Origin of the sequence: Bacillus sp. ChL18 (assembly GCF_026241425.1) — a bacterium.
In the GTDB taxonomy this organism is placed as follows: domain Bacteria; phylum Bacillota; class Bacilli; order Bacillales; family Bacillaceae; genus Bacillus; species Bacillus velezensis.
Map to the genome: position 1 here is coordinate 55978 of NZ_JAPHWE010000001.1, position 56005 is coordinate 111982.

The following is a 56005-nucleotide window of genomic DNA, read 5'->3' on the forward strand; positions in this document are numbered from 1 at the left end:
GGCTGCGGCATGCGTATTGATCAGCCCCGCATCAGCGACCATCTTGTATAAAGGAACCATGGAAGTCAAAGGCGGGATGATCATGATTGAAATCAAAAGGCCGAAGACGATTTTGTTCAGCTTTGTATTTCTTCTTGCAAGCGGGTATGCGGCAAGCGAACCCATGAAAATTAACAAGGCGGCGGAAACGGCTGTAATGATGATCGTGTTCAGAAAGGATTGCCCGAGAGAGGCACGTTCCCATGCTTCACGAAAATTTTGAAAAGAAAAGGCGGATGGCAGCGACCATTTTGAACTGTAGTCTCCTTTTGCTTTTAATGACGTGGTCAGCAAAATATAAAAGGGGACAATATGAATGCACGAGATAACGGCTGCCAACAGCGTAAAAATCCGCATTCGGGCTGTTTTCATGACATTTCCGTCTCCTTTCGCTTGAAATACACGAGCGCCGAAAAGCTGATGACAAGAATCATGACGGACATAAACACGCCTTGGGCGGCGGCATATCCCGCATCCTGCCGTTTAAAATATAAATCATACATAAACGTCGACATCGATTGAGAGGAATTGCCCGGCCCGCCTGCGGTCAGCGCGAAAATGACATCAAACAGCTTCAGTCCGCCGATGATATTGATGACCATGTTGATGGTGACAGCCGGCATCAATAAAGGCAGGGTGATGGTGAAAAACGGCTGAAGACCTCCCGCGCCATCCATTTTTGCGGCTTCGTAATAATCTTTCGGAATGCTTTGCAGCCCCGCCAAATATACAATCATCGCAATGCCTGCGTATTGATACGTGTTAATCATCACGATAATCCACGGGTTTGCCGCAGGGCTTGCCAAGGCGTTGACAGGACCGATTCCCAGTGCGCCAAGCACATCATTCAGCGCACCCCCGTCATATGAGAAAATAAAATACCAAATGTATCCCATTATCAGCGGACTGATAATGACGGGCAAGTAGACGATCGTTCTTGTGAGCGCCTTCATTTTTAAGCTTTGATTCAAAAGCAGCGCATATAAAAGTCCGAGCATATTCTGAAAAAAAGTGCTTCCGATGCCGTAAAGCAAAGTGTTTTTCACAACAAGCCACGTGTCCGGATCTGTAAAAAGCCTTTTATATTGAGTGACTCCCACCCATTGATACGTCTGTGAGAAGCCGTTCCAGTTTGTAAATGTGATAAAAGCGCCTTTGACAAACGGAAAAATCATGAAAATAAAAACCGTGGCAAGAGCGGGAACGTACATCCACCATAGTGACGCGGATTTTACCGGCTTTTGATGTTGAAATCCTTGGGTTTCTCTTGCAAGATCACTCATTTTTTTCAGCTCCCTGTGAATCAGATTGAAGCCGTAGCCGCTTATATTCCCTGCCGAGTTTCGCTGAAATTTCAGCGGGGGTTAAGATATCGGCCATCAGCTCCTGCCCGGCTGTTCCCATCACATCCCACATTCCGTTTGGCAAATAAAGGCGGTCAAAATAAGGCTGCACCTTAATATGCTGATAGCGCTTATAGTCATTTGCGTAAAAAATGTCCGTTTGCACATTCACTAATCCGGCCGGAAGCGAGGTCGCTTCGGCAATTGATTTTGCATGCTCGGGGCGGGCCATAAATGCGATAAACTGTTTCGCTTCTTCAAGCCGCAGGGAATCCTTGAATGCCGCCAGCGTGTAACGTTCGCCTCCGATCCAAACCGGCGCGTCTCCCTTGTGGACGGCCGGGGTCGGTATGATGCCGACTTTTACCTTCGGATTGATTTGAGCGACGTCTTGGCCGAGGGTGCCGCCCTGCAGCGTAAAGGCGATTTTGTTTTGCGCCATCAGTTCAATGAGCTGGGATCGTTTTGCCGTCACGGCATCTATATTGAGCAGGTTTTCCTTTTGCATCTCTTTCAGTTTGTCAGATAAATAGGTGAAGTGTGTCCAGCGGAAGGTTCCGTTTAACAGTTGTTTTTTGTAACGGTGTGCGGGATCTGTGATGAGAAGCGGTGCGGCGAATTGATCGTAATATTGGGCAAAGGAGCTTTTCTCATAGCCGGCAAACCAGAAGGGGGTGACTGTTCCGCCGCTTTTTTCTTTAATCTGTCGCAGTGCCTTCATAAAATCATCCATTGTTTCCGGCGGTTTGATTCCGTATTTTTTCAACAGCGTGCGGTTGTAGGCCAGTCCGTCCTTTGCCTGATTCAAAGGGAAGGCGTATATTCTGCCTTTGGCGTCTTTGAGCATGCTGTTTAAATTCGGATCGAGCCGCTTCGTCCAAGACATGCCGCTGAGGTCGGCGGTATATTCTCCGTAGCGGATTTTGGCCCAGCCGTGTGTGTCGAAAAGATCAGGCATGTCACCGGCTGCCATTCTGACCCTCATCATATTTTCGTAGTCATTGCCTGGGAAATGAACGTTTACTTGAATGTCCGGATGTTCTTTTTGGAATGAATCAGCCAACTTTCTGAATACGGCTCGTTCGCTGTCTGAGGATATGGTGGAATAGACTGTCAATGTTTTCTGCTTTTCTCCGGCGCCGCTCTGTTCTGCCGAGCAGCCGGGAAGTAACATGCAAGTAAAAGAAAGAAACAAAGCCAGTAAGCGTTTCATCTTTTCCTCCTTTAAATATGATATAAACGCTGCGGGACACGTCACCTCCTTTCTTGTGAGCCGCAGCTTTGTCTGACAATCAATGAAGTTGGGAGCGTCACGGCCAGCGGGACGGTTCTGCCGTTTAAACGGTCGAGAAGCAATTTGACACCCGTCCGGCCCATCTCTTCCGTGTATACTTTTACCGTTGATAACGGCGTGCTGGCGTATTCTGCCTCATCAATTCCGTTGAAGCTGACAACCGCCGTATCGCGCGGGACTTGAAGACCGGCTTCCTGCAAGGCTTTTAAAGCGCCGACAGCCATCGAATCACTTGCGATAAAAAAGGCATCGGGGAGACTTCCGCCTTTGATGGCTTCATTCATCAGCCGGAACCCTTCATGCATGCTGTATTCGCCGATCAGTACATGCTCCGGCTCGGCGCCGGCCGTTTGTAAGAAAGCGGTCAGACGCTTATCCTCAATCGTTTTATTGCTGTTTACACCGTCTATGACGGTATGCTCCCGCTCCCGTCCGCCGATATAACCGAGCCGCTGGTAACCGAGCGACAGAAGATGTTCTATCGCCTTTTGCGCTGCGGCATAAAAATCCACGCTGACGGAATCGTAGCGGGCGGGATCGGGGGTGCCGTTAACAAATACCGCGTGCCTGAAAGCGGCGCTGATGTTCGTAAGCGCCTCGTCTTGCAGGCTGCCGATTATGATCACGCCGTCCAGTTCGTGAAACATATGCTCTTGAAAAGAACCGAGATGGATAGAAGATGTGATAAAAACTTTTTGCCGAAAGCATTCTTCCTCAATGCCTTTTCGGATCGCTGAAAAATAAGGATCCTGCCGTTCTTCTTCGGGTGACAGGCAGCTGACAACGCCGATCAGGGGCGCTGAATCGCTGCGGCTGCGGTTCTTCCGTTTTTTTGCCGACGGCTGATAGCCCAGCTCATCGGCGATCCTCAGAACTTTTTCTCTTGTTTCATCAGTCACGGATAAAGAGTCATCCTTATTCAAAATTCTCGATACTGTCGCGCTGGATACAGATGCCTGTAAGGCAATATCTTTGAGACGGACCATTTCGCATCTCCTTCTTACTAAATATTTACTAAACAGAAATGACCTGGTTATTGTTAAAGTGATATTATCATACGTTAGTAAGCGTTTTCAACAACTATTTTCGGTCACTTTTAGTAAAAAATCAGTAAAAAAGAAAATCTGTTTTTCTCTATCATATTTCAATTGAACCGGAATAAATTGATAGAGAAAGGAGAGGGTGATGTGCTGAAGATAGCTGTTTTTGATGAGGAGCATGAAAAGGATCTGCAGACGGAAGTCAATACATTTTTAAAGGGGATTTCTGATGAACAGCTCGTTGATATTAAATATACGGTAGCGGCGGCCTGTGATCCTGAAGGTGAGCAGCTTTATTGTTTTTCCGCTCTCATTTTATACCGAAAATAAAGAAGCCCGGACGAAATGCCGGACTTCTTTGTTCATTATGCTTTTTTGACGCGGGGACTTCTTGGTTTTTGGTATTTCTCCGCTTGTTTGATTCCTTTTCTCTCGCTCGCTAATGACTTGTACAGAGACACAATCATCAGAAGAATCACGACTGAAAACGGAACCGCGGCGAGAATGGCCGTGTTTTGCAGTGCGGCAAGACCGCCGGAATATAATAAAACCGCTGCTACGGCAGACTGGATAATGCCCCAGGTGACTTTCACCCGGTTTGAAGGGTTCAGCGAGCCGTAAGTCGTCTGCATTCCAAGCACAAATGTCGCTGAATCAGCTGATGTAATAAAGAATACAGCGATCAGAAGAAGCGTTATTACGGATGTCACCATTGTCAGCGGATAGTGGCTGAGTGTGCCGAACAGCATTGTATCCGTTGACATTCCCGCGACATTGAATACGCCTTTCTGCTGAAGATCCATCGCGGATACACCGAAGATCGCAAACCATAAGAAAGCCAATATACAAGGTGTCACCAATACCCCGATCAAAAATTCCCGGATCGTCCGGCCTCTTGATACACGGGCGATAAAAATGCCGACAAACGGCGACCAGGATATCCACCAGGCCCAATAGAAAATGGTCCAGCTGTTAATCCATTCGCGTTTTTGGGGATCATTCGGAGACAAGCGAAAGCTCATCTGCACGATATTTTGGATGTATTGGCCGATAGAATCGGTAAATGAGTTCATAATCAGCACCGTCGGGCCTGCAATGAGCATAAAGATCATTAAAATAGCCGCGAGCGCCATGTTGGTATTGCTTAAGTATTTAATCCCTTTGCCGATTCCGCTCCACGCAGAAATCAAAAATAACACGGTCACGACAGCGATCAGGATCAGCTGAATGGAAAATGTTTTCGGAATGCCGAATAAATAATGCAGACCGCCGTTGATCTGAGTCGCTCCGAGCCCTAAGCTTGTCGCCACACCGACAACGGTCGCAAACACCGCGATACAGTCAATCGCTTTGCCGATCGGCCCGTTTACTTTATCACCCAAAAGCGGTGTCAGTGTGCTGCTGATCAAACCGGGCGCGTCTTTTCTGAATTGAAAATATGCGATACATAAAGCGACGACCGCATAGATGGCCCAAGCGTGCAGCCCCCAGTGGAAAAATGTATACCGGAGCGCATCACGAAATGCTTGGGGCGTTTCTGTTTCACCTGAGGGAGAGCTGATGGCGTAATGGCTGATCGGTTCCGCAGCCCCGTAAAATACCAAACCGATTCCCATGCCCGCGCTGAAAAGCATGGCAAACCATGATAATAAGCCGAATTCCGGTTTTTCCCCGGGTTTTCCGAGTTTTATTGTGCCGATCGGACTCACAATGAGAAAGAGACAGAAACCGACAAATATAGAAACGACCAGCAGATAATACCAGCCGAAAGAATCCGTAATAAATTTTTGTGCCGTATCAGTGACTTGCTGCAGGCTGTCAGGAGAAATGGCCCCCCATAAAACCGCAGCGGCTGTGATGACAATCACAATCCAAAAAACACTGGAGATGTTCTTCTTCAAACGTTCTCACCCTCTGACTATTTTTTTCAATACGCCATTTTGTTTTAGTATGGTCGTACGATTGCAGATCATTCCTTTCTTCCTATTCCCTCAATCAGGTGAAACAAAACGCAGAAAACTCTATCATGTTTTTGGTCAATTATCAACGGGAACGCTCAGGTAAATGCGCTTTAAACCATTTAGAGCGAGCGTGAGAAACGTCCTGCATTCAAACCGGCGAGACGCCCCGTGACAAAGGCTGAAGTGATATTGTAGCCCCCGGTATAGCCGTGAATATCGAGTATTTCTCCGCAAAAATATAAGCCTTCCATTTTTTTTGACGCCATTTGTTTCGGCTCAATCTCTTTTACGGAAACACCTCCGCCTGTGACAAATGCTTTGTCCAAAGAAAGCGTTCCGTCAGCGGCAACCGTAAATTGTTTGCAGTCTTTGACAAAAGCCCTGAATTGATCCTTCGGCAGTTCCGTAAAGCTTGTCTGCGGATCAAGACCGTTCCGTTCCAGAAGAAAAAGCAGGTACCGTTCCTGCATCCACGGCTTCAGCGCGTTTTTGAGCGCTTTTTTCGGTGCGTCTTTCAGTTCCTTGTGCATCTTTTGAAATAACTCTTCCTCGTTGATGCCGGGAAACAGATCGATGCGGAGTTTGACCTCTGGCTGCTTTTTCAGTTCTTTGACGACAAATTGGCTGCAGCGGAGAATGGCGGGGCCTGACAAGCCGAAATGGGTAAACAGCATGTCCATCACGTGTGTGACGATTGGTTTGCCTTTTTTATTCAGGACGCTGACGGCCGCGTTTCTAAGAGACAGCCCCTGAAGTGTTTTTTGTTTAATAAACGGTTCTGACGACGTAACCGGCACTTCCGTCGGAAAGAGTTCGGTCACGGTATGACCGGCCGCTTCCGCCCATGCATAGCCGTCTCCGGTGCTTCCGGTATGCGGGACTGATTTTCCGCCGACCGCGATAATGACGGCGTCTGCGTTAATGTGTTCGTCATTGTTTGTCGTAATGCCTGCTGTCCTGCCGTTCTCGTACCGCACTTCTTTGATTTTTTCATTTGTGCGGATGGTGACATTCAGTTGTTTTAATCGGTTCAAAAGCGCATCGACAACGCTTTGCGCTTTGTCCGTCACCGGGAACATGCGCCCGTGGTCTTCTTCTTTCAGCTGAATGCCGAGTTTTTCAAAAAAGGCGATGATATCTTCATTATTAAATTCGGAAAACGCGCTGTATAAAAAGCGGCCGTTGCCGGGGATGTGTTTGATGATTTCTTCAACGGGGAGGCGGTTGGTCACGTTGCAGCGCCCGCCGCCGGAAATCGCCAGCTTCCGTCCCAGCTTGTTTCCTTTATCGATTAATAATACGTCCGCCCCTTCTTCGCCTGCGGCAATCGCAGCCATTAAACCGGAGGGACCCCCGCCGATCACAATCACGTCATAATGTTTCATATTTCATCAACAACTTTCTTTTTCACGTATAATAGGCGAAAATGTCCGCTTTCTGCTATTATAGCGAAAGAAAGGGAATCCTTAAACGTATTTTGTTTTTAAAGGGTTTTCCCAAAAAGTTTCCCGCTGTAATTATTACCGTCTAATTGCCCAGTTGTGTTAAAATAGAAAAGTTGAATCTTCGTAGAAAATGGTGATGAGGAAACATGTCAAGCAAATTGTTAAGGGGCACGTTCGTGCTGACGCTCGGCACCTATATATCGCGGATTTTAGGGATGATTTATCTGATCCCGTTCGGAGCGATGGTCGGAGCGACGGGCGGAGCTTTGTTTCAATACGGATATAATCAATATACACTGTTTTTAAACATTGCCACGATGGGATTTCCCGCCGCGGTTTCAAAATTTGTCTCGAAATATAATTCCAAGGGAGACTATGAGACGAGCAGGCGGATGCTGAGAGCGGGAATGTCGGTTATGCTCGTAACCGGGATGATCGCTTTTTCAATTCTTTATATTTCAGCGCCGTTTTTTGCGGAAACATCTCTCGGCGGCACGAGTAACAACGGACTTACGATTGACCACGTCGTTTATGTCATCCGGATGGTCAGTCTGGCACTTTTGGTCGTGCCGATTATGAGTCTTGTGCGCGGTTTTTTCCAAGGTCATCAGATGATGGGGCCGACAGCCGTTTCACAGGTTGTGGAGCAGCTTGCCCGGATCATCTTTTTATTGGGCGCAACGTATTTGATTTTAAGAGTGATCAACGGCGGCCTTGTCATCGCAGTCGGATACGCGACTTTCGCGGCGCTGATCGGATCATTCGGAGGGCTTGTCGTCCTTTATATTTACTGGAATAAGCGGAAGGGCGATCTCCTGGCGATGAAGCCGAATCTCGTCCCGTCCGCGAACTTAAGTTATAAAAAAATGTTCATTGAGCTTTTCAGTTATGCCGCTCCTTACGTATTTGTCGGACTGGCGATTCCTTTGTATTCATATATCGATACGAATACGTTTAATAAAGCGATGATTGCGGCGGGCCATAAGGATATCAGCCAGGACATGCTTGCGATTGTCACCCTTTATGTGCCGAAGCTTGTGATGATCCCGGTTTCTCTGGCGACCGCTTTCGGTCTGACGCTGATTCCGACGATTACTGAATCGTTTACGAGCAGGAATTATAAGCTTTTGAACCAGCAGATTAACCAGACGATGCAAATCATTCTGTTTTTGGTTATTCCCGCTGTTGTCGGGATGTCCGTGTTATCGGGTCCGGCCTATACGTTCTTCTACGGCTCTGAAAGTCTTCGCCCGGATATCGGACAGGATATATTGTTCTGGTACGCGCCTGTCGCGATTCTGTTTTCTCTGTTTACCGTAAACGCCGCGATCCTGCAAGGGATTAATAAGCAGAAATTTGCTGTCGTGAGCCTTTTCATCGGCGTCATTATAAAAGTGATGCTGAACGTGCCGCTGATCAAGCTGTTTCAGGGAGACGGGGCCATCTTGGCAACGGCGCTCGGTTATATCGCTTCTCTTCTGTACGGTTTTATTATGATTAAGCGCCATGCGGGCTATTCGTATACGGTACTTATAAAACGGGTCATTTTAATCGCGGTCCTGTCCGTCGTGATGGGAGTCGCGGTCAAGCTGACTCAATGGCTGCTCAGTTTCTTTGTAACATACCAAAGCGGCCAGGTGCATGCGGCGATTGTCGTCTTTGTCTGCGCCGCTGTCGGCGGTGCAGTATACATGTTTGCCGCGTACCGAATCGGATTTTTACAGAAAATGTTTGGAAACCGTCTGCCCCGCGTTTTGAGGAGAGGCAGGCATTCCGCCCATTAAGAATAATGAATAGTCCGCTTATCGCGGGCTTTTCTTTTTAAAGGAGAGGATCAGGATGAGACTTGATAAGCTGCTTGCCAACAGCGGATTCGGCTCAAGAAAAGATGTGAAAAAAATCGTCAAGGCTGGGGCTGTCATGATTGACGGAGAGCCGGCGAAAGATGTGAAGACCCATGTTGATCCGGAAAAACAGGACATCACGGTATACGGAGAGCCGGCAGACTATCGTGAATTTATTTATGTCATGATGAATAAGCCGCAAGGAGTGCTGTCCGCTACAGAAGACAGCCGCCAGCAAACGGTGGTTGATCTGCTGACGCCTGAAGAACAGCGTTTTGAACCGTTTCCGGCGGGACGTCTTGATAAGGATACGGAAGGCTTTTTGCTTCTGACCAATGACGGGCAGCTCGCTCATCGCCTGCTTTCTCCGAAAAAGCATGTGCCCAAAACATATGAGGTCCGGTTAATTTCACCTCTGTCACCGGAAGACATCGTTCATCTGGAAAGAGGCGTCGTCATTGAAGGAGGCTATAAGACGAAGCCGGCAGCCGTTGAAATCATTACAGAAAGCCCGGATGAAACGGTGATTCACTTGACCATTACAGAAGGCAAATATCATCAGGTGAAGCTGATGGCAAAGGCTGTCGGAAATGAAGTGGCTTATTTGAAGCGGCTTTCGATGGGGGCTGTTTCTCTTGACCCGGATCTTAAACCGGGAGAATTCCGCGAGCTGACTGAAGAGGAGCTCGAAACGCTGAGAGGCGCTGAAGTGTAATCGATATCAGAAAAGCCCAAAACAGATTTGTTTTGGGCTTTTTATATAGAGGAACAAAAAACAAGGCAAAGACGCTGCTTTGCCTTGCAGCATGTCAGGCCGAAAAGGGCCTTATGTAATTGTTCACTTAAGATGTAATTTTCACTTTTTTTCGTGTTGTCTCCCACTTGCCTCGGCTAGGACTATGAACAAGATCATTGTATGCTAACACATTTAAGTCTCGCTGAATGGTTCTAGGTGTAATGCCGAATTCATCAACCAGTTCCTGTGTTGTCACAAGGCCTTTTTCCTGGATGAACATGTAAACTGATTTAATCCGAGTCAGCATACGATTTGTTGAAGGTTTCAAAAAACCACTCCCTATCATAAGATCGGATGGACTTGATATACCACAACTTTCGACTCTAAAACTTCGTACGAATAAGCAACAAAGGATGACATTCTGTTTTTTCTCTTTTAACTGCCTCCATTATACACGATATGGACAACATGAATCTAGGAATAAGCGCAGATAATTTTTTCCAAATGGGTGCCGCCTTGGTGCATTACTATGTCCGGTCCGCTTTTATTATTATGGAAACTGAAACTTTTTTTATACATGTCCGTATGAAAACGGGGGAGTGAGAAGTTTGGGAGAATTATTGAATGCAAACATTGTCTGCGCCGGTTATGCTGACAGGCCGAAGGTGATTTCTGATGTATCTCTGTCAGTCAACGCTGGTGAAATTGCCGGTTTAATCGGAGCGAACGGCGCGGGAAAAAGCACAGTGATAAAGGCGGTTCTCGGGCTGTCCCGGGATATAGAAGGCGGTATTGAGTGGAATGATTCATCTTATGCTTACATACCGGAGCGTCCGAGTTTTTACGATGAACTGACGCTTTGGGAGCACCTCGAGCTGACCGGGTCATTGCGGGGTATAGAAGGGGAAGAATGCCGTGAGCGGGCAGGGCGGCTGCTTGAAGAGTTTTCGCTGACGTCTGTAAAACATGATTTGCCTTCCGGCTTTTCAAAAGGGATGCAGCAAAAATTGATGCTCATACAGGCATTTTTGGCGAAGCCGGATATTTACATCATTGATGAGCCTTTTATCGGACTTGATCCGATCTCAACAAAGCTGTTTACCGACATGCTGATTGCTGAGAAAGAAAGGGGCGCGGGGATTTTGATGTGCACTCATGTTCTGGATACGGCGGAAAAAATCTGCGACCGGTTTTATTTGCTGGATCAGGGCGCTCTGCTTCTTCAAGGCACGTTAGAGGAGCTTCAGGAAAAAACGGGGAGCCGTTCACTGCTGGATTGCTTTTATTCAGCGGTTCGGAGCAGTCAGCGATGACCGGGCGGGCTTTGTTTTTTCAAAGGCTGTTTCATTATTGGCGGTATCAATGGAAGGTGTTCCAGACGGTCATTGATTGGACGGTCGCGCTGTATATCGTTCTTCCCGCTGCCGCATTTGCCGTTTATCAATATGCTGATTGGCTGAACGGCAGGGGGCTTCTTAATGGAGCGGCAGGAGTATTAGGGTGGGGCTGGCTGTATGTATTCAGTGCCCTGCTGTTGTGCACGGGTTTTATTCATACCTTTTTGCTGGAAGCGGATCACGTATTTTTGGTGCATGCAAAACATCTGATGCAAAAGCTGAAACGGTACGCGCTGTTGTATTCGATGTTCCTTTCCCTTATCAAATGGGGTGCGCTTGCCGTATTGTTATTTCCCTTATGGCGCCAATACGGTGACTGTACCTTACCGGCATATTCAGGTATGTTTTGCTGTCTGTTCGGCTTCCATACCGCGATATTAGCCGTACATCGGCACAGAAAAAACAGCAGGCGGACATTCGGGAATCAGGCGGCGGGCTGGCTGAAAGTGATGGTTCTGATGGCGGGGGCGTTTTTTATGATCGTCTTTGCCGCCGAATGGTATTGGCTTTGGCCGGCGGGATGTATATTGTTCATCTGTTCCGCTCTTTTGACTTGGAAAGGGACGGAGACATTATCAGCCTTTGAGGAAGAAGTGCTTGAGGAGAACAGGCGCAAGCTTTCATTCGCGGCCTCTGTTTTGATGCTCAGCCATGATGTGCAGCTCCCGAATGGTAAAAATAAAGGGCGGAGCAAGCCGTTTTTATATCCCGGCTCAAAGCACATCTTTACAAAACGGTCGGCGTATACGGCGTGGAAAGAATTGTTCTTTAAAGTGCTGATCCGAAACGGCGGGTATCTCCGGCAGCTTTACCTTTTAACCGCGGCTTTTACGGCTCTTATTCTCGTTCTTCCGCTCTTAGTGAAGCCGGCAGTCCTCATTTTGTTTGCGATCGTCAGCCGCTATGCCGCGTCGCTTTTATTTGACCGGATCACGGATAAACCGGTTTTAAGCGGTATCAAGAGAGACAGTGATGACTATTTCAGGGCGCGAAACAGCGCATTAACCGTCATTCAAATCATCTGTTCCGCCTGGTGTCTCATTGCCGCGATTCTTTCCGTTCTTTATATGTGAAAATCCCTTTCCGAAAAAGGAAAGGGATTTTTCTTAATGTCCGTTCAAAATAAAAAGCTGAATAAAAAACAGTATGGCGAAGATGATGACTAAAGGATGGATTTCGCGCCATTTTTTCTTAGCTGCTTTAACAAGCGGATATGAAATGAAGCCGAGTGCGATTCCGGTTGAAATACTGGACGTTAAAGGCATCGCCAAAATGACGAGAAAGGCCGGGAACGCTTCATCAAGCTCATTCCAGCGGATATTCGATACCGCGCCCATCATCAGGCTGCCGACAATAATCAGAGCCGGTGACGTAATCGCGGACACTTCCGATAAGACGCTGACAAGCGGGCTGAAAAACATGGAAACGGCAAACATAACGGCTATCGTCAGCGCCGTCAGACCCGTTCTTCCGCCGGCCGCCACACCTGCTGAAGATTCAACGAACGCGGTCGTCGGGCTGGTGCCGAAGATGCTTCCCACCGTCGTAGCGGTCGAATCAGCCAAAAGCGCTCTTCTGGCATTCGGCAGCTGATTGTTTTTGATCAATCCCGCTTGTTCGGCGACACCGATCATGGTGCCGGTCGTGTCAAAAATCGTAACGAGAAGAAAAGAAAACACAACGGCGTACAGACCGTGATGCACGACATCCCCGAGGGCACCGAACGGATTTGTGATCAAAAGCCCCTCCGGCAGGTGCGGGAAGGACATAAATCCTTTCGCGAAATGGATCTGCCCGGTCAAAAAGGCAATGACGGCGGTCAGCGCCATTCCGATGAACAGAGCCCCGTTTACATTCAGCACCATCAGTACAATACTGATGATAAGTCCGATAAGCGTTAAAATGACGGCAGGCGAATGAAGATCGCCGAGTGCAACCAGATTAGATTTATCAGCCGTGATGATTCCGGATTGGCGTAAGCCGATAAAAGCGATAAATAAGCCGATGCCGGTCGTAATTCCGTATTTTAAATTGTCCGGAATCGCTTCTATAAGTTGTTTTCTTAAAGGCGTTAACGATAAAATAATAAAGATGACTCCCGCGATAAAAACGGCGCTGAAAGCCGTCTGATACGTAATGCCGCTGCCTGTGCCGACAACGTGAAAGGCAAGATACGCGTTTAAGCCCATGCCGGGGGCAATGGCGATCGGAAAATTCGCAGCGAGAGCCATCCATAAAGTTCCGACAATGGAAGCGATAATCGTCGCGGTGAACACCTGGTCAAACGGAATTCCCGCATTGGAAAGGATCACCGGATTGACGACAATGATATACACCATTGTGAAAAAGGTGGTCAATCCCGCGGTAATTTCTCTTTTTATTGTCGTTTGATGCTTGTCGAGATGAAACATAAGTACCTCCAATGACGAACATTTTTTCAAAACATCATCTATATTATTCGTTTTATCGACATTTTGCAAGTCTTTATCAAGAAAGGGGATTTGTGATGAACTGGGAAGTTGAAGTCATCAGAAACAAAGAAGATCTGATCCGTGACACGCAGAAGTTTTTGCAGATCAACAGCGTAATGGACGAATCAACAGCCGGTCCCGGCCGGCCGTTTGGAGAAGGCGTCAATGCCAGCCTGACGTCACTGCTGGAATTCGGTGAAAAAGAAGGCTTCACCGTAAAGAATCTTGATGGCTATGCGGGCCATATTGAATGGGGAACGGGTGACGAAATCGTCGGCGTTTTGTGCCACGTCGATGTCGTTCCGCCCGGAGACGGCTGGACGAGCGATCCGTTTTCAGCCGATATCAGGGACGGCCGGATATATGCCAGAGGCGCCATTGATGATAAAGGGCCGACAATGGCGGCGTTTTATGCGCTGAAAATCGTCAAAGACATGCAGCTTCCTTTATCCAAACGCGTGAGAATCATCATCGGAACGGATGAAGAAAGTGATTGGAGATGCGTGGATCACTACTTCAAACACGAAAAAATGCCTGACATCGGCTTTGCTCCTGACGCGGATTTTCCGATCATTAACGCGGAAAAAGGAATTATAGATGCGTCACTGCGCATTGCAAAAAGCGCTTCTGACAAAGACGCAAAAAACGGGCTTCTGTCATTCCGTTCAGGACTGCGCTTGAACATGGTGCCGGATGCGGCTGAAGCGGTTATTGAAGGGAACGGTCTTGATGCCGTGCACGCATATTTCAGCAAATGGCTTGAGCAGTCAAAAACACAAGGTGAAGCAGTTTCGGAAAATGGAAAACTGACGCTTCGCGTATACGGAAAATCATGCCACGCGATGGAACCGGATAATGGTGTCAATGCCGGCTTAAAGCTTGCTGAATGCCTTAACGGAACGGAGCTGGATGAAGCCGGAAAGCACTTTGTCAAAACCGTCAGTGACTATTTTTTAAATGATACACGAGGCAAAAAACTGAAAATCGATTGCAGGGATGACATCAGCGGAGAGCTTACATTGAATGTCGGCACCTTTACATACAGAAAGGGTGAGGAAGGAGAACTCGGCATCAACATCCGTTATCCTGTCACTTCAGACAGCAAAGTCATCCGTGATGCTTTTACGTCTGCTGAAGAATTCCGGCTTGAAGAATTTAAAGACAGCAAACCGCACCACGTTTCTGCCGATCATCCGCTCGTAAAGACGCTTCAAAAGGTCTACGAAGGACAGACGGGAAAGAAAGCGGATCTGATTTCAATCGGCGGAGGAACGTATGCGAGATCTCTTTCGGCGGGCGTCGCGTTCGGGCCGCTGTTCCCCGGCCGGCCTGACAGCGCGCATCAAAAGAATGAGTACATCGAAATTGATGACCTGCTCCGGTCAACTGCTTTATATGCCGAAGCCATTTATGAGCTTGCCAAGTGATAATAAAAAGGGACGCCGAAAGCGGCATCCCTTTTTATCATTCAAATGACCATAAATCCGTTGATAAATAACGTTCCCCCGTATCGGCCGTCATACAGATGACGATCTGTTCGGAAGGGAGGCGTTTGGCGGTTTCAATGGCGGCGAAGCAGGCGGCGCCTGAAGACGGACCGACGAGTATACCTTCTTCCCGGGCCAGACGACGTGTTGTCGTATACGCATCTTCATCAGATATTTTCATGATTTCATCGTAAACGTCCTGATTCAGTATGCCGGGAATAAATCCGGGGCTTGTCCCGACAAGCTTATGGGCTCCGGGTTTTCCGCCAGACAGGACGGGGGAACCCGCCGGCTCGGCGACATGAACAATCATATCCGGGAAAAGCTCCCTCAGCGTTTCTCCGGTTCCGGTAATGGTTCCGCCCGTCCCTGCCGTTGCCACAAAAGCACCGAGCGGTCTGTTGAGCTGCTGAACGGCCTGATAGATTTCAATGGCGGTCGTTTTTCGGTGGGCATCTGGATTTGCGCCGTTATCGAATTGCATCGGGATAAAACTTCCCGGAATCTGTTCGGCGAGTTCTTTCGCTTTTTTGATGCTGCCGGGCATTCTTTCCGCCCCCGGTGTTAACACAACCTCCGCGCCGTACGCTTTCAGGAGGTTGATGCGTTCTTTCGTCATCGTGTCAGGCATGACGAGGATTGCCTTGTAGCCGCGCGCCGCCGCGTTCATCGCCAGGCCGATGCCTGTGTTGCCGCTTGTCGGTTCGATGATGACAGAGCCGGGTTTTAAATGCCCGCTGTTTTCCGCTTCAATGATCATATTGTAAGCCGCTCTGTCTTTGACACTGCCGCTCGGGTTAAACGATTCTAATTTTAAATAGACTTGCGCTGCATGTTCTGGCTGAAGGCGATTGAGCTTTACGATCGGTGTGCCGCCGATCAGCTCCGCCGTGCTGTTTACGATTTTCAAGGCCGGCTCATTCCTTTCTGTATAAAACGTTCGGTACATAATATCCTATCATAATGAGCGGACAGGGTTCTCCTCTCCGCTTATCCGTTTTATAATAACACCATAACCAAAGAGGGGGAGATCCTCGTATGAAAGCTTCATTGCCGCATTATTTTATCGGCATTCCGATTCCGGCTGACATTGCTGAACCGATTTGGGAAGCAGCCAAAAAGGAGCCGGCGTTATCATTCAAAAAATGGGTGCACCCGCATGACTATCATATTACACTCATTTTTCTCGGAGCCGCGGATGAAGAACGGCTTGCGAAATTATCGTCTCTGCTCGCAGATGCTGCGTCGGCAGCGCAGCCGTTTACCGTACAGTTTCAGCATCTGGATATTTTCGGCGACCGCAGACAGCCGAGAGTGCTTCACCTTGAGCCCGAACGGAATGAACTGCTCTTTGATTTGCGGGAAAAAACAAAACAGGCTGTTTTTAAAGCCGGTTTTCAAGTGGAAAAACGCCCGTATCACCCTCATATGACGATGGCGCGGAAGTGGACGGGAGACCGGCCGTTTCCTGACGATGTGCCGTTTGAAAGCGGCAGGGTGCAAAGTGCCGTCAGCCGGTTTTCCCTGTTTCAGACCCATCTTGACCGGTCGCCTAAATACGAAGAAATCGCACAGTTTCAATTGACATAAACAAATATTCGGAGTGGAGAAATCACATGGCACAGATCATCAAAATTCACGACTGCATATCCAGATATGAACTTGATCCATATCATTATATGAACCAGTTTATCCGGCTGAAGAAAGAACGCTGGGAGGCGCTTCTTGAAGCGTTTGACCGGATGACGGAAGAAAAAGAAACGGAAACGGCTGCAGGCGGGGAAACCGATCAAGCGCCGGCCAGGAAAAAATTTTCCTTGAAAAAGAGAAAAGAAGAAAATACGGCCGATATAAATGAAAAGAGGCACCAATGGTTTGATGAGCCGGAGGGAGAAGAGGCGCTGTTCGGGAATCTTCCGTCTCAAAAGTCTGAGCTCGCGCCTTTTTTCAAAGATCAGCTGTATGACTTTCAATTAAAATGGGCGAGCTCCACGCTTTCTCAAAAGTCTGAGCTTTCACAGGCGGTTAAAAGGGACAGGATGTTAAAAATGCTGGCTCAAAAGCTGCCCGATTCCTATTTTGTGATGTATCATCCGGTTCTGCAAATTCAGCAGGCGTCCGTCGAACTGAGCATGATCATCATCTCGCCGCTGGAGATTTTCTGCGCCGCTTTTATGGAAGCGGAAGAGGACAGCGTATATATCGGATCAAAACACCGTTTTTGGGAAGAAAGGGGCTCCGGCAGCACGCGCCAAGTATTGAATCCGTCTCTCAGCCTGCACCGGACGGGCTCGGTCGTTTCGCAAATCGTAAAAGAAAAGCAGGCCGACATTCCCGTGCGGAAGCTTTTGCTCAGCAGAACGTCTTATATTGATTACCCGGAGCCGCCGTACGGGCTGGAAATAGCTGATAAACGGACTGCCGCAGAGTGGCTGGAAAAGCAGCAGAAAAATACGGCGCCGATCAAGCACCACCAGCTCAAGGCGGCGAAGGCTCTTTTGTCTTACGGCTTGAGCGATTCAAGCCGGAGACAGGAATGGCTTGATTAAAACGGACGTTTGCCGGCTGTCTCTTCATCTATGAAGCAGGTGAAAACAAACGATGAATCAATGGTTTTTTATTATTAATCCGGTCTCAGGAGGCGGGCGGGGCCGGCGTGTCTGGAAATCAGTTCAAAAAGAGCTGACCAGGCGCGGGGTCAGCCACCGCTCTTTTTTGACCGGGCATCCCGGACATGCGGAGGTGCTGGCGAGGCAGATTTCAATGATGCAGGATCATAAGCTTAAGCGGCTGTTCGTCATCGGCGGTGACGGGACGATGCATGAAGTCATTAACGGACTGAAAGGAACGGATCAGATTGAGCTGACCTTTGTGCCTGCCGGTTCGTACAATGACTTTTCCAAAGGGCTCGGTATTAAGAAGTCGGCGCTCCTCCAAGAAATCAAAAGTCTGCACCGCCCGCTCACACGGAAATTTTTTACGGGAAACATCAACTTTTTTCATGACAAAGCGCAATCACTTTATTTTATTAACCACCTGTCTGTCGGCTTCGATGCCTCAGTTTTGAAGGCAGCCGCGAATTTTCCGTTTTCGCGCGTTCTTCGGTTTTTGCGTCTCGGCTTTGTGATTTACCCGCTCGCGCATTTACATACGGCCTCGAGGTTTCAGCCGTTCAGATTTGTTTGCACGGCAGACGGCCAGAGGCGTGAATTCCGCAATGTCTGGTTTGTCATTGCGGCTAATCACCCTTATTACGGAGGCGGCATGAAAGCGGCGCCTTCAGCAAATCCCCGTCAAAACCATTTTGATATTGTCATCGCAGAAAACCTGTCCTTTTTCTCGCTGTATCGTTTTTTATGGGCGATGAGCTTCGGCCGGCATATCAAAATGGACGGAGTGGCGATGATAAAGGGGAAGGAATTCGTTTTTGAAACAGATGGGAAAATTCCGTTTTACGCTGACGGCGAGCTGATCGGAACGACGCCGTTTCGGCTTATGCCGGGCGGTGCGCCGTTGAAAATAAAAACATAATAAACAAATGAAACCCGTCAAATGTTTCACGGCAAAGAGCGGTTCCGGCATAAATCTTCAGAATTCACAGGTGTTCTTGCTAGTTTTGCTTGACGAAGTTTGTGCTGTAGCGCTAAAATTTATAGGACGGCTATTGATTAGCATATGAGACTCTCAATAGCTGTCTTTTTTATTCTCATGAAATTGTTTATGACAGGCCGCTCCGCCAATAGAGAAAGGCTGGAGGCCTATTCTAAAATATTTTAAGAAATGATGGGTTGAACATTGATATGAACTGGTTGGGACAATTACTAGGTAGCGATTGGGAGATCTTCCCCGCCGGAGGAGCTACAGGAGATGCATATTATGCGAAACATAACGGCCAACAGCTTTTTTTAAAACGTAATAGCTCGCCCTTTTTAGCCGTGTTATCCGCCGAAGGCATTGTTCCGAAGCTGGTTTGGACGAAACGGATGGAAAACGGAGACGTCATTACGGCTCAGCATTGGATGGCGGGCAGGGAGCTGAAGGCAAAGGATATGAGCGGACGCCCGGTGGCTGAGCTGCTCCGCAAAATCCACACATCAAAAGCTTTGCTCGACATGCTGAAAAGATTGGGAAAAGAACCGCTTGATCCGGGCGCCCTTTTGTCGCAGCTGAAGCAGGCCGTCTTTGCCGTGCGGCAATTTTCGCCGCTTATTCAGGAAGGCCTTGCTTATTTGGAAGCTCATGTGGATCAGGTGCAATTCGGTGAAAAAGTCGTTTGCCATTGTGATGTGAATCATAATAACTGGCTTCTGTCTGAAGACAACCAGCTGTATTTAATAGATTGGGACGGCGCCATGATAGCTGATCCGGCCATGGATCTCGGCCCTTTATTGTATCATTACGTCGAAGAGCCAGCGTGGGACAGCTGGCTTGGGATGTACGGCATGAAGCTCACGGAAGGGCTTCGGCTGCGGATGGCATGGTACATGTTATCGGAGACCATCACCTTCATCGCCTGGCACAAATCAAAAGGAAACGACAAAGCGTATCATGATGCCATGGAAGAGCTTCATGCCCTGATGAAGCGGATTGTCAAGTAGTCAGGAGTACGAATCCATCTGCTCCACCCATTGGGACAAATGGTTTTGGTGCTCCTGAATATGCGTGTCGATGGAATCGGCCGTGATGCCGGACTGGCTGTAGCGGTAGACGTCCTCGAGCACGTTTTTTATATTTGAATCAAGCCCGGTGTTGGCCATCAGTGATTTGATGACACGCTCCAGCTGTTCATACTCGGCAACTGTGCCGCAGCAATCCAATTGATGGTCGGCCAGTATGTCCTTTAATAACCGGACCTGATGTTCGCTTGTTAAGCCCATGATTCATATACACATCCTTTCTGTGTCATACATTGTGCAAAGCGGTGCGGTTTTATGCATCACATGAGTGTTCCGGACCGGGGAGCCTCTTTTTTTATGCAGCCGGCACCTTTAAAAGGCGCTTGCGGCTCTTTATGTTTCATGGTATGTTGTTACTCGAAATTATAGATAGAGGTGTCAATCATATGAGAATGCGCCATAAACCTTGGGCGAATGATTTTCTGGCAGAAAACGCTGACATCGCCATCAGTGATCCGGCCCAGTATAAAGGGCGGTGGAACACGGTCTTTGGCAATGACAACCCGATCCATATTGAAGTCGGTACGGGAAAAGGGCAGTTCATTTCAGGAATGGCCAAGCAGAATCCGGATATCAACTATATCGGCATTGAGCTGTTTAAAAGCGTCATCGTCACTGCCGTCCAAAAAGTAAAGGACAGCGGGGCTCACAATGTCCGTTTGTTAAATATAGACGCGGAAACACTGAATGACGTATTTGAACGGGGAGAAATCAAGCGCGTATATTTAAACTTTTCTGACCCGTGGCCGAAAAACCGTCACGAAAAGCGCCGTTTAACATTTAAAACGTTCTTGAAAAAATACGAAGAAGTGATGGGCGAAACAGGTGAGATTCATTTTAAAACCGATAACCGCGGTTTATTCGAATACTCTCTGAAAAGCTTTTCCGAATACGGCCTGCTTCTGACGGAAGTCAGCCTTGATCTGCACAACAGCGATCCGAAGGGCAATATTATGACAGAATACGAAGAAAAATTCTCCGCGCTCGGCCAGCCGATTTACCGGGCCGAAGTTGAATGGAGAACAAAAGACAGACTCTGATGCGGGAGTCTGTTTTTTTATGCCGCCATTTGCTACCATTACATCAGGAGGGATCAAGATGGAGACATTGAATGTTGGGAATATTTCATTAACATGGATGGACGGCGGTGTAACGCATATGGACGGAGGAGCGATGTTCGGCGTTGTCCCGAAGCCTTTATGGTCGAGAAAATACCCCGTAAATGACAAAAACCAGATTGAATTAAGAACAGACCCGATTCTGATCAGAAAAAACGGCCTGAATATATTGGTTGACGCGGGTATCGGCAGAGGGAAATTCTCTGATAAACAAAAAAGGAATTACGGCGTAACACAGGAATCCAATCTGAAACAATCTCTTCGTGAACTCGGGCTTTCCTGTGAGGACATTCATATTGCCGCGATGACCCATCTTCATTTTGACCATGCATGCGGCTTGACGGAATACAGCGGAGAGGAGCTTGTCTCTGTTTTCCCGAATGCCCGCATTATCACCTCTGCAACAGAGTGGCGCGAAATGAGAAACCCTAATATCAGATCGAAAAATACATATTGGAGAGAAAATTGGGAGGCGGTACAAGATCAGGTCGAAACCTTTGAGAACGAGTATCAGCTGACAGAAGGCATTACGATGCACCACACCGGCGGCCACAGCGACGGACACAGCGTCATCGTCTTAGAAGACGAAGGGGAAACGGCTGTGCATTTCGCCGACCTGATGCCGACGAACGCGCATAAAAATCCGTTATGGGTGCTGGCCTATGATGATTATCCGATGACCTCTATTCCAGAAAAGCAGAAATGGCAGACGTTCGCGGCAGAAAAAGACGCCTGGCTGATTTTCTATCACGACGCGATTTACAGAGCGGTAAAATGGGGAGAAGACGGCGAAGTGGCTGCATCTGTCAGACGGGAGAAAAAATAGGCGGATCGATGATTTACCTGTATGAATTTCGGGAATAAAAGCAAACCTAAGACAAATTGCTTTGAAAGGAAGAGACAGGTGAATCAATTTCAAGTGACGAAAGATGGAGAAATCAAAACAACTCTGCGCGGATTAGAAGTGCTTTCTACGCCTTTTTTAAATAAAGGGGTGGCCTTTACACAGGAGGAAAGAGAGGAACTCGGGCTCGAGGGATTTCTGCCGCCGAAAGTATTGACAATCGAAGAGCAGGCGAGACGGGCCTACGAACAATTCAGTTCGCAGCCTGATGAGCTGAGCAAAAATGTGTACTTGACCGCTCTCCATGATCGGAATGAAACGTTATTTTACAGGCTGTTAAATGATCATTTAGGCGAAATGCTGCCGATCGTATATACGCCGACCGTCGGCACCGCGATCCAGCGTTACAGCCATGAGTACAGAAAACCCCGCGGTCTGTATTTGTCAATAGATGACCCTGAAGGAATGCGCGCCGCATTTCAGCAGTTCGGAAAAAATGAAAACATTGACTTAATCGTTGCCACAGATGCCGAGGGCATTCTGGGAATCGGTGACTGGGGCGTCGGCGGCATCGCCATTTCTGTCGGGAAACTTGCGGTGTATACGGCGGCGGCCGGAATTGATCCGTCACGAGTGCTTGCGGTCGTGTTGGACGCGGGGACAAATCAGGAAAGCCTCTTAAATGACCCGCTGTATGTCGGAAACCAGCATTCAAGAGTGCGCGGCGAGAAATATGACCGCTTTATTGATGAGTATGTCTCGCTTGCCCGGGAAACATTCCCGAATGCACTGCTTCATTGGGAGGATTTCGGTACGGCTAATGCCCGCGGCATATTGAAACGGTATAAAGATAAAGTCTGTACGTTTAACGATGACATTCAAGGAACGGGCGCGGTGTCGCTTGCAGCTGTTTTAGCGTGTGCGAAAGCATCAAAAGTGCCTTTAAAAGAGCATAAAGTCGTCGTCTTCGGCGCGGGAACGGCCGGTATCGGAATTGCTGAGCAGCTGCGCGAAGCTATGGTGCATGACGGATTAAGCGAAGATGAATCCTACAGCCATTTTTGGTGTATCGACAGAAACGGATTATTAACGGATGATATGAAGGACTTGCGTGATTTTCAGGTTCCGTACGCGCGCTCTGCTGATGAAGTGAAAGAGTACGGCCGCAGCGGTGAAGGCGGATCAATTGATCTGGCGGAGACGGTGCGTCAGGCCAAGCCGACGATCCTGATCGGCACATCCACCGTCTCAGGCGCATTTACGGAAGAAATCGTCAAAGAAATGGCCTCGCATGTCAAACGGCCCGCTATTTTGCCGATGTCAAACCCGACCACATTATCAGAAGCAAAACCTGAAGATTTAATTAAATGGACGGAAGGCCGCGCACTTGTCACTACGGGTAGTCCATTCCCGCCTGTCGCGTATAACGGCGTTACCTACCATATCGGACAGGCGAACAACGCGCTCGTATTCCCGGGACTCGGACTCGGCACGATTGTGACAAAAGCAAGGCTCATTACGGACAATATGTTCGTTGCCTGCGCGAATGCCATCGCCGGTATGGTGGACGTCGGCAAGCCGGGGGCCCCGATGCTTCCGAAAGTGGAGGATCTCAGGACGGTATCGGCAACTGTGGCGGTAGCCGTAGCGAAAGCGGCCATTCAGGACGGTGTAGCGGAAACGGAACCCGAGGATCTGATTCAAACGGTGCAGGATGCGATGTGGCACCCCGTATATAAACGAATTCGGCCGATGTAACCGAATAAAGCCCAAAACGCTGATGGTTTTGGGCTTTATTTTTTGCTTGTCCAGATTATGAGGCGACAGAATCAATGACATCGACAATCTGGCCTGTTTTTGCATTGACCATAACTTCATATTGCTCCAGTTCGCCGAATGCCGAACGTGTCACGCCGGTTTTGTATACCTGGATGGTTTCTCCGTTTACCTGGTAGGGCTCGGGCTCTGTGTAAATCCATGATCCGTCTATCGGCCCGCGCTGTTTAAAAGCCGCTTTCACGATACGGAGCGCTTTTTCTGAAGAGATATAAGGTTTCATCGCATACTTTTTCACTGCGATGGCAGCGCATAATCCGACTCCTGCACCTAAGAGAAAATGACGTAATTTCAATATGAAGCACCTCCAATTATGTCGTAGTTTTTATTATACAGAAGATGCCAGACGGTGTTAAGTAAAGCGGCGGTTTTCCAGCCCATTCAATCTGAGCGCTTGGAAAACGGTTGTTTTTCTAATAAAATAAAAGCATTACATAGAAATGAGGGGAAAATATGAATGAGGAAACGAAAACGCTTTTCCGGACGCTGACGCAGCTTCCCGGCGCACCGGGAAATGAACATCAGGTCCGCTCCTTTATGAAACGGGAGCTTGCGAAATATGCGGATGACATCGTGCAGGACAGACTCGGAAGTGTTTTCGGAGTAAGGCGCGGCGCTGAAGATGCGCCGACCGTTATGGTAGCCGGCCATATGGACGAAGTCGGGTTTATGGTAACGCAGATTACGGATAATGGCATGCTGAGATTTCAGACGCTCGGCGGCTGGTGGAGTCAGGTGCTGCTTGCCCAGCGCGTCGAGGTGCAGACGGATAACGGACCGATTATCGGCGTCATCTCAAGCATCCCGCCCCACATTTTAACAGATGCCCAACGCGCAAAGCCGATGGAGATCAAAAATATGATGATTGATATCGGTGCCGATGACAGAGAGGACGCGGTCAAAATGGGGATCAGACCGGGACAGCAGGTCGTGCCGGTCTGCCCGTTCACCCCGATGGCCAACGAGAAGAAAATATTGTCCAAAGCGTGGGATAACCGCTACGGCTGCGGGTTAAGCATTGAATTATTAAAAGAGCTGCAAGGAAAAGACCTGCCGAACAATCTGTACGCCGGGGCCACCGTTCAGGAGGAAGTCGGCTTGAGAGGGGCGCAGACAGCGGCCAATATGATTCAGCCTGATCTCTTTTTCGCGCTTGATGCCAGCCCGGCAAATGATATGAGCGGCGATAAGGAGCTGTTCGGCCGTCTCGGCGAGGGGGTGCTGCTCCGCATTCTCGACAGAACGACGGTCATGCACCGCGGGATGAGAGAGTTCGTCCTTGATATGGCGGAAACGCACAATATCCCTTATCAATATTTCGCTTCAGGCGGGGGAACGGATGCCGGACGGGTTCACATATCAAACAGCGGGGTTCCGTCTGCCGTCATCGGCATTTGTTCAAGATACATTCATACAAATGCCGCGATCATCCATGTCGATGATTATGCCGCGGCGAAAGAAATGCTCATTAAGCTGGTCATGGCGAGTGACAAACAGACGGTCGAAACGATCAGAGAAAATGTGTAAAAAAAATAAGCAGTCAATAAGTCTCTTTGAATACTTATTGACTGCTGTTTTTACATTCTGCTTTAAGCCGCATGATCGAGACAGTTCTTTGTTGTGAATATAAGTGTAAAGCGTATTAAAAATAGAAGTAGGTAACACATATTGTTTTTCAATATTATTATCAAAATTGTTCCAATCCGAGCATTGAGCTGAGTAGCGATTTCACAAAATCGAGTGACATTTGCATTTTTTATTTGTTCTGCAAGGAGGTATATTTATGACAAAAAAGACAAACATAAAATTTCCTCTCATCTCTAACAATCTTCCTTTTGATCTGGTTAATACTGAGGTGGTGAGTTATGGTAAACGTCATAATTTGTTAAAGTCAAAAGAGGATCTTTTGGAATGGTTAAGGTTAATGGGGAAAGGAACCCCTTTTTTCAATCAATTAACTTTAAAAAAAGCACAAGATGAACTGACTACTGTGATGGTTGAAAAAATACTTGAGTTACGATCAGCACTAAGAGAAAATTTTGAGAAAATTGCAGATGGTGAAGAACCTGGAGAATCTTTTATCACTTTTTTAGAAAAAAAGATTGAATCGGCTCCATTTACATATAAGATTCTCGATGGCAAACTCGCTCGTATTCCGATTGGAAAAATTGATGATGCAATTATATCGCTCATCGCTTATGAAGGTTTATCGCTTATATATACAAAAAAGATCAAGTTAATGAAGCGATGTGCTAATGAAGAATGCGTCTTATTATTCCTTGATAACACCGGAAGGAGAAAATGGTGTTCAATGAAGATATGCGGCAACAGAGAAAAGGTTTCCCGTCATCTTAAGAAAACATAAAACGAATTTCCTCTATTACATTGTGGTCGGAATAAATCTTGCACTTTATTTTAATGTTGAATCTTCATATATAAATAAAATTTAATGAACAGCCTTATCTCAATATTTTTTTGAGTAAGGCTGTTTGTCTTTTTTGAAAACAATTCATAAGGAAAACAAAAATATGGTTTCATAAAACAACTCATTCGCATCTAAAACCAAATGAACGTTTAAAATTTCAAACAAAAAAATGTTACCGCAAGCGTTCTTAAAGGATCACTTTTGAAGAGAAGAATGATCTATAAAGAGGGATGGATTGTAACCCTAAAATTATAACCTCTTAAAATATCATTTACAGGTTAGTTAAGATGATTTAAACTTAGTGAAAAGGAGGGGTTATATTGAAGATTGAGCAAACAGCAGAAAATGTACAAAGTAAAAAAGGATATTATTTCAAAAAAATGAAAGGGGGAGGAAAAAGTCCTTTAAAAGTAAATGTTAAAGATGCTTCAACAGGCTTATTAGGTGGTTTTATAACAATTTTAATCTTGTCATTGATAACCTATAAAACTGGATCTCTGTGGCTGATGGCGCCTTTTGGGGCAAGTTGTGTACTGGCTTTCGGAGCGTGGAATGCCCCTTTATCACAACCTAGAAATATTATTGGGGGACACTTCATTTCGACATTGACTGGACTTGTTATATATAATCTTCTTGGTTCTCATCCCTGGACATTGGCTTTAGGAGTGGGGCTATCTATATTTTTTATGGCGGTTACAAAGACTACTCATCCACCTGCTGGAGCGGACCCTATTGTAGTGATTCAAGGGGCGTATGCCTGGAGCTATTTAGCTTTTCCGGTTCTTGCGGGATCTGTAATTATTGTTGCGGCAGCAGTGCTTATTAATAACTTACGGAATAATCGGCAGTATCCCGCCTTTTGGTTTTAATCAATTTCGGCGATCCGCATATGTATCCGTTATTGCGCAGATTTCGCTCTTCTTTCTTACATATAAAGAAAACAATATATGGTTCGTGTGAAGTTGAATAACACCATTTAGGAATGGAGTGGGTGTGGGAATAATTGATTGCGGATAATTTGTTTTGGGTTCGAAAAAAGAGTCTGAATGGTAAAATTTGACACCTTTCTATTGTAAATAGGTAAGCAGGACCGCATAAAGGCGGCCTGCTTATTCTGTTTCAAATAAATAAGAGAGTGCTTTCATCGCTTGATTGACGGTTTCGACCGTGATATTCGCTTTTCCGGAAAGCTCTTTCAGCGGATGATGAAGTTCTTTCGGACGGATGAGAATGAGCGGCTTTCCTTTTGCGATGGCATAAGAAGCATCCATCGCGGTATTCCACTGCTTATATTTCTCGCCAAACAGGGCGATCACAAAATCGGCTTTTTCCATCAGCACCTCTGTACGGAAATTGTTGATATCAGAAGCTCTGGCGTCTTTTAAAACAGAATCGGGCTGCACGCCCATAATCTCTTCTCCGATATTGTCTGAGCGTTCATGGTTTTCCATCGGGCCGACAAACGTAATCGGCAGGTCCAGCGCTGTTGCTTTTTGTTTGATCTCGTCCCGCCAATCACTGTGGATTTCACCCGCTAAATACACGACAAACTGCATCTTTTGCCCCTCCTTATGTACATATTAAGATTTTCGTACGGCTACAAGCAAAATGGTAAACGAAACTTGCTTGATAATGCAAATGAAATATGATAATGATATTGCATATAGTTGGTCTTGCCGTACACAGTCTGGTATGATCCAATTGGACAAACATCAGCATATAAAAAACTCATAATCCAGATGGAGGAATGACAATGAAAAAGATTGAAAGCACGGAAGAATTGCAAAAAGCGGTACAAGACGATTGGGCGGTATTTATGTTTTCAGCGGATTGGTGCCCGGACTGCCGCTTTGTGGAGCCGTTTCTCCCTGAGCTGGAAGCGGACTTTCCTGAATTCACTTATTACTACGTAGACCGCGATCAATTTATTGATACATGCGCGGAATGGGAAATTTACGGCATTCCGAGCTTTGTTGTGTTTAACGGAGGAAAAGAAGTGAACCGTTTCGTCAGCAAAGACCGTAAAACAAAAGAAGAAATTGAGCAATTTTTAACCGATTCCCTTGCTAAAGCATAAAGGAGGCCACGGGCTTTGAAAATGACGTCAAGGAAGCTGGCGGATTTATTAAAACAGCGCCTGCAGCACGAGAACCGATCCTTCTTTTTTGACAGAGAAAAAGACACCCTCCGTGTTGAGGATCAAACGACCAAAAAAGGCATCACATTGGAGCTCCCGCCGATCATTGCGAAGTGGGAGACGAAAAAAGAAGAAGCGATCGACGAAATCGTCTACTATGTGTCAGAAGCAATGGAGGCGATGGAAGGCAGCGGACAGGAGATGTCCGGAAAGGAAGCCGGAATCTATCCGGTCATCCGCTCCACATCATTTCCCGATCAAACGAGCGACGGCATTCCGCTCGTGTATGATGACCATACGGCCGAAACAAGAATCTACTACGCGCTTGACCTCGGTAAGACGTACCGCTTAATTGACAGCCGGATGCTCGAGAAAGAAAACTGGACAAAAGAACGCATCAGGGAGACGGCGTCATTCAATCTCCGCTCTCTTCCTTCGGTCGTGAAACAGGATACGGTTGCGGACAATTATTTTTATTTTTTCAGGGCGAATGACGGCTATGACGCCAGCCGGATTCTCAATGATTCGATTCTTCATGAATACAAGCAGGCCGCTGAAGGCGAATTGGCGATTTCCGTCCCGCACCAGGATGTATTAATACTTGCTGACATTCGAAATGAATCGGGTTATGATATTTTAGGGCAAATGTCCATGAGCTTCTTTGCAAGCGGCACGGTGCCGATTACGGCCCTTTCATTTCTGTATAATGAAGGCAGACTGGAACCTGTGTTTATCATGGCGAAAAGCCGGCCGAAAAAGGATTAGAAAGGATTTTTCTTATGAACGCTTTTTACAATAAAGAAGGTGTGGGAGATACGCTTCTGATCTCTCTTAAAGATGCGGCACGCGAAGAAATCGGCTATGAAAGAGAAGGCGATGTCGTCAGAATCTTTAACAAAGAAACAAAAGAAACGACGGGCTTTAACATTTTTAACGTGTCTTCTTACTTACAGATTGAGGACAACGGCCCCGTCGCTTTGTCTGAGACATTCGTTCAGGATGTGAATGAAATACTGAACAGAAACGGCGTCTCAGAAACGCTGACGGTTGACCTTTCTCCGAAATTTGTTGTCGGTCACGTTGAATCGAAAGAAAAACATCCGAATGCGGATAAACTGAATATCTGCCAAGTGAATGTGGGAGAGGAAACCCTTCAAATCGTTTGCGGCGCGCCGAACGTGGACAAAGGGCAAAAAGTCGTCGTCGCTAAAGTCGGCGCGGTAATGCCGAGCGGACTTGTGATTAAAGACGCTGAATTAAGAGGCGTTCCGTCAAGCGGCATGATCTGCTCCGCGAAAGAACTCGCTTTGCCGGATGCGCCGGCGGAAAAAGGGATTCTTGTTCTTGAAGACAGCCGCGAGGCCGGCGAAGCATTTCAATTCTAACTCCCATAAATAAGCACACAGAATCGAATGATGTGAGAGAAAGCCGTTAAGCAGGCCTGCTTAACGGCTTTCTTCAGTTGGGAGCTTAATCTTTTCTGAGCCGCCCGGCAATGGTATACTAATATCGTCCCAGACTACTAAAAAGGGAGTTAGAGAGTGATTAAACATGAGTTGGCTGAATAAATTTTTTGACTTATTTTTAGGTGAAAAAGAAGAAGAGCATGAACGTGAACCGAACACGCATGCCCAAATCCCGAAACAGCAGATACCGGATCAGCCAGAAGGCAAATTCACGCGCATGGAAGATCCTAAAATATATTACGAATATCCGAAAGGGAATTTCCGCTTCCCCGTCGTTCCGGACGGCTATAAGCGAACGGAGCAAAACCAAAGACAGCGGGAAAGGCACGAACGCCGCCAGCCGTCCCGGGATTATGCCGCCGGGAAGGAGCAAACCGAGCGGAAACAGCATACACATAAAGAGCCTGATACGGTGAAAAAGCCCTTTAAACCGTCATCCATTCCTTCACCGGTTTACGGCTTTCAATCTCAGCACAGCATAAAAAAAGCGCCTATTTCTGAAAAGCGGCGTGAAGAGAACGTAACACTGCTGTCAGAGGAGCAATTTGTTCCGCCAAAAGCCGGTCAGGAAACGGAAAAAGAGCCCGTCTTCACAACATCCGGGATAACAAAACAGACGAATGACCGGCCAGACCCGTTTGTGAAACAAGAAACGGAAGAAATCCCGGCCGTTAAAAAAGAGGAGCTTCACACCGAGGCTGAGAATGCAAAAGAGCAAGTGTTTGCAGCAGCAGAACCGCAGCAGACTGAAGAGCGGGAGCACACGGAAAGCGCGGAGTCTGCCGGCTTTACAGAAGAACAAGAGCATGAACAAACCCGCCCGCAGCCTATTGAAGAGCCTGAGTATGAAGCATCCCGAACGGCTGAAAACACAGAGGAACAAGCGGCGCCGCAAGAGGAATATCAGGAGCCTGAGCCGGAAAAAGCACCGCCTTTTGAAACCGGAGAAGAACCGGTGTATACATACACAGAACCCGGATACGATGAGGAAGTTCAGCCGCAGTCTGAAGACAAGCCCGAATCAGCTGAAACCGACGCGAAACAGGAAGCAGACTCACAGCCTGAGTACAATGAAGTCACGCGGCATTCAGACCCCGAGCCTGAACCTGCAAGCATCGAGACGGCCGATGCCCCGTCCCGGCCTGCCGAAGAAAAAACAGAGCATCCCGGACAGCCTCAGACTGTGAGAAAAGCGGAGCGGCCGAAAGAGCGCAATGTTCCGTTTAACGTCATGATGCTTAAAAGCGATAAACACAAGCAGACGAAGACGCCGGAGGGCGGAGCGAGCTATGTCTTTCCGAATCTGTCGCTTCTGGACGTACCGCCGGCGCAAAGACATGACGACCAATCGTGGATTGAAGAACAGCGCGAGCTTTTAAACGTTACACTGAAAAACTTTAATGTGCGCGCCCAAGTCGTTCATGTCACACAAGGCCCGTCCGTCACACGTTTTGAAGTGCATCCTGAGCCCGGAGTGAAAGTAAACAAAATTACAAACTTAGCAGATGATATTAAACTGAGCCTGTCTGCCAAGGATATTCGGATTGAGGCGCCGATCCCCGGTAAAAACACGATCGGCATTGAAGTTCCGAACCGTGTAAGCAAAGTCGTCGATTTAAGGCAGATGATCAGAAGCGCCGCTTTCAGGACGAATCCGTCTCCGCTTACAGCCGCGCTCGGTGTCGATATTTCCGGAAACCCGGTCGTCATTGATTTGAAAAAGATGCCGCACGGGTTGATAGCGGGTGCGACAGGATCGGGAAAAAGCGTCTGCATCAATACCATTTTGGTCAGTCTGCTTTATAAGGCGGATCCGAGTGATGTCAAAATGCTTCTGATTGATCCGAAAATGGTCGAGCTTGCGCCTTATAACCAAATTCCGCATTTGGTCAGCCCCGTCATCACGGACGTCAAAGCCGCGACCGCCGCGTTAAAATGGGTTGTGGAAGAGATGGAACGGCGATATGAACTGTTTGCCCATTCGGGTGTGAGAGATATCGGCCGCTTTAATGAATTAACCGCCGATCATAAGACAGGCGAAAAGCTCCCGTACCTCGTAGTGGTTATTGATGAGCTTGCCGATTTAATGATGGTCGCGCCGAACGATGTGGAAGAAAGCATTGCCAGAATCGCGCAGAAAGCGAGAGCCTGCGGCATTCATCTGCTTGTCGCGACACAGCGTCCGTCTGTCGATGTCATTACCGGAATGATTAAGGCAAACATACCGACGAGGATTGCATTCTCCGTCTCAAGCCAGGTAGATTCCAGAACGATCATCGACATGGCGGGAGCGGAAAAGCTGCTCGGAAAAGGCGACATGCTGTACTGGGAAAACGGTACCGGAAAACCGGTGCGCCTGCAAGGCAACTTTGTATCCGACAGAGAAATTGACCGCGTCGTCTCTCATGTCAGAAAGCAGCTGCCGCCTTCTTATTTGTTTGAACAGGAAGAACTGATCAGGCAGGGAACCGCCCTCAAGGAAGAAGACGAACTGTTTCCTGAGGCGTGCCAATTCGTCGTGGAGCAAAACAGTGCCAGCACCTCAAGCCTTCAAAGAAGGTTCCGAATCGGTTATAACCGCGCCGCAAGGCTGATTGACATGATGGAAGCCGAGGGCATGATCTCAGAAGCGAAGGGCAGCAAGCCCCGTGAAGTGCTGATTACGGCCGCTGACATTGCTCAAGAATAAGAATATCGTTCATTTTTCTCACAAACATGGTATGATAGTGGATGGACCATCAAAACTGCATCACTGTCACGCGCTGAAATATCATGCGGCAGGTTTAATCAAAAAGAAAGTTACAGATACTGACGATAACGTAAAAATAAATGGAAGCGCCGCTGTGCGGGCTTTTTGCCCGCGGCGGTCGCAAAATGAAATGAGCGTCATATACTGGGGAACAGATAGACGTTTGTTGGAGGTACGATTATGACTGTTTATCATTTTGTTGGAATAAAAGGGACAGGTATGAGCCCGCTTGCTCAAATCCTGCATGATACAGGGTATCAGGTGCAGGGCTCGGATATCGAGAAGCAGATTTTCACTCAGGCTGCCCTTGAAAAAAGAAATATCCCGATCTATCCGTTCAGCGCCGATAACATCAAACCCGGCTTAACGGTAATCGCCGGTAACGCATTCCCTGATTCTCATCCGGAAATCGCAAAGGCGCTCGCTGAAGGGATTCCTGTCATCAGATATCATAAATTTTTAGCTGAATATATGAAAAAATATACAAGTGTCGCGGTAACGGGCGCACACGGCAAGACGTCCACAACGGGCCTCTTAGCACACGTGATGCAGCAGGCGAAGCCGACTTCGTTTCTTATCGGGGACGGAACGGGCAGAGGAAATGAAAGCAGCGAATACTTTGTACTTGAAGCCTGCGAGTACCGCCGTCATTTCTTAAGCTATCAGCCTGATTATGCGATCATGACGAATATTGATTTTGACCACCCTGATTATTTCGCCAACATTGACGATGTGTTTGATGCTTTCCAAAACATGGCGCTTCAAGTCAACAAAGGCATCATTGCCTGCGGTGATGACGAGTACCTGCCGAAAATTCACGCCAATGTGCCTGTCGTGTATTACGGCACGGGAGAAGAAAACGATTTTCAAGCGAGAAACATCGTAAAAAATACGGAAGGCACGACATTTGACGTCTTTGTCCGCAATACGTTTTACGATACGTTCTACATCCCGGCATACGGGCATCACAATGTCCTCAATTCCTTAGCGGTCATTGCGCTCTGCCACTATGAAGAGATAGACGTGAACATGATTAAGCTCGGACTTGAATCATTCGGCGGCGTCAAACGCAGATTCAATGAAAAAGTGATCGGCAGCCAGGTACTGATCGACGACTACGCCCACCATCCGACTGAAATCAAAGTTACGATTGAGGCGGCGCGCCAAAAATATCCCGAACGTGAAATCATCGCGGTATTTCAGCCGCATACGTTTACACGGACGCAATCATTCTTGGATGAATTCGCAGAAAGCTTAAGCGCGGCCGACCGCGTGTATCTGTGTGACATTTTCGGCTCTGCCCGCGAGAACGTCGGCAAGCTCACGATCACGGATCTTCAGGAAAAAATCGATAACGCAGAACTCATTGAAGAAAATGACACATCCGTGTTAAAAGCGCATGAAGGCGCAGTGCTGATCTTCATGGGCGCCGGAGACATTCAAAAATATATGAGAGCCTATGAAAACGTCATAGCGTAACGAAAAAGCAGTGGGGCTCTCACTGCTTTTTTGTGCGTGCTGCAAAGGGATTTACCGATAAACGGAGAAATAGTATACATACAGATCTTTCATATATGTTTATCATTTTAAGAATTGGGTATATACCACTATATCCTGCAATAAGGAGGTATTAGATGATCATCATTCTTTACTTAAGCGTCGCACTCATTGCCGTTGCATTTCTCATCCTCGTCATCTATCTGTCCAAAACATTAAAGTCCGTGCAGATGACCTTAACAAACGTTGCCTCGACTTTAGACGGCCTTGAAGGGCAGATGAAAGGCATTACCGCAGAGACAACCGAGCTGTTACATAAGACAAACCGTCTCGCGGAAGACATTCAGGAAAAATCAGAGAAATTAAATACGGTTGTCCATGCTGTCCAGGAAGTGGGAACTTCCATCCAGCAGTTTAATACATCCATAAAGCAGGCAGCAGGTTCCGTTACGGCCTCTGTAAGAGAGAATCAGGATAAGATCAGTCAGGTTGTCACCTGGAGCCAGGCCGCTATGGAAATATGGGACAAGTGGAAGCAAAAGAAAAAAACATCGCTTTAATCATAAGAAAAATCCACTAAGGAGGAATCATAATGAGCAAAGATGGAATCAATAGTAAGGATTTTTTAATCGGAACGCTGATCGGGGGAATTATCGGCGCGACAACGGCGTTGTTTCTGGCGCCTAAATCAGGTAAGGAGCTGCGCGACGATCTCGGCAGTCAGGCTTCTGCGTTAAAGGATAAGACGGACAGAATGACGGCCGACGCGAAAGAAAAAGGCTCTCAATATGTCAGCATTGCCAAGGACAAAACATCTAATATCACCCAGCTGGTAGCTGATCAGTCAGGCCAGATTATGAATAAAGTGAAGGATTTAAAAGACCGTTCTAAGAGCACACTAACCGAGAAAGCCGAAGAGACGAGAAGCGAAATGCAGGACACGGCCCAAAGCATCAAGGCCGAAGCGGAAGACGCCGGGGAAAAAGCCGGTCAGGCAAATCGCTGATCTTCAATAAGGAGAGATAACCGACATGACAAAACAGCTGATATCGTCTGAAGAAGAGTTCAAAAATGCCGCTGAGAAAGAAAACACGCTCGTGTTTTTGAAACACAGCACAACCTGCCCGATCAGCCAAGCCGCGTTTCAGGAGTTTGACGCCTTTGCATCGGCGCATTCGGAAGTGCCTTCTTATTACCTGCAGGTGCAGGACAGCCGGCCGCTTTCAAACTATATCGCCGAGACATACGGCGTGAAACATGAAAGCCCGCAAGTATTCGTCATTGCAAACGGCGAAGTGAAATGGCACGCGTCTCATTCACAAATCACAAAAAACGCAATAGAGCAGCACCTTTCATAATTGCTGGCCGCCGGTTGATACCGGCGGTTTTTTTTTTGAAAAAAACTATTGATCATTTCAGCCGGATCATGTAGGATATCAATATATACTGCTTCAACGCATAAAAGCTTAAAAGCGTTTTTGTGATAAAGCCGAATGTGAAAAAATTTATTATTTCATATTCCTATTTTCGCATAACTGTAGTAAGATGCATGTTAACCATTAAAATAAAACATAGCATAGAAGGGATGAAAAAGATGAGCAACAAGGAATTAGAGAGCCTAAGACAGCAGGCAGACGCACTAAACTTAGAAATCCTTAAATTAATCAATGAACGCGGAGCCGTTGTAAAAGAAATCGGTAAAGCAAAGGAAGCACAAGGTGTCAACCGATTTGACCCTGTCAGAGAGCGTACAATGCTTAACCGCATAATTGAAAGCAATGACGGCCCATTTGAAAACTCAACGATCCAGCATATTTTCAAAGAAATTTTCAAAGCCGGACTTGAACTTCAAGAAGAGGACCACAGCAAAGCGTTGCTCGTCTCCCGGAAGAAAAAAGCAGAAGATACGATCGTTGACATAAAAGGTGAAAAAATCGGTGACGGCGATCAGAGATTCATCGTCGGACCTTGTGCCGTAGAAAGCTATGAGCAGGTTGCCGAAGTAGCGGCCGCAGCGAAAAAACAAGGCATTAAAATCCTGCGCGGGGGCGCGTTTAAACCCCGCACAAGTCCGTATGATTTCCAAGGTCTCGGCGTAGAAGGCCTGCAAATTCTTAAACGCGTCGCTGATGAATATGACCTCGCGGTGATCAGTGAAATCGTAACGCCCGCACACATTGAGCAAGCGATTGATTACATTGATGTCATTCAGATCGGCGCGCGGAACATGCAAAACTTTGAATTGCTGAAAGCCGCCGGTTCCGTTAAAAAGCCGGTATTGTTAAAACGCGGTCTTGCCGCAACAATTTCAGAGTTCATCAATGCAGCTGAATACATCATGTCACAAGGAAACGACCAAATCATTCTTTGTGAGCGCGGAATCAGAACGTACGAAACGGCAACGAGAAACACACTCGACATTTCTGCCGTGCCGATTTTGAAACAGGAAACTCACTTGCCGGTGTTTGTTGACGTCACACACTCAACAGGCCGCCGCGATCTCCTGCTTCCGACAGCAAAAGCGGCGCTTGCGATCGGCGCTGACGGCGTGATGGCCGAAGTTCACCCTGATCCTTCCGTTGCCCTTTCAGACTCTGCGCAGCAGATGGATATACCTGAATTCGAGAAATGGCTGAACGAATTAAAGCCAATGCTGAAAGTAAAAGCATAATACAACGTTCCGCTCTTTAAAGGCCGCCTCGCGCGGCTTTTTTTCGTATCTTCATTTTATTTAATTATAAAATGAAAGTGAACGTTTTCATCACTGGGAAAAACGTGTATAATTTCATGAGAGATATTTAAATTTGATGAATAATGAAAAATAATGTACACTACTGACTTACGCTTACAATCATAAACGACAGAATGCGAAATCGTACGACATTTCTTTACATAAAGTGTTTATGCTATAGATAAGGATAAGTGTATCCAGTAAAAGGAGTGGTTTCAGTGAGCAACATTACGATATACGATGTGGCCAGAGAAGCAAATGTCAGTATGGCGACTGTTTCCCGCGTCGTGAACGGCAACCCGAATGTAAAACCGACGACCAGAAAAAAAGTATTGGAAGCCATTGACCGGCTCGGCTACCGCCCGAACGCGGTGGCAAGAGGGCTTGCAAGCAAAAAAACGACAACGGTCGGCGTCATCATCCCTGATATCTCAAGCATTTTCTACTCTGAACTTGCGCGTGGAATTGAAGATATCGCGACGATGTACAAATATAATATTATTTTAAGCAACTCGGACCAAAATCTTGAGAAAGAACTGCATCTGTTAAATACGATGCTTGGCAAACAAGTGGACGGTATCGTATTTATGGGCGGCAACATTACGGACGAGCATGTCGAAGAATTTAAGCGCTCTCCTGTGCCGATCGTCTTGGCGGCATCAGTGGAAGAACAGGGCGAGACGCCTTCTGTCGCCATTGATTATGAACAGGCGATTTATGATGCCGTTAAGCTTTTCATTGATAAAGGGCATCGCGATATTGCACTCGTCTCCGGTCCGATGCAAGAGCCGATCAACCGTTCGAAAAAACTGCAAGGGTACAAACGGGCGCTTGAAGAAGCGGCGATTCCGTTTAACGAGCAATTCGTAGCGGAAGGCGATTACACCTATGATTCCGGTATGGAGGCGCTTCAAAGCTTGATGGGCCTTGACCGGAAACCGACGGCGATTCTTTCTGCGACGGATGAAATGGCCCTCGGCATTATCCATGCGGCCCAAGATCAAGGTCTTTCGATACCTGATGATCTTGATATTATCGGTTTTGACAATACGAGATTGAGCCTGATGGTCCGCCCTCAGCTTTCAACAGTCGTGCAGCCTACGTACGATATCGGCGCCGTGGCGATGAGACTTTTGACAAAACTGATGAACAAAGAGCCGGTTGAAGAGCATATCGTCGAATTGCCTCACCGCATCGAATTAAGACAATCAACCAAGTCATAAAAAAACGGAAAAGCAAGCTTCACTCTGAGGGGTGGAATCTTGCTTTTTTACTTGAGTAAGGAGAAGATATGAAACGTTTTGATTATCTGACGCCCGTTGGCTTTATGTTAGGCTGTATTATTGTCGCAATCGGTATTCTGTCAGGGACGGGACTGGCGGGAATCAGTTCATTTTTAGATCTGACTTCTTTTTTAATCGTCACAGGCGGCCTTGCTGCGGCGATCTTTATCAGTTTTCCGCCGAGGGATTTAAAGAAAACCCCTTCTGTTCTGAAACAGGTATTCTCCCGTCAGGATGACAATGTGCAAGAGCTTGTCAGAGTATTTGTCAGCCTTTCGGAGCAGGCGCGCAGGCAGGGGCTTCTGTCTCTGGATGACCAGGCGCGTGAGATCAAGGATCCGTTTTTAAAAAAAGGGCTTTTGCTTGCAATTGACGGCTGGGACGAGGAAACGATCCGGCTGGTGATGGATTCTGAGATCGCCGCGATGGAAGAAAGACACAGAAAAGGAAGACGCGTTTTTGAAAAAGCCGGTGATTTCGCACCCGCCTGGGGAATGATCGGGACGCTCGTCGGACTCGTTCTCATGCTCAAAAACTTAAATGACCCGCATACCCTCGGACCGAACATGGCCGTTGCGCTATTGACGACACTGTACGGAGCGCTGCTTGCCAACTTGGTGTTTATCCCAATCGCGGCAAAGCTTGAAGAAAAAACGGAAAGTGAAATTTTCATCAAACAGGTCATGATCGAAGGGGTTGTCGGCATCCAATCGGGCAAAAATCCCCGCAACCTCGAAAGTCAGCTCGTTGTCTTCAGCTCAAGAGAAGACTGGCGTAAAGGACAGCCTGCGAACAAGAAAAAGGGCGCTGTCCATGAAGCTTAGAAAAGAGCGTTTTGAAAGAAGAAACAAACCGGAACATTCCGGCGGTTCACCGAGATGGATGGTGACGTTCGCTGACTTGATCACGCTCATTCTCGTGTTCTTTATATTGCTTTTTTCGATGTCGCAAATAGACGCGGAAAAATTTCAATCTGCCGTTTCATCGATTCATACAAACGGCAGCGGGGGTGAATCGGCGTCATCAGACAAAGCAAACGAAAATAAAGAACAGGATTTGCTGTTACAAAACGTGAAGACATACATAAAAGCGCATCATTTGAGTTCAAAATTGACGGCGAAGCGCGATGAGCGCGGAGTGGTTCTTGTGCTGCAGGAGGCCGTTCTGTTTCAGACAGGAAAAGCGGATGTGCTGAAAAACGCCGAGCCGGTTCTGCATCAGATCGCGGTGCTTTTAAAAACAATTCCGAATGACATACAGGTAGAAGGCCATACGGACAGCCGCCGGATTTCCACCTATCAATTTCCGTCAAATTGGGAGCTGTCGTCTGCAAGAGCGGCGAGTGTGATCCGGTATTTTACCGCGAATGAAGACTTTTCCGCCAAACGGTTTATCTCTGCCGGGTATGCGGATACGAAACCTGTGAAGGACAACAAAAGTCCCGGACATATGAAAGAAAACCGCCGTGTAGAAATTGTGATCAAAAAAACGACCTCCTCATAAGGTCGTTTTTTATTTTGTTTTATACCGCTGCTCAGACCGGATGGCAAAAAGTGCTTTTTCCACGGTTTGGGCATTTTTTTCTGAAATTTCTTCTTTGCGGGGAATCGGAGGATATAATTGTTCAGGATCACTCCAAAAAGCGGGCAACGTGCATGGGGAGTGCTTTTGCCATTTATCGATCCATTTCTGCGGTATGCACTCCCCGGGATCAATCCCTTTCATCTCAAGCCAAATGCGGCTCCATGCTCTCGGGACGACTCTCCAAATATCGTATCCGCCGCCGCCGACCGCGATCCATCTGCCGCTGCAATATTGATGGGCTAATGAATGAGCGAGCCGCGGGATCTCCTGATAAATGGAGATTGTATTGGACAGGTGTGTCAATGGGTCGTAATAATGGGCGTCGGCACCGTTTTGGGTAAGAATCACATCCGGCTTAAAAAAAGCCGCGATTTCTGAGGCGGCCGTATTGTAAGCGTGAAGAAAGGAATCGTCCTCTGTGAAAGCATCCAGCGGAATGTTAAAAGAATAGCCATAGCCTTGCCCGCTTCCTTTTTCCAGTACCTGTCCCGTCCCGGGAAATAAATAACGCCCGGTCTCGTGAAAAGAAACAGTGCAGACATCAGACCTGTCGTAAAACGTAAATTGAACGCCGTCGCCGTGATGGGCGTCTGTATCAATGTATAACACTTTTGCCCCGTAGTTCTTCTGGATGTATTGGATGGCCACGGCGCTGTCATTATAGATACAAAAGCCTGAGGCCCTGCCGCGGAAGCCGTGGTGAAGGCCGCCTCCTAAATTGCAGGCGTGCCTAGCTTGTCCCGTCATGACATAATCAGCCGCCGTTAAGGTGCCGCCCACCAGAAGTGACGCGGCTTCATGCATGCCGGCAAAAACGGGGGTGTCTTCCGTTCCGAGACCGTAGCTTTCTCCTTCTGCGGCAGGGAGCCGGCCGGCACCCGCTAGTTCCACCGCCTGTATATAATCCTCCGTATGAACGAGAGCCAACTCTTCTTTAGCGGCCGTGCGCGGTGTGACGATATCTCCTTCGTCAAACGCATCCGCCGCCTGAAGCAGATCGTATGTTAAAAGCACGCGGCGCTGATTGAACGGATGTTCCTGATGAAATTGATACGTCTGATAAGAAGGCGAGTAAACAAAAACGCTGTCTCTCATGGCTGATCCCTCAAATGTTTCGGCCATAAGACATTGTATCCGGCTTCTTGAACGGCACGGATAAAAGGGAGCGGATTCATCGTCTTCACCCGGAAGACGAGAATGTTCGACCCGGCGGAATCATGGGGATAGACGAGCACACTCAGGATTTGCAGCTGAAGATCACGGCACATGCAGCTGAGATCAGCAAGGCTTTTTGTCATATCCGTCACCAGGATTTCCACCTGTGATCCCGGCTGGGCCGCGCCTGTCAGGCTGACGAAAGTCCGGAGCACGTCGGTTTTCGTTAAAATGCCCGTCAGCTTATGGTTTACCGTAATCGGCAGACAGCCGATGCCGTGCTCATAAAAGGAAGCGGATATTTCTTCCACAAAGTCAAGCGGATGGGCGCAGATGACATTCCGCTTCATAATGGTCTCCACTTTGTTTGTCAGAAACACGCCGCGTTCCTTTTGTTCAAAGCTTCCGGGGCCGGCCTGTTTAATGTCTCTGTCTGTGACAATACCGATGACGTGCAGCTCGTCGTCGATGACAGGGAGATGGCGGATATGATATGCCTTCATTTTACGGACGGCTGTTTCAATGGAGTCGTGTTTTGAGACGGTGATGACGTCCCGTTTCATGATTTGTTCTGCAATCATCTTTTTATCCCCTTTGTATGTCAGTCAATACATAAATCGCTGATAAAAACGAAGCCTGTCGAACTGTTCAATTGACTCCTGACTGACGTGCCTGCCGATGCGGGCCATCAGACAATTGGCCGGGTGAGAGCTGATTTCCGGTTCATCCGTTGCGAACCAGACAAGACCCCCGGCATTCATCATCTTTTCCATGATCTTTCTGTATTCCCACACATCTTTTTTCATTCCTTTTAAATCCCAATGCCAGTAATATTCCGTCGTCATGATGATGTACCGTTCCATCTGTTCGTCCATCATGCTGACTGTCAGCAACGTTTTTCCGACAGAACAGCCCCTGTAGCCGGGAGCGACCTCGATCGCCCCGAGTTCAAGGAGGTCTTCCATATTTCCGTCAGACCACCGTTCAAGCGGATCAGGATATAAATACGTCACATAGCCGATAATCGTCTGTCCGTCCCTGGCGATAATGATCCGACCTTCAGGAAGCCCGGCGATCTCGATTAACGCTTTGTGCTGTTCATGAGGAAGGCGAAAGGCTGTCAGGCCTTCATGAAACTCATACTGTGCTAGGTCCTCTGGAGGAACGGGCCCTTCTACTAAAAGAGGGCCGGCTGCTGTCTGAATTGATGAAGAATGGTACGTTTTATGATGTTTCACTGATTCACCGCCTGTCAGTTCTTAATAAAAACACATCTCTCTTAAGCATAACAAAATATAAAGCGTTTTCAATAGTGTTGTAATTTATATTTTAAAAATTGAGAAAACTGTGAACATCTACTATAATTAGTCTATAGATAAGCAAAGGGGGATGTTGCATGAATTTGAAAGCGTTGCCGGCGGAAAAGGGGAATTATCATCTGCGAAATTATGAGGAAACGTACCGCAGCTTCGATTGGAAAGAGGTCGAAGCGGAGTTTTCCTGGCATCAGACGGGGAAGCTGAATGCGGCGTATGAAGCAATTGACCGTCATGCCGAATCATTTCGAAAAAACAAAGTAGCGCTGTATTACAAGGACGCAAACCGGGATGAAAAATACACATTTAAAGAAATGATGGAGGAATCGAACCGGGCGGGAAATGTACTGAGACGGTATGGAAACGTGGAAAAAGGGGACCGCGTTTTTATTTTCATGCCGCGTTCGCCGGAGCTTTACTTTATCATGCTCGGCGCAATTAAAATCGGTGCGATCGCCGGTCCTTTATTTGAAGCGTTTATGGAAGGCGCCGTCAAAGACCGCCTCTTGAACAGCCAGACAAAGGTTGTCGTGACGACACCTGAACTGGCCGAACGGATTCCGGCGGACAGCCTGCCCGACCTCGAGCATATTTTCATTGTCGGCGGCAGCAAAGAAGCGGGAGATAAAATCATCCATTATGATAAAGCGGCTGAGGGAGAAAGCACGAGACTTGATATTGAATGGATGGACAGAAGAGACGGCTACCTGCTTCACTACACATCAGGATCTACCGGAACGCCTAAAGGTGTGCTCCACGTTCATGAAGCCATGATTCAGCAATACCAGACCGGCAAGTGGGTGCTTGATCTTAAAGAAGACGATATTTACTGGTGCACTGCGGACCCGGGCTGGGTGACCGGGACGGTGTACGGGATATTTGCGCCGTGGCTGAACGGAGCGGCGAATGTGATCGTAGGCGGCAGGTTCAGTCCGGAAAACTGGTACGGCACGATTGAGAAGCTCGGTGTCAGCGTCTGGTACAGCGCTCCGACGGCTTTCAGAATGCTTATGGGCGCAGGAGATGAAATGGCATCCAAATTTGATCTTACTTCACTTCGTCACGTCCTGAGTGTCGGAGAACCTTTGAACCCCGAGGTCATCAAGTGGGGACATAAAGTATTCGGCAAGCGCATCCACGACACGTGGTGGATGACAGAAACGGGCGGACAGCTCATCTGCAATTATCCTTGCATGGAGATCAAGCCGGGTTCAATGGGGAAACCGATTCCGGGAGTGGAAGCGGCGATCGTTGACAATCAGGGAAATGAGCTTCCGCCGTACCGAATGGGAAATCTCGCCATTAAAAAGGGCTGGCCGTCGATGATGGATTCCATTTGGAACAACAAAGAGAAATATGATTCTTATTTCATGCCGGGCGGCTGGTATGTTTCCGGAGATTCTGCTTATATGGATGAAGACGGTTATTTCTGGTTCCAAGGCAGAGTCGATGATGTCATCATGACATCCGGCGAGCGCGTCGGCCCGTTTGAAGTCGAAAGCAAACTTGTTGAACATCCGGCGATTGCCGAAGCCGGCGTCATCGGAAAGCCGGACCCTGTCCGGGGAGAAATTATTAAAGCATTTATCGCGCTCAGAGAAGGGCATGAGCCATCCGATCAGCTGAAGGAGGACATTCGCCTCTTTGTAAAACAGGGGCTTGCCGCGCATGCCGCACCGCGGGAAATTGAATTCAAAGATAAACTTCCGAAAACACGGAGCGGAAAGATTATGAGACGTGTGCTGAAGGCGTGGGAGCTGAACCTGCCGGCAGGCGACCTGTCCACAATGGAAGATTAAAGACGGCGTTGACATCGTATCTTATTTATGTTAAAAATGAGTAAGCTTCATACGAAAAGGTTTTGATTGAGACAAGTAGGGTATCTGATTGTTCCAGAGAGCTGATGGCCGGTGAAAATCAGCACATAAGATATGCCGAATACACTCATGAACCGCTTTTGCGAACAAAGCCCTTCCAAGGCTTTCAGTAGTGAAAGAACGGACACGGTCCGTTATCAAAAAGAGTGATAAAAGCTTTTTTATGCTTTTATTAGTAGGGTGGTACCGCGATTATATCGTCCCTTCGTTTAAAACGAAGGGGCGTTTTTTATTTCATAAACAAAGGAGCAGACAAAATGACTAACTTATTAGAGGATTTATCATTCCGCGGCTTAATCCAGCAAATGACGGATGAAGAAGGACTGAATAAACAGCTGAACGAAGAAAAAATCCGTTTATACTCAGGGTTTGACCCGACGGCTGACAGCCTGCACATCGGACACCTTCTGCCGATATTGACACTGCGCCGTTTCCAGCTTGCAGGCCACCATCCGATTGCGCTTGTAGGCGGCGCGACGGGACTGATCGGCGATCCGAGCGGTAAAAAAGCGGAACGTACGTTAAATACTCAAGATATCGTTGTCGAATGGTCGCAAAAAATTAAAAATCAGCTTTCCCGATTTTTAGATTTCGAGGCCGGAGAAAACCCCGCTGTCATAGCGAACAACTTTGATTGGATCGGAAAGCTGAGCATCATTGAATTTCTCCGCGACGTCGGAAAGAACTTCGGAATTAACTACATGCTTGCGAAAGATACTGTAAGCTCAAGAATTGAAACCGGGATTTCTTACACGGAATTCAGCTACATGATCCTGCAATCCTACGATTTTCTGAATCTGTACAGAGAAAAGAACTGCAAACTCCAAATCGGAGGCAGTGACCAGTGGGGCAACATCACGGCCGGTCTTGAACTGATCAGAAAATCAGAAGAAGAAGGGGCGAAAGCTTTCGGTCTTACCATTCCGCTCGTCACAAAAGCTGACGGCACGAAGTTCGGCAAAACAGAAGGCGGAGCCATTTGGCTTGATAAAGAAAAAACATCGCCGTACGAATTCTACCAATTCTGGATCAATACAGATGACCGCGACGTCGTCAAATACTTAAAATACTTCACTTTCTTATCAAAAGAGGAAATTGAAGCTTATGCTGAAAAAACGGAGACGGCTCCTGAGAAAAGAGAAGCGCAGAAACGTCTCGCTGAAGAGGTGACTGTTCTTGTGCACGGCCGTGAAGCGCTTGAGCAGGCCGTTCATATCTCCCAGGCGCTGTTCAGCGGCAATATTAAAGAGCTTTCCGCTCAAGACGTCAAGGTAGGATTTAAAGATGTACCTTCGTTTGAAAAAGACCGCTCTGAAGAACTGTCTTTAGTAGACGTGCTTGTGGAATCTAAATTGTCGCCTTCAAAACGGCAGGCACGCGAAGACATTCAAAACGGAGCTGTTTACATTAACGGCGAGCGCCAGACGGACATCGGGCATCTTCTGACTGCTGAAGACCGCATTGAAGATCAATTTACCGTACTGCGCCGCGGAAAGAAAAAATACTTCCTGATCACGTACTGAAAATAAAAAGCAGTCCGGCCGCTCAATGCGGCAGGCTGCTTTTTTATGTTTTGTGAATACTGCACGGGGAAATGAGTACAGTACATAGTATAAGCAAAACAGGGAAGGGGTGCTGCGCCGTGAATTTCATGTTTACCATCGCAAAAGAAAGATTGCAGCGGGATCATTGGGAACAGCAGCAAAGCATAAACGCCGAAGCCAAAGCCGAGGAATCAGAGACGGAAGAAGAAAATCCGACATCATAAAGGGAAAGCCTCCATTCTGTGGATTGGAGGCTTTTGTTTGTCACCATATCAGCCTGACGGCGGCCATCAGCACGACTCCTGTGATGACCGTGATGGATAAGCTTTTTGTCCGCATCGCGCAAAGCAATGTCGGGATGAGAACGATCATGGCTTTCCAATCAAAGGTCAAAGCGCTGTTTGTTTTCACAATCATGCTTTCCGTTACCAGAGCCGTCAAAATGCAAAGCGGAATAAAGGAGAGCCATTTTAAAGCCAACTCAGGCATCTGAATGTTCCGGACAAATATAAACGGAACAATGCGCGGCACGAGCGTAACAATCATGCAGCCGAGTATAATCCAGATCATTTGTGTGCTGATGCTCATTTGTCCGTCACCACCCCGATCGTTGCCACAATCACGGTTGAGGCGATAACCGCGATGTGTGACGGGACGAAATACGATAACAAGACCATAAAAATGATCATATAGAGAATTAAGGAGAGGCTGTGCTTCAGCTTTTCCGAAGCGGACGACTGCAATTGCAGCACAAGCAGCGCCGCAAACATAGCGGGCAAAGCAAAGTCCAGGCCGAGCGCGTAAGGATCAGATATCCATTGTCCGAGAAGCCCGCCCATCACGCAGGAAATAACCCAGCACATGTAAGCGGTTATATTGAGGCCGTTCATCCACTTATCGTATAACCTGCCGTTCTGAGCCGCTTTGTTCACCGCTACCCCGAAAGATTCGTCAGTAAGCAAAGCCCCGAAGCCGATATTTTTCAGCAAAGAGTATTTCGTGAAATAAGGCGCGATGGTCAGGCTCAGCAGAAGGTGCCGCAGATTGACGATAAACGTCGTTAAAATAATGGCGGAAATCGGACTCCCGGAAACAAGGAGTGAGCAAATAATAAATTGGGCGGCGCCGGCATAGACACACAAAGATAACAAACAAATTTCAAGAATGCTTAGATGAGAGGCAACGCCAACGATGCCGAAAGCAAAACCGATGCTCATATAGCCCAGCAGCGTAGGCACACAATCCCGCACCCCCTGTAAAAACGTATCGTTCATTTCCCGGGAAACGGCGGTTTTTTGCACTTCTGTGTTAATCATTTTTTATACTCCTTTCATAGAGATTATAATGATAACGACTAATGAAAAAATCAAAGAAAATACGGTTCACATTTATATGAACCGATTTCCGGTGACGACATGAAATAACGAATGGTTTTGTTTCATCAGGCCCTCAACTTTTTCAGCCCCTACTTCTTTCACAAGCTCCGCGAACATCAGATCGTGCCTCATATATTCCATGGCCACGAGAACGAGAGCGGGATCTTCTGATTTAATGGCCCAGGCATTCGTCTGCGGAGAAAAATTGGCGATTAAGACTTCTTTATTATCTCGGGCAGCTATCGTTAATCTTCCGCCCATCCGTTTCTCCGCCACTTCAGGAGACATATTATGATGTGTCGTATTTCCGAGCTTCACTTCCGGAGGGCCAAACACAATCGAAAAGACGGGCAATTGTTCGGCGGCGCGTTTGTTAGCGGCTTCTTGAATAAAGGGAATCTGCTGTTCCCAGACAGACAGCCACAACTCTTCCTCGGCTTTTTCAATCATATCCTTCATCTCATTGATGACATGATCATTCGTGCTGATGCGGCGGATAACATTCATCTCCTGCTCGCTTTCCAGCGCCAATAACTTTTCCTCAAGGTAGCCGAATGAGCTCTCGAAATCGTGCCGGAGCCGGTCGATTAATTCTTTTCCGGCCAGCGGGGCATATGTAACCGGATCAGACGGCACAATATGGACAGCGCCTTTATCAACTAATTTCCCCAATACCTCATAGATCATTGAGCGGGGAACGCCTGACCTTTTGCTGATTTCATATCCGGTAACAGGCGAGTGTTTCAACAAGCCGATATATGCTTTACATTCATATTGAGAAAATCCAAATTTCTGTAATTCTTTCAGAACATCCTCCATAAACATCCTCCGTAGTGGTTATTCATGAAACTACTATAATGTAAGCGGTTATATCTTGTCAATGGGACTTGAGTGCTGAAAGAAAGGTGCCTCTGTTTTGTCGCTTTCCAACTTAGTTTATGGTGAGTTACATGTATGGCTTTTGTGAAAAACGTTGCCGTAGACCCACACGAATGCCGTTTGATACGATAAATTCAAGAAGTTAAAAAGAGGAGGATCACGGTGGAAAACACCTCTAAAATCGCTTTTTTATCGGTTATGAGCAATACCCTGGTCGTCATGCTCAAAATAGTGGTGGGGATAATAACCGGATCTGTCGCGATACTTTCTGAAGCCATTCATTCTTTTTTAGATTTGATCGCCGCCTTCATTGCCTTTATCTCCGTCAGGATTTCAAAAAAGCCGGCTGATACAGGGCATCCGTACGGTCATGGAAAAGTCGAGAATCTGTCGGGGACTATCGAGACGATTCTGATTTTTGCGGCAGGGATTTGGATGATATATGAATGCGTTCAAAAACTGGTCAACCCCGCGCCGGTTCATCTGCCTCTATTGGGAATTGTTGTGATGCTTGCGGGGGCTCTCATTAATTTGATCGTTTCGAAGTTCGTAAAAAGAGAAGCCGAAAAGGTTAATTCCGTGGCAATGAAATCAAATGCCCTGCATTTACTGACTGACGTGTACACATCATTAGGCGTAGCGGCAAGCCTTTTGGTCGTTACCTTAACGGAGTGGTACATACTTGATCCCATTATAGGTATGGTGCTGGCGGTGTATATCATATATGAAGCGTTTAAGTTAATGAAAGAAGCATTCCCGCCGCTGATTGATACCCGTTTGTCGGAAGAGGAAGAAAAAACAATTTTAAAGATTATTGAAACATTTCAACAGGAATTTATTGAAATTCACGATTTTCGTACAAGACGCTCCGGCCCGCAGGAGTATATTGATTTTCACCTGGTCGTAGCCTCTCACGTGACGATTAAAGACGTGCACGACCTGTGTGACCGCATTGAAAGAGATATTACGAAGGAATTCAAACAAGCACAGGTAATGATTCACCCCGAGCCGGAGAGCGAGAGGAAGAAATAAACCGATCTTATGTTTGCGTTTGTTCCCGGCAAAATGCCTGCAAAAGGCCCGTTCCCACGGGTCTTTTTGTTGTATAAATGACTATTTCTCGCTCATATGAGAGAGAAGCTTATACACGTGAGGGGTTCATTTCATACGTTATGTTGTAAAGAAAAAGGGAGGTGAACAGAATTGAACGCTATTTCTGTTAAAGAAATTGAACATGGAGTTGCCGTTGCGGAAAGAGAAGGTTTAGGGGAGTATTTATACCAAGAACCGGTTTCTAAAAAATGTTCGCGCCGTTCCCGCAGCAGAAAACGGACACACCGTTCTCGCAGCAGAAGACGGACGCATCATCGGACACACCGTTCCCGCAGCAGAAGACGGACGCATCATCGGACACACCGTTCCCGCAGCAGAAGACGGACGCATCACCGGACACACCGCTCCCGCAGCAGAAGACGGACGCATCGCCGGACACACCGTTCCCGCAGCAGACGATCCCATCAAAAACGTACCCGCAAACGCTGTTTTAAATGCTGACTGCAGACTCTGTTACAAGTAACGGGGATCTGCTATAATGGCAAGAGAACTGCATAAAAGATCCGGTATCATCATCTGCGGACACTGAACTGACAACATGGCGCTGTTTGTTCGTGTCCGTTTTTCATGTCAACAAAGATGCCGGAGGATAAAAAGGAAGGGATGACGCCGAATGAAGCTGAATGAGGATTTTTATAACTCTGAAGGAAAGACAGTCTCTTTGCCAAACATAAGCAGCAAGCTTTTGCATATCACGGACAGCGGGCATATCAGCGTTGACTTCATCAGTATAAGCAGGCTGCGGAAGGCTTCAAAAATCGCGATCTTAGGTGACAGCGTCGCCCGGGGGCTGCGTGCGGAATACGGCTTTGGTGACATTCTGAAAGATCGGACAAACGCTGAAATAACCAATCTGTCTGTCAGCGGCGTTAATATGAGCAACAACGGAAGCGATAACATTTATCAGCAGGCGCTTAAAACAAAGGGACATGATGTCATCATTGTCCAGGGAACAGATGATGATTGGTGCAATCACATTCCCATTGGTACAGATGAAAAGGATATCACCACATTTTACGGAGGTTTCTGCCAAGTGATCCAGCGGCTGCGGAGCGGAAATAAAGGCGCGAGTATCATTGTAGTGACCCCAACGAGACAAGCAAAAATATCAAAAGGAAAAATCGTCCGCCGTGATACTGATAAAAATAAACTGGGTCTGAAGCTGGCTGACTATGTGAAAGCCCAAAAAGAAGCCTGCACACTCCTCTCTGTACCGTATGCCGATCTGTTTGATACTGATCTCATCGACCCGTATAATCCCGCTTTCCGCAGCATGTGCATGTCAGAAGGTCTTCATCCGAACGAGAAAGGGCATCAAATCATATTTCAGGAAATCTGCCGGAATTATTATTACTATTATGGGTAACACAGCGCTAACAGATTATTTTCGGCTTTGCTTTTCTAAAAGCTCAATTATTCTTTGAGATGCGTGTTTTTGCGCTCTCAAAAGCGAGACGATATTACCGGTAAAACCGATTAAAATGATAAGCAGCAAAATGATCATCCACATAGCGAACCTCCTGTCGGGTTTTAAAACATTCTCTCTTTATTTTACTTATTATGGATCGGCCGGAGAATAGGTCTAAACGAACGGTGTTTCTTTAAGAGTCCATAAAAAAAGCACAGACTGAACGGGTCTGTGCATTTTTATTCGCTTATTTCAGCAGGTTCAATGATTCCCGATTAAAGGCTTCCAAATCGTCAGGCGTTCTGCTCGTTACGATGTTATGGCTCACGACGACTTCTTCATCTTTATAATGTGCGCCGGCATTGATTAAGTCTTTGCGGATGCTGCGGAATCCCGTGATATCTTTTCCATTAAGAAGGCCGGTATCAATCAGCAGCTACGGGCCGTGGCAGATCGCGAAAACGGGTTTCTGATTTTCCACGAATGCTTTAGTGAATTCACCCGGGCGGTCATCTCCGCGCAGAAGATCCGGTGAAAAGCCTCCGGGAATCAATAACGCATCGAATTCCTTGGGATCTGCGTCTGAGATTGCTTGATCGATCTTTACTTTCTCACCGTGCTTGCCCGTCACTTCTTTCCCTGTTTCCAAATCTATTGTCACCACACTGTGGCCCGCTTCTTTAAATGCTTCCGCCGGGCTTGTATATTCAATATCCTCAAATTGATCTGTCATCAGAACTGCGATTTTTTTGCTCATACATCATGCCCCCTGTGAATTTGTATATGACAAGAATATCAGGCGGATTGCCGCCTCACAACGTATTTGCTTGAAGATACGGCATGAAAAAAAGACCCCTCTGAAAAAGAGGAGCCAAAAGGTACGGAGGTCTGCTGAAACTTACGTGTTTAACCTGAGATAAGGCAAGAAATCGAACCAATTACTTTTTGCGTCTTTTTTTATCCTTTTTACACCCGCATTTCCCCGGATCTCCCGGATCAATGACTTCGTGAATTGTCTCTTCCTGATAAACATGGCGGGGAACATAACGGATATGTTCTCTGTTAATGTGTTTGATGGGATGGACGTAAACCACTTCTTTGTCAGTATACTTGTCAGTCACAATATACTTAGGGTCACAGTAATACACTTTCGATTTTTTACCCATTCATCTCACCTCCCGTACTTTATTAAATGCTGACAAGGAGGATTTTGCATCGGACAAGTACACCATGGCAAGTCCACAATTTTTCATATGCAATTTCGTTTTTCTGATTTTTCCTGAATCCGCCTCAAATTGGAATGGCTAACCCTTTTTGAGCGGGGAAATCTATAAAAAAGAATTCAAAAACGATTCTTTTCTCAGGTCAATCGAGATGCATACATCTTTAGGGGGATTTTTAGAATGCTCGATGAAAAAACGATTGAAATCATTAAAAGCACAGTGCCGGTCTTAGAAGAGCATGGTGAAGAAATCACAGGCCGATTTTATGACCTGCTGTTTCAGCATCACCCTGAGCTGCTGAATATCTTTAATCAGACGAATCAAAAGAAAAAAACACAGCGTACGGCCTTGTCGAATGCTGTGATTGCGGCCGCAGCCAATATTGACCGGCTGGAAAACATAGTCCCCGTCGTCAAACAAATCAGCCATAAGCACCGGAGTATCGGTGTTAAGCCTGAGCATTACCCAATCGTTGGAAAGTACTTGTTAATCGCGATAAAGGATGTGCTAAAAGACGGGGCTGCTCCTGAGGTCATTCAGGCATGGGAAAAAGCATACGGCGTCATTGCAGACGCTTTTATCGGAATTGAGAAGGACATGTATGAACAAGCGGAAACGCAAAAAGGCGGTTGGAAAGACTATAAGGCGTTTACAATTGATAAAAAGGTAAAAGAAAGCAAGGAGATAACGTCGTTTTATTTAAAACCGGAAGACGGACAAGGTCTCCCCGATTTCAAAGCGGGACAGTATATCAGTGTAAAAGTATACATTCCGGACACGGGCTATACGCATATCCGCCAGTACAGCTTATCCGACGTGTCCGGTAAGGATTATTACCGGATTTCCGTTAAAAAAGAAGGGGTTGTTTCCTCATATCTGCATGACCAATTACACGAAAAGGATTCAATTGAGATCAGCGCTCCGGCCGGGGATTTCGTATTAGACCCTGATTCCAAAAAGAATCTGGTTCTCATCAGTGCCGGTGTCGGAATTACCCCGATGATCAGCATGTTAAAGACGGTTGCCAAAACCCAGCCGCAGCGAAACGTTCTCTTTATCCATGCGGCAAGGAGCGGAGAGTATCATGCGTTGCGGCATGAAGCTGAAGAAGCCGCGGAACACTCATCCGTTGACACCCTCTTTATTTACAGCGAGCCGTCCGAACAAGACCGTTCAGAAAACATTCGTTTTCGGGAAGGCCGGATTGACAAACAGCTGTTAGAAGAAGTGATGACAGATAAAAATGCTGATTTTTACCTGTGCGGATCACCGTCGTTCATTAAAGAAATGAAAAAGCTGATTTCTGAATTCAATACACCGCCGGAATCCATTCACTATGAATTATTCGAACCGCAGCTGAGTATGGTGTGATTGGAGAAGGAAGGACGATGATTTTAATGTATGAAGCACCCGGATTGGGTGCTTTTTTATTTTATATCGCCCCGTTTTTTGGGGGTGGTATTTTCTTCCTTGAAAAAGCAGTTCCTGAAATGCCATTCCATCGAAATATTGCTTTTACCAGTAAACGGGGTTCTCGGCTCTGCTGATCTCGGAATTTTTGACCGCCATCAAAATCAGCCGCATGTAAAACATATGGCCTGCGAGTTGGATATTTGCGTTATTACGTCAGTAAGCTTTCACGGAGCGTTGAACAGCGGCAGGACATAAGAGAATCGGAACAAATTGAATTGGACGCGGTTGTCATTGGGTTTCTTCATCGGAAGAATTATTACGAAAAGTAAAGCGAGAGCAAAATTAAAAGCAGCGAAACGGCCGGTCAAAACTGTTTAACTGACGTTCATTAAAGAATACGGTTTGTTCCTGAGTTTGGAGCGTAGATTTGACAGTTAGAGATTTCTATAGAGGCATAATTATTTTTCTCTTATCCTGCTAATTGAGTTTTTTGGTTTAGAGCAAGGATCAGGAATAGGTTGCTGAATTTTTATATACAGGAAAATTTAAGGATAAAATAGACGCCTTATTGGTTGGATAAGAACAATGGGTTAAAAAAGGAGACAAGAGCAAGGGATTTGGAGAATAATAATGAAATCTTATTTGATTGGAAATTAATGAAACTATCCGTCATTCAGATCGTAAGATTAATAGAGGAGTGTTAATATGAATATAGATGTTGAAATATTTAAGATGGCACAAGAGGTAAAATGCGCTAAGAGTGTCAAAAATGTGTTTTGGGCATCGTATTTCCTAAAATCTAAAGGAGACCGATGGAAAAAGAGGCTTTACTTCTTTCTTGGAGTTGTTAGTATAATAGCTTACTTTTTAATCGGAAGGGAATTTTTGTTTAAGAATTTATATTATTCATTAGAAGATTTGACTGCTAAATTAGATATTTCGAAGTCTAACGCTATTATATTAACTATAAGCCTTTCAATCTTTCCAATTATGGTGATAATTGCGGTTACTTTAAGGAAATATGCTATGTTGGTTGATCGTAAATGGGGAATAAGTGATTTATATTATTCACTTTCTTATAAGGCCTTAAAAAAATATTTACACAGAAAAAATTATAACGATAAAGTTATTGAAAAACGCATTTTACCTTATATAATATCGAAAACTCCAATCTTTAGTTATATTCCATTGGTTCATCTTATATTGTAGTATCAATACCTGTTAGTATATTTGGGGTTTTGTTTACCACAAGTATTAATGAATCAGCCAGTTTAGTAGAATTTAAGGGATTTTTATTAACTCTTGGTTCTATTACAATTATGTTATGGTTTATTGGGGCAACATCATTTAAAGCATTACCCACATTAAGTATTTTTAGTGAAAAAAAGCATATAAGGAACTGGAACGGATTTTACAAGGATATTTATTAGAGAAAGAAATCAAACTGGGTAGTAGAAAGAAGATAAAGAGAAAAGTTTAATTAAGCCCTAGACGGAAAGCCTGTGGACACTGATCATTGTACAGATTTACTGTGCTCTGATTGGTATCCGTTTTTTGTTTTCCGGAAAAGGCGGCAAAGAAATGCTGATATAAATGCATAGGATCCATCTGAGCGCTTTCCCCACCTTGGGATTGGCAAAGGATGAAACGATCCGGGAGCGGCTTTTTTAAGGGGAAATAATAGGAGGAGCATATGCAAGATTTAATCATTGAATATAAAAGCGCGTTGAAAGATGTTAAAAAGATGTACCGGCAATTATCGGCGGTTGCTGACAGTCTCTTAACCGCTGAACAATAAAGCGATAAAAAGATCATTGGCGGCATGATAAGCGACATTGAATATACAATCGAATGGCTACAGAACGGAAGACAACCCGGCGCCCGTCGTGGTGCTGATGCAGGGATGTATATAAAAGAACGATTCTGGCTGATCCGCGTTTAATTGATGCGCTGCCGGAAGAATATGCAATCGTTCAAGAGGCTGAGGGAGACGTAAAAGATTGGGATAAGGAAAGAATCGCTGACACCCTATCTGTACTTACCGACCGAGAGAAAGATATTTTTATCATGCACGCTGTGCAAAATTTGTCTTTTGAAGAAATAGCCGCTTTACTCAATATAAAAAAAGGAACCGTCCAAAAGAATATTGAACGATCCCGCTTAAAAATGAAAAATAGAGCAAATGACAGCCTTTTTTGTTTAGCTTAAACAGGCTGTCTTTTTTTATGATGATCTTTTATTAATGCCAAGCCGCTCACGTAATGCAAATTGAAGAAGCTGCGAAAAGTTTACACCTTCTTTTTCTGCTGCTTTTCGCCAGCCATTTAGGTACAGTAAGTGTTTTTTTCACCGCTTTGTTTTCCATTTCATCACGGACAATATCTGTCCAGGCGCTTACCATAACAACAAAACCGGTTGCCGGCACTTTGATATCTTTTGGAGCGGAGGGGGAAGGGATGTCTTCGCCGTCTTCTTCCATGCCATATAGAAAGCCTTCGAGCGCATCTTTTGCCATGCTCATTTCACCTTCTGAAATGCAGCCGGGTAAATCGGGAAAAGTAATTGTGTAGCCGTCGCTTCCGTCTGCTCCTGCATCAAAAATCGCCTATATAAAACCTCCTTACAAGGGGGTTGTTTAAGTATAGAATTTAGTGTGCTGGGTTTGAAGTCTTTTTTGGATGTGGGACTGTTACCGTGCCCGGTTTGGTTGGAAGTTTAAAGTGGTGATGACTATCAACAACCCGCTTTAAATACCACCCATCTTTAGTAAGTATCTTTATGATATCTCTTGAAGACTTCATGTTTCCCTCCCTTCAATTATAACGCGTGTTATTAATAAGTGTTGATACTTATTTTTGAAAAAAAGCATTTTTTGTCTTACGGTTGAGGCTAATTTATGAAAAGAACTTTTGTTCGACAAATTTCGCAAATCCTTACAATTTTTGAAGAGTGGTCGATATATTATTGGGGTGATAATATGACTAGAAATTTTGGCGAATCAAAAGGAATCAGAACTTATTTAGAAAATCGCTATGGAAAAATTCACAATCTAACAATAGATGAAGAAAAGGAGCTTCAAAAAACAATTATTTTAGATCATGAAGAAGATGATCTAAAAAGGATGTTTAACAAGGCAGAAGGTGCCATTAATATTTCAAAAGATAGTCAGTCTTTGCATGTGCAGCCCTTTTCATTTTTTATGGTAATGATTACTGTTTTATCTTCTGCTGCGGTAGGGGTATTCAGTTCTGCTATGGGCTTGCTCAATAGCATTTACGGAAAATATATAGATGGGAAA

General features: G+C 46.6%; 62 protein-coding genes, 4 pseudogenes and 1 other annotated feature (2 of these 67 running past the window's edge). Of the genes and pseudogenes, 42 read left to right on the forward strand and 24 right to left on the reverse strand.

Going from position 1 to position 56005, the window contains the following annotated elements; all coding sequences use genetic code 11:
- The 4 genes in view from OQ477_RS00405 to OQ477_RS00420 are tightly spaced (at most 41 nt apart) and all read right to left on the reverse strand, a layout consistent with a single transcriptional unit that may run on beyond the window.
- On the reverse strand, window positions 1-411 hold the beginning of the coding sequence (locus tag OQ477_RS00405) for a carbohydrate ABC transporter permease (protein ID WP_053573105.1). 411 nt of this gene lie to the left of the window's left edge; the window shows 411 of its 822 coding nt (coding positions 1-411); the start codon lies at window positions 409-411; the stop codon falls past the left edge of the window.
- Window positions 408-1322, reverse strand: coding sequence for a carbohydrate ABC transporter permease (locus OQ477_RS00410; protein WP_199022105.1), 915 nt, complete (start codon window positions 1320-1322; stop codon window positions 408-410). The genes OQ477_RS00405 and OQ477_RS00410 overlap by 4 nt, the downstream gene beginning before the upstream one ends.
- Window positions 1315-2595 (reverse strand): ABC transporter substrate-binding protein, encoded by a 1281-nt coding sequence (locus tag OQ477_RS00415; protein WP_265971059.1) that lies wholly within the window; start codon window positions 2593-2595, stop codon window positions 1315-1317. The genes OQ477_RS00410 and OQ477_RS00415 overlap by 8 nt, the downstream gene beginning before the upstream one ends.
- Window positions 2596-2636: 41 nt before the next feature.
- On the reverse strand, window positions 2637-3662 hold the full coding sequence (locus OQ477_RS00420) for a LacI family DNA-binding transcriptional regulator (protein WP_265971060.1): 1026 nt from the start codon (window positions 3660-3662) through the stop codon (window positions 2637-2639).
- Between the two features lie 201 nt (window positions 3663-3863).
- Here OQ477_RS00420 and OQ477_RS00425 point away from each other — a divergent pair, with 201 nt between their 5' ends.
- Window positions 3864-4046: a sporulation protein Cse60 gene (locus tag OQ477_RS00425; protein WP_003152309.1), complete on the forward strand. Its 183-nt coding sequence runs from the start codon at window positions 3864-3866 to the stop codon at window positions 4044-4046.
- 35 nt (window positions 4047-4081) lie between these two features.
- Here OQ477_RS00425 and opuD read toward each other — a convergent pair whose 3' ends face one another.
- Together opuD and OQ477_RS00435 are read right to left on the reverse strand one after the other, a co-directional pair.
- Entirely contained in the window at window positions 4082-5617 is a 1536-nt protein-coding gene (gene opuD, locus OQ477_RS00430) for a glycine betaine transporter OpuD (RefSeq protein ID WP_061581305.1), read from the reverse strand.
- Window positions 5618-5796: 179 nt separating this feature from the next.
- Complete coding sequence (locus OQ477_RS00435; RefSeq protein WP_007408798.1) at window positions 5797-7062, reverse strand: NAD(P)/FAD-dependent oxidoreductase; 1266 nt, start codon at window positions 7060-7062, stop codon at window positions 5797-5799.
- A gap of 206 nt (window positions 7063-7268) precedes the next feature.
- Here OQ477_RS00435 and OQ477_RS00440 point away from each other — a divergent pair, with 206 nt between their 5' ends.
- Together OQ477_RS00440 and OQ477_RS00445 are read left to right on the forward strand one after the other, a co-directional pair.
- On the forward strand, window positions 7269-8906 hold the full coding sequence (locus OQ477_RS00440) for a putative polysaccharide biosynthesis protein (protein WP_061581304.1): 1638 nt from the start codon (window positions 7269-7271) through the stop codon (window positions 8904-8906).
- Between the two features lie 55 nt (window positions 8907-8961).
- Complete coding sequence (locus OQ477_RS00445) at window positions 8962-9681, forward strand: pseudouridine synthase (protein ID WP_007613195.1); 720 nt, start codon at window positions 8962-8964, stop codon at window positions 9679-9681.
- Window positions 9682-9808: 127 nt separating this feature from the next.
- Here the strand turns inward: OQ477_RS00445 and OQ477_RS00450 are convergent, their stop codons facing one another.
- On the reverse strand, window positions 9809-10030 hold the full coding sequence (locus OQ477_RS00450) for a DeoR family transcriptional regulator (protein WP_003152337.1): 222 nt from the start codon (window positions 10028-10030) through the stop codon (window positions 9809-9811).
- 280 nt (window positions 10031-10310) lie between these two features.
- Between OQ477_RS00450 and OQ477_RS00455 the strand changes: the two genes are divergently transcribed.
- Window positions 10311-11015, forward strand: coding sequence for an ABC transporter ATP-binding protein (locus OQ477_RS00455; RefSeq protein ID WP_014418670.1), 705 nt, complete (start codon window positions 10311-10313; stop codon window positions 11013-11015).
- Complete coding sequence (locus OQ477_RS00460) at window positions 11012-12172, forward strand: ABC transporter permease (RefSeq protein ID WP_014418669.1); 1161 nt, start codon at window positions 11012-11014, stop codon at window positions 12170-12172. The genes OQ477_RS00455 and OQ477_RS00460 overlap by 4 nt, the downstream gene beginning before the upstream one ends.
- Window positions 12173-12205: 33 nt before the next feature.
- Here OQ477_RS00460 and OQ477_RS00465 read toward each other — a convergent pair whose 3' ends face one another.
- Window positions 12206-13510: an NCS2 family permease gene (locus tag OQ477_RS00465; RefSeq protein WP_045208534.1), complete on the reverse strand. Its 1305-nt coding sequence runs from the start codon at window positions 13508-13510 to the stop codon at window positions 12206-12208.
- Window positions 13511-13605: 95 nt separating this feature from the next.
- Between OQ477_RS00465 and pepV the strand changes: the two genes are divergently transcribed.
- Window positions 13606-14997, forward strand: a complete 1392-nt coding sequence (gene pepV / locus OQ477_RS00470; RefSeq protein ID WP_265971062.1) for a dipeptidase PepV — start codon at window positions 13606-13608, stop codon at window positions 14995-14997.
- 37 nt (window positions 14998-15034) lie between these two features.
- Here pepV and cysK read toward each other — a convergent pair whose 3' ends face one another.
- Window positions 15035-16006, reverse strand: coding sequence for a cysteine synthase A (gene cysK / locus OQ477_RS00475; RefSeq protein WP_095352847.1), 972 nt, complete (start codon window positions 16004-16006; stop codon window positions 15035-15037).
- A gap of 89 nt (window positions 16007-16095) precedes the next feature.
- On the opposite strand from cysK, the gene thpR reads away from it, so the two are divergent.
- From thpR to OQ477_RS00495, 4 genes are all read left to right on the forward strand, one after another.
- Entirely contained in the window at window positions 16096-16647 is a 552-nt protein-coding gene (thpR, locus tag OQ477_RS00480) for an RNA 2',3'-cyclic phosphodiesterase (protein WP_265971063.1), read from the forward strand.
- Between the two features lie 26 nt (window positions 16648-16673).
- Complete coding sequence (locus OQ477_RS00485; protein WP_017418394.1) at window positions 16674-17606, forward strand: hypothetical protein; 933 nt, start codon at window positions 16674-16676, stop codon at window positions 17604-17606.
- A 52-nt stretch (window positions 17607-17658) separates the two neighbouring features.
- Window positions 17659-18588 carry a YegS/Rv2252/BmrU family lipid kinase gene (locus OQ477_RS00490; protein WP_265971064.1) on the forward strand — a complete coding sequence of 310 codons (930 nt, stop codon included), beginning with the start codon at window positions 17659-17661 and terminating at the stop codon, window positions 18586-18588.
- A 269-nt stretch (window positions 18589-18857) separates the two neighbouring features.
- Window positions 18858-19655 carry a phosphotransferase family protein gene (locus OQ477_RS00495; protein WP_003152355.1) on the forward strand — a complete coding sequence of 266 codons (798 nt, stop codon included), beginning with the start codon at window positions 18858-18860 and terminating at the stop codon, window positions 19653-19655.
- Here OQ477_RS00495 and OQ477_RS00500 read toward each other — a convergent pair whose 3' ends face one another.
- Window positions 19656-19934 (reverse strand): YtzH-like family protein, encoded by a 279-nt coding sequence (locus tag OQ477_RS00500; RefSeq protein WP_003152357.1) that lies wholly within the window; start codon window positions 19932-19934, stop codon window positions 19656-19658.
- Window positions 19935-20119: 185 nt separating this feature from the next.
- Here OQ477_RS00500 and trmB point away from each other — a divergent pair, with 185 nt between their 5' ends.
- The 3 genes from trmB to OQ477_RS00515 all read left to right on the forward strand — a co-directional run bounded on the left by trmB (window position 20120) and on the right by OQ477_RS00515 (window position 23453).
- Window positions 20120-20773 (forward strand): tRNA (guanosine(46)-N7)-methyltransferase TrmB, encoded by a 654-nt coding sequence (trmB, locus tag OQ477_RS00505; RefSeq protein WP_003152359.1) that lies wholly within the window; start codon window positions 20120-20122, stop codon window positions 20771-20773.
- Between the two features lie 58 nt (window positions 20774-20831).
- On the forward strand, window positions 20832-21677 hold the full coding sequence (locus OQ477_RS00510; protein WP_265971066.1) for a YtnP family quorum-quenching lactonase: 846 nt from the start codon (window positions 20832-20834) through the stop codon (window positions 21675-21677).
- Window positions 21678-21755: 78 nt separating this feature from the next.
- Complete coding sequence (locus OQ477_RS00515; RefSeq protein WP_044801542.1) at window positions 21756-23453, forward strand: NAD-dependent malic enzyme; 1698 nt, start codon at window positions 21756-21758, stop codon at window positions 23451-23453.
- A 55-nt stretch (window positions 23454-23508) separates the two neighbouring features.
- On the opposite strand, the gene OQ477_RS00520 is transcribed toward OQ477_RS00515, so the two are convergent.
- On the reverse strand, window positions 23509-23826 hold the full coding sequence (locus OQ477_RS00520) for a PepSY domain-containing protein (RefSeq protein WP_003152366.1): 318 nt from the start codon (window positions 23824-23826) through the stop codon (window positions 23509-23511).
- Window positions 23827-23984: 158 nt separating this feature from the next.
- On the opposite strand from OQ477_RS00520, the gene OQ477_RS00525 reads away from it, so the two are divergent.
- The 3 genes from OQ477_RS00525 to OQ477_RS00535 all read left to right on the forward strand — a co-directional run bounded on the left by OQ477_RS00525 (window position 23985) and on the right by OQ477_RS00535 (window position 26825).
- A complete protein-coding gene (locus OQ477_RS00525; protein WP_014418662.1) occupies window positions 23985-25058 on the forward strand; it encodes a M42 family metallopeptidase in 1074 nt (357 codons plus the stop codon).
- 256 nt (window positions 25059-25314) lie between these two features.
- Window positions 25315-25896 (forward strand): CGNR zinc finger domain-containing protein, encoded by a 582-nt coding sequence (locus OQ477_RS00530; RefSeq protein ID WP_265971068.1) that lies wholly within the window; start codon window positions 25315-25317, stop codon window positions 25894-25896.
- Between the two features lie 440 nt (window positions 25897-26336).
- Window positions 26337-26825, forward strand: a complete 489-nt coding sequence (locus OQ477_RS00535; protein ID WP_265972394.1) for an HPP family protein — start codon at window positions 26337-26339, stop codon at window positions 26823-26825.
- A 240-nt stretch (window positions 26826-27065) separates the two neighbouring features.
- Here the strand turns inward: OQ477_RS00535 and OQ477_RS00540 are convergent, their stop codons facing one another.
- Complete coding sequence (locus tag OQ477_RS00540) at window positions 27066-27512, reverse strand: YtoQ family protein (protein WP_014418659.1); 447 nt, start codon at window positions 27510-27512, stop codon at window positions 27066-27068.
- Window positions 27513-27709: 197 nt separating this feature from the next.
- Between OQ477_RS00540 and OQ477_RS00545 the strand changes: the two genes are divergently transcribed.
- The 12 genes from OQ477_RS00545 (at window position 27710) to motS (ending at window position 39322) form a co-directional block, all read left to right on the forward strand.
- On the forward strand, window positions 27710-28033 hold the full coding sequence (locus tag OQ477_RS00545; RefSeq protein WP_003152373.1) for a thioredoxin family protein: 324 nt from the start codon (window positions 27710-27712) through the stop codon (window positions 28031-28033).
- 15 nt (window positions 28034-28048) lie between these two features.
- The gene (locus tag OQ477_RS00550) at window positions 28049-28858 is read left to right on the forward strand and encodes a DUF1444 domain-containing protein (RefSeq protein WP_012118213.1); all 810 of its coding nucleotides are present in this window, start codon (window positions 28049-28051) and stop codon (window positions 28856-28858) included.
- Window positions 28859-28872: 14 nt separating this feature from the next.
- A complete protein-coding gene (gene ytpR / locus OQ477_RS00555; RefSeq protein ID WP_003152375.1) occupies window positions 28873-29478 on the forward strand; it encodes a YtpR family tRNA-binding protein in 606 nt (201 codons plus the stop codon).
- 166 nt (window positions 29479-29644) lie between these two features.
- Window positions 29645-32248 (forward strand): DNA translocase FtsK, encoded by a 2604-nt coding sequence (locus tag OQ477_RS00560; RefSeq protein WP_265971071.1) that lies wholly within the window; start codon window positions 29645-29647, stop codon window positions 32246-32248.
- A gap of 240 nt (window positions 32249-32488) precedes the next feature.
- On the forward strand, window positions 32489-33787 hold the full coding sequence (gene murC, locus OQ477_RS00565; protein ID WP_265971073.1) for a UDP-N-acetylmuramate--L-alanine ligase: 1299 nt from the start codon (window positions 32489-32491) through the stop codon (window positions 33785-33787).
- 155 nt (window positions 33788-33942) lie between these two features.
- The gene (locus OQ477_RS00570) at window positions 33943-34365 is read left to right on the forward strand and encodes a DUF948 domain-containing protein (RefSeq protein ID WP_265971074.1); all 423 of its coding nucleotides are present in this window, start codon (window positions 33943-33945) and stop codon (window positions 34363-34365) included.
- Between the two features lie 32 nt (window positions 34366-34397).
- Window positions 34398-34811, forward strand: coding sequence for a YtxH domain-containing protein (locus OQ477_RS00575; protein ID WP_003152380.1), 414 nt, complete (start codon window positions 34398-34400; stop codon window positions 34809-34811).
- A gap of 25 nt (window positions 34812-34836) precedes the next feature.
- Window positions 34837-35163 (forward strand): bacillithiol system redox-active protein YtxJ, encoded by a 327-nt coding sequence (gene ytxJ, locus OQ477_RS00580; protein ID WP_007408776.1) that lies wholly within the window; start codon window positions 34837-34839, stop codon window positions 35161-35163.
- 236 nt (window positions 35164-35399) lie between these two features.
- Window positions 35400-36476, forward strand: a complete 1077-nt coding sequence (locus tag OQ477_RS00585) for a bifunctional 3-deoxy-7-phosphoheptulonate synthase/chorismate mutase (RefSeq protein ID WP_003152383.1) — start codon at window positions 35400-35402, stop codon at window positions 36474-36476.
- 278 nt (window positions 36477-36754) lie between these two features.
- Window positions 36755-37759 carry a catabolite control protein A gene (gene ccpA, locus OQ477_RS00590; protein ID WP_032871678.1) on the forward strand — a complete coding sequence of 335 codons (1005 nt, stop codon included), beginning with the start codon at window positions 36755-36757 and terminating at the stop codon, window positions 37757-37759.
- Window positions 37760-37827: 68 nt separating this feature from the next.
- Window positions 37828-38643 carry a flagellar motor protein MotP gene (gene motP / locus OQ477_RS00595; RefSeq protein ID WP_265971076.1) on the forward strand — a complete coding sequence of 272 codons (816 nt, stop codon included), beginning with the start codon at window positions 37828-37830 and terminating at the stop codon, window positions 38641-38643.
- Entirely contained in the window at window positions 38633-39322 is a 690-nt protein-coding gene (gene motS / locus OQ477_RS00600; RefSeq protein WP_044801548.1) for a flagellar motor protein MotS, read from the forward strand. Before motP ends, motS begins: the two co-directional genes overlap by 11 nt.
- 9 nt (window positions 39323-39331) lie before the next feature.
- Here motS and OQ477_RS00605 read toward each other — a convergent pair whose 3' ends face one another.
- Genes OQ477_RS00605 through OQ477_RS00615 form a run of 3 tightly spaced genes read right to left on the reverse strand, consistent with a single transcriptional unit; the run spans window position 39332 to window position 41796 of the window.
- Window positions 39332-40498, reverse strand: a complete 1167-nt coding sequence (locus OQ477_RS00605) for an acetoin utilization protein AcuC (RefSeq protein WP_038459523.1) — start codon at window positions 40496-40498, stop codon at window positions 39332-39334.
- The gene (locus tag OQ477_RS00610; RefSeq protein WP_032873636.1) at window positions 40495-41139 is read right to left on the reverse strand and encodes an acetoin utilization AcuB family protein; all 645 of its coding nucleotides are present in this window, start codon (window positions 41137-41139) and stop codon (window positions 40495-40497) included. Before OQ477_RS00610 ends, OQ477_RS00605 begins: the two co-directional genes overlap by 4 nt.
- Before the next feature lie 24 nt (window positions 41140-41163).
- The gene (locus OQ477_RS00615) at window positions 41164-41796 is read right to left on the reverse strand and encodes a GNAT family N-acetyltransferase (protein WP_015240397.1); all 633 of its coding nucleotides are present in this window, start codon (window positions 41794-41796) and stop codon (window positions 41164-41166) included.
- 158 nt (window positions 41797-41954) lie between these two features.
- Here OQ477_RS00615 and acsA point away from each other — a divergent pair, with 158 nt between their 5' ends.
- The 3 genes from acsA to sr7p all read left to right on the forward strand — a co-directional run bounded on the left by acsA (window position 41955) and on the right by sr7p (window position 45519).
- Window positions 41955-43673: an acetate--CoA ligase gene (gene acsA, locus OQ477_RS00620; protein WP_103526694.1), complete on the forward strand. Its 1719-nt coding sequence runs from the start codon at window positions 41955-41957 to the stop codon at window positions 43671-43673.
- A gap of 53 nt (window positions 43674-43726) precedes the next feature.
- Window positions 43727-43959, forward strand: a binding site (T-box leader).
- A 49-nt stretch (window positions 43960-44008) separates the two neighbouring features.
- Window positions 44009-45274: a tyrosine--tRNA ligase gene (gene tyrS, locus OQ477_RS00625; protein ID WP_007613147.1), complete on the forward strand. Its 1266-nt coding sequence runs from the start codon at window positions 44009-44011 to the stop codon at window positions 45272-45274.
- A gap of 119 nt (window positions 45275-45393) precedes the next feature.
- On the forward strand, window positions 45394-45519 hold the full coding sequence (gene sr7p, locus OQ477_RS00630) for a small protein SR7P (protein ID WP_007408768.1): 126 nt from the start codon (window positions 45394-45396) through the stop codon (window positions 45517-45519).
- A 40-nt stretch (window positions 45520-45559) separates the two neighbouring features.
- Here the strand turns inward: sr7p and OQ477_RS00635 are convergent, their stop codons facing one another.
- The 3 genes from OQ477_RS00635 to OQ477_RS00645 all read right to left on the reverse strand — a co-directional run bounded on the left by OQ477_RS00635 (window position 45560) and on the right by OQ477_RS00645 (window position 47490).
- Window positions 45560-45883, reverse strand: coding sequence for an AzlD domain-containing protein (locus OQ477_RS00635; RefSeq protein WP_007408767.1), 324 nt, complete (start codon window positions 45881-45883; stop codon window positions 45560-45562).
- Complete coding sequence (locus tag OQ477_RS00640; protein ID WP_007613144.1) at window positions 45880-46611, reverse strand: AzlC family ABC transporter permease; 732 nt, start codon at window positions 46609-46611, stop codon at window positions 45880-45882. The genes OQ477_RS00635 and OQ477_RS00640 overlap by 4 nt, the downstream gene beginning before the upstream one ends.
- Before the next feature lie 72 nt (window positions 46612-46683).
- Entirely contained in the window at window positions 46684-47490 is an 807-nt protein-coding gene (locus OQ477_RS00645) for a TrmB family transcriptional regulator (RefSeq protein WP_044801551.1), read from the reverse strand.
- A 222-nt stretch (window positions 47491-47712) separates the two neighbouring features.
- Here OQ477_RS00645 and OQ477_RS00650 point away from each other — a divergent pair, with 222 nt between their 5' ends.
- The 4 genes and pseudogenes from OQ477_RS00650 (at window position 47713) to OQ477_RS00660 (ending at window position 50029) form a co-directional block, all read left to right on the forward strand.
- Complete coding sequence (locus OQ477_RS00650; RefSeq protein ID WP_265971079.1) at window positions 47713-48582, forward strand: cation diffusion facilitator family transporter; 870 nt, start codon at window positions 47713-47715, stop codon at window positions 48580-48582.
- Window positions 48583-48753: 171 nt separating this feature from the next.
- A pseudogene (locus OQ477_RS20970) lies at window positions 48754-48804 on the forward strand (hypothetical protein); the annotation flags it as partial.
- A gap of 47 nt (window positions 48805-48851) precedes the next feature.
- Window positions 48852-49097, forward strand: coding sequence for a hypothetical protein (locus OQ477_RS00655; RefSeq protein WP_265971081.1), 246 nt, complete (start codon window positions 48852-48854; stop codon window positions 49095-49097).
- A 179-nt stretch (window positions 49098-49276) separates the two neighbouring features.
- Entirely contained in the window at window positions 49277-50029 is a 753-nt protein-coding gene (locus tag OQ477_RS00660; protein WP_265971083.1) for an SGNH/GDSL hydrolase family protein, read from the forward strand.
- Between the two features lie 15 nt (window positions 50030-50044).
- Here the strand turns inward: OQ477_RS00660 and OQ477_RS00665 are convergent, their stop codons facing one another.
- From OQ477_RS00665 to OQ477_RS20975, 4 genes and pseudogenes are all read right to left on the reverse strand, one after another.
- Complete coding sequence (locus tag OQ477_RS00665) at window positions 50045-50173, reverse strand: hypothetical protein (RefSeq protein WP_007408761.1); 129 nt, start codon at window positions 50171-50173, stop codon at window positions 50045-50047.
- A gap of 145 nt (window positions 50174-50318) precedes the next feature.
- Window positions 50319-50828 (reverse strand): annotated as a pseudogene (locus OQ477_RS00670) (type 1 glutamine amidotransferase domain-containing protein).
- Window positions 50829-51009: 181 nt separating this feature from the next.
- Window positions 51010-51237 carry a hypothetical protein gene (locus tag OQ477_RS00675; RefSeq protein ID WP_003152402.1) on the reverse strand — a complete coding sequence of 76 codons (228 nt, stop codon included), beginning with the start codon at window positions 51235-51237 and terminating at the stop codon, window positions 51010-51012.
- 5 nt (window positions 51238-51242) lie between these two features.
- Window positions 51243-51314 (reverse strand): SWIM zinc finger family protein, encoded by a 72-nt coding sequence (locus OQ477_RS20975; protein WP_141137932.1) that lies wholly within the window; start codon window positions 51312-51314, stop codon window positions 51243-51245.
- Between the two features lie 160 nt (window positions 51315-51474).
- Between OQ477_RS20975 and hmpA the strand changes: the two genes are divergently transcribed.
- The 6 genes and pseudogenes from hmpA to OQ477_RS20890 all read left to right on the forward strand — a co-directional run bounded on the left by hmpA (window position 51475) and on the right by OQ477_RS20890 (window position 54915).
- Window positions 51475-52665: an NO-inducible flavohemoprotein gene (gene hmpA, locus OQ477_RS00680; RefSeq protein WP_265971085.1), complete on the forward strand. Its 1191-nt coding sequence runs from the start codon at window positions 51475-51477 to the stop codon at window positions 52663-52665.
- Window positions 52666-52682: 17 nt separating this feature from the next.
- Window positions 52683-52841, forward strand: coding sequence for a hypothetical protein (locus OQ477_RS00685; protein ID WP_265971086.1), 159 nt, complete (start codon window positions 52683-52685; stop codon window positions 52839-52841).
- Complete coding sequence (locus OQ477_RS00690) at window positions 52765-52962, forward strand: hypothetical protein (protein WP_265972442.1); 198 nt, start codon at window positions 52765-52767, stop codon at window positions 52960-52962. The genes OQ477_RS00685 and OQ477_RS00690 overlap by 77 nt, the downstream gene beginning before the upstream one ends.
- A complete protein-coding gene (locus OQ477_RS00695; RefSeq protein WP_265971087.1) occupies window positions 52908-53036 on the forward strand; it encodes a DnaB-like helicase C-terminal domain-containing protein in 129 nt (42 codons plus the stop codon). Before OQ477_RS00690 ends, OQ477_RS00695 begins: the two co-directional genes overlap by 55 nt.
- Window positions 53037-53412: 376 nt before the next feature.
- Window positions 53413-53916: a hypothetical protein gene (locus tag OQ477_RS00700; protein ID WP_265971088.1), complete on the forward strand. Its 504-nt coding sequence runs from the start codon at window positions 53413-53415 to the stop codon at window positions 53914-53916.
- Between the two features lie 484 nt (window positions 53917-54400).
- Window positions 54401-54915: pseudogene (locus OQ477_RS20890) on the forward strand (sigma-70 family RNA polymerase sigma factor).
- A 15-nt stretch (window positions 54916-54930) separates the two neighbouring features.
- Here the strand turns inward: OQ477_RS20890 and OQ477_RS00710 are convergent.
- Window positions 54931-55309, reverse strand: a pseudogene (locus OQ477_RS00710) (type II toxin-antitoxin system HicB family antitoxin).
- 46 nt (window positions 55310-55355) lie between these two features.
- Complete coding sequence (locus OQ477_RS00715; protein ID WP_416346506.1) at window positions 55356-55508, reverse strand: type II toxin-antitoxin system HicA family toxin; 153 nt, start codon at window positions 55506-55508, stop codon at window positions 55356-55358.
- A gap of 95 nt (window positions 55509-55603) precedes the next feature.
- Between OQ477_RS00715 and OQ477_RS00720 the strand changes: the two genes are divergently transcribed.
- Window positions 55604-56005 carry the 5' portion of a hypothetical protein gene (locus OQ477_RS00720; protein ID WP_265971089.1) on the forward strand. It continues 240 nt past the right edge of the window, so the window shows 402 of its 642 coding nt (coding positions 1-402); its start codon is at window positions 55604-55606; its stop codon lies off the right edge, out of view.

Excerpts from the sequence above, each read along its gene's own strand:
- OQ477_RS00410 (WP_199022105.1), bottom strand. The coding sequence starts at position 1,322 with ATGAGTGATCTTGCAAGAGAAACCCAAGGATTTCAACATCAAAAGCCG.
- OQ477_RS00415 (WP_265971059.1), bottom strand. The coding sequence starts at position 2,595 with ATGAAACGCTTACTGGCTTTGTTTCTTTCTTTTACTTGCATGTTACTT.
- OQ477_RS00420 (WP_265971060.1), bottom strand. The coding sequence starts at position 3,662 with ATGGTCCGTCTCAAAGATATTGCCTTACAGGCATCTGTATCCAGCGCG.
- OQ477_RS00435 (WP_007408798.1), bottom strand. The coding sequence starts at position 7,062 with ATGAAACATTATGACGTGATTGTGATCGGCGGGGGTCCCTCCGGTTTA.
- OQ477_RS00440 (WP_061581304.1), top strand. The coding sequence starts at position 7,269 with ATGTCAAGCAAATTGTTAAGGGGCACGTTCGTGCTGACGCTCGGCACC.
- OQ477_RS00445 (WP_007613195.1), top strand. The coding sequence starts at position 8,962 with ATGAGACTTGATAAGCTGCTTGCCAACAGCGGATTCGGCTCAAGAAAA.
- OQ477_RS00460 (WP_014418669.1), top strand. The coding sequence starts at position 11,012 with ATGACCGGGCGGGCTTTGTTTTTTCAAAGGCTGTTTCATTATTGGCGG.
- OQ477_RS00465 (WP_045208534.1), bottom strand. The coding sequence starts at position 13,510 with ATGTTTCATCTCGACAAGCATCAAACGACAATAAAAAGAGAAATTACC.
- pepV (WP_265971062.1), top strand. The coding sequence starts at position 13,606 with ATGAACTGGGAAGTTGAAGTCATCAGAAACAAAGAAGATCTGATCCGT.
- cysK (WP_095352847.1), bottom strand. The coding sequence starts at position 16,006 with ATGTACCGAACGTTTTATACAGAAAGGAATGAGCCGGCCTTGAAAATC.
- thpR (WP_265971063.1), top strand. The coding sequence starts at position 16,096 with ATGAAAGCTTCATTGCCGCATTATTTTATCGGCATTCCGATTCCGGCT.
- OQ477_RS00485 (WP_017418394.1), top strand. The coding sequence starts at position 16,674 with ATGGCACAGATCATCAAAATTCACGACTGCATATCCAGATATGAACTT.
- OQ477_RS00490 (WP_265971064.1), top strand. The coding sequence starts at position 17,659 with ATGAATCAATGGTTTTTTATTATTAATCCGGTCTCAGGAGGCGGGCGG.
- OQ477_RS00495 (WP_003152355.1), top strand. The coding sequence starts at position 18,858 with ATGAACTGGTTGGGACAATTACTAGGTAGCGATTGGGAGATCTTCCCC.
- OQ477_RS00500 (WP_003152357.1), bottom strand. The coding sequence starts at position 19,934 with ATGGGCTTAACAAGCGAACATCAGGTCCGGTTATTAAAGGACATACTG.
- trmB (WP_003152359.1), top strand. The coding sequence starts at position 20,120 with ATGAGAATGCGCCATAAACCTTGGGCGAATGATTTTCTGGCAGAAAAC.
- OQ477_RS00510 (WP_265971066.1), top strand. The coding sequence starts at position 20,832 with ATGGAGACATTGAATGTTGGGAATATTTCATTAACATGGATGGACGGC.
- OQ477_RS00525 (WP_014418662.1), top strand. The coding sequence starts at position 23,985 with ATGAATGAGGAAACGAAAACGCTTTTCCGGACGCTGACGCAGCTTCCC.
- OQ477_RS00530 (WP_265971068.1), top strand. The coding sequence starts at position 25,315 with ATGACAAAAAAGACAAACATAAAATTTCCTCTCATCTCTAACAATCTT.
- OQ477_RS00535 (WP_265972394.1), top strand. The coding sequence starts at position 26,337 with ATGAAAGGGGGAGGAAAAAGTCCTTTAAAAGTAAATGTTAAAGATGCT.
- OQ477_RS00540 (WP_014418659.1), bottom strand. The coding sequence starts at position 27,512 with ATGCAGTTTGTCGTGTATTTAGCGGGTGAAATCCACAGTGATTGGCGG.
- OQ477_RS00545 (WP_003152373.1), top strand. The coding sequence starts at position 27,710 with ATGAAAAAGATTGAAAGCACGGAAGAATTGCAAAAAGCGGTACAAGAC.
- ytpR (WP_003152375.1), top strand. The coding sequence starts at position 28,873 with ATGAACGCTTTTTACAATAAAGAAGGTGTGGGAGATACGCTTCTGATC.
- OQ477_RS00560 (WP_265971071.1), top strand. The coding sequence starts at position 29,645 with ATGAGTTGGCTGAATAAATTTTTTGACTTATTTTTAGGTGAAAAAGAA.
- murC (WP_265971073.1), top strand. The coding sequence starts at position 32,489 with ATGACTGTTTATCATTTTGTTGGAATAAAAGGGACAGGTATGAGCCCG.
- OQ477_RS00570 (WP_265971074.1), top strand. The coding sequence starts at position 33,943 with ATGATCATCATTCTTTACTTAAGCGTCGCACTCATTGCCGTTGCATTT.
- OQ477_RS00575 (WP_003152380.1), top strand. The coding sequence starts at position 34,398 with ATGAGCAAAGATGGAATCAATAGTAAGGATTTTTTAATCGGAACGCTG.
- ytxJ (WP_007408776.1), top strand. The coding sequence starts at position 34,837 with ATGACAAAACAGCTGATATCGTCTGAAGAAGAGTTCAAAAATGCCGCT.
- OQ477_RS00585 (WP_003152383.1), top strand. The coding sequence starts at position 35,400 with ATGAGCAACAAGGAATTAGAGAGCCTAAGACAGCAGGCAGACGCACTA.
- motP (WP_265971076.1), top strand. The coding sequence starts at position 37,828 with ATGAAACGTTTTGATTATCTGACGCCCGTTGGCTTTATGTTAGGCTGT.
- motS (WP_044801548.1), top strand. The coding sequence starts at position 38,633 with ATGAAGCTTAGAAAAGAGCGTTTTGAAAGAAGAAACAAACCGGAACAT.
- OQ477_RS00605 (WP_038459523.1), bottom strand. The coding sequence starts at position 40,498 with ATGAGAGACAGCGTTTTTGTTTACTCGCCTTCTTATCAGACGTATCAA.
- OQ477_RS00610 (WP_032873636.1), bottom strand. The coding sequence starts at position 41,139 with ATGATTGCAGAACAAATCATGAAACGGGACGTCATCACCGTCTCAAAA.
- acsA (WP_103526694.1), top strand. The coding sequence starts at position 41,955 with ATGAATTTGAAAGCGTTGCCGGCGGAAAAGGGGAATTATCATCTGCGA.
- tyrS (WP_007613147.1), top strand. The coding sequence starts at position 44,009 with ATGACTAACTTATTAGAGGATTTATCATTCCGCGGCTTAATCCAGCAA.
- OQ477_RS00635 (WP_007408767.1), bottom strand. The coding sequence starts at position 45,883 with ATGAGCATCAGCACACAAATGATCTGGATTATACTCGGCTGCATGATT.
- OQ477_RS00640 (WP_007613144.1), bottom strand. The coding sequence starts at position 46,611 with ATGATTAACACAGAAGTGCAAAAAACCGCCGTTTCCCGGGAAATGAAC.
- OQ477_RS00645 (WP_044801551.1), bottom strand. The coding sequence starts at position 47,490 with ATGGAGGATGTTCTGAAAGAATTACAGAAATTTGGATTTTCTCAATAT.
- OQ477_RS00655 (WP_265971081.1), top strand. The coding sequence starts at position 48,852 with ATGTTCGCGCCGTTCCCGCAGCAGAAAACGGACACACCGTTCTCGCAG.
- OQ477_RS00660 (WP_265971083.1), top strand. The coding sequence starts at position 49,277 with ATGAAGCTGAATGAGGATTTTTATAACTCTGAAGGAAAGACAGTCTCT.
- OQ477_RS00665 (WP_007408761.1), bottom strand. The coding sequence starts at position 50,173 with ATGTGGATGATCATTTTGCTGCTTATCATTTTAATCGGTTTTACCGGT.
- OQ477_RS00675 (WP_003152402.1), bottom strand. The coding sequence starts at position 51,237 with ATGGGTAAAAAATCGAAAGTGTATTACTGTGACCCTAAGTATATTGTG.
- hmpA (WP_265971085.1), top strand. The coding sequence starts at position 51,475 with ATGCTCGATGAAAAAACGATTGAAATCATTAAAAGCACAGTGCCGGTC.
- OQ477_RS00685 (WP_265971086.1), top strand. The coding sequence starts at position 52,683 with ATGATTTTAATGTATGAAGCACCCGGATTGGGTGCTTTTTTATTTTAT.
- OQ477_RS00700 (WP_265971088.1), top strand. The coding sequence starts at position 53,413 with ATGAATATAGATGTTGAAATATTTAAGATGGCACAAGAGGTAAAATGC.
- OQ477_RS00715 (WP_416346506.1), bottom strand. The coding sequence starts at position 55,508 with ATGAAGTCTTCAAGAGATATCATAAAGATACTTACTAAAGATGGGTGG.